The sequence below is a fragment of the Shewanella sp. S23-S33 genome (assembly GCF_043359565.1).
Classification (GTDB): Bacteria; Pseudomonadota; Gammaproteobacteria; order Enterobacterales; family Shewanellaceae; genus Shewanella; species Shewanella oncorhynchi.
Window position 1 is genome coordinate 173,014 of record NZ_JBHFFD010000061.1, and the last position, 56,814, is coordinate 229,827.

General features: G+C 45.5%; 60 protein-coding genes (1 of these 60 only partly in view). 36 read left to right on the forward strand and 24 right to left on the reverse strand.

The window, feature by feature from the left end; translation table 11 throughout:
* The 3 genes from ACHA99_RS16700 to ACHA99_RS16710 form a co-directional block, all read left to right on the forward strand.
* Nucleotides 1–1,086, forward strand: the 3' portion of a protein-coding gene (locus tag ACHA99_RS16700; RefSeq protein WP_393943956.1) for an ATP-binding cassette domain-containing protein. Its footprint begins 429 nt before the window's first position; only the last 1,086 of its 1,515 coding nucleotides appear in the window; its start codon lies off the left edge, out of view; it ends in the stop codon at nt 1,084–1,086.
* A 531-nt stretch (nt 1,087–1,617) separates the two neighbouring features.
* Nucleotides 1,618–1,914, forward strand: a complete 297-nt coding sequence (locus ACHA99_RS16705) for a DUF134 domain-containing protein (RefSeq protein WP_012088215.1) — start codon at nt 1,618–1,620, stop codon at nt 1,912–1,914.
* On the forward strand, nt 1,911–2,426 hold the full coding sequence (locus ACHA99_RS16710) for a NifB/NifX family molybdenum-iron cluster-binding protein (protein WP_263200636.1): 516 nt from the start codon (nt 1,911–1,913) through the stop codon (nt 2,424–2,426). The genes ACHA99_RS16705 and ACHA99_RS16710 overlap by 4 nt, the downstream gene beginning before the upstream one ends.
* Nucleotides 2,427–2,445: 19 nt before the next feature.
* On the opposite strand, the gene ACHA99_RS16715 is transcribed toward ACHA99_RS16710, so the two are convergent.
* From ACHA99_RS16715 to ACHA99_RS16725, 3 genes are all read right to left on the reverse strand, one after another.
* Entirely contained in the window at nt 2,446–2,793 is a 348-nt protein-coding gene (locus ACHA99_RS16715; protein ID WP_263200635.1) for a co-chaperone YbbN, read from the reverse strand.
* Nucleotides 2,794–2,855: 62 nt separating this feature from the next.
* On the reverse strand, nt 2,856–3,005 hold the full coding sequence (locus tag ACHA99_RS16720; RefSeq protein WP_393943959.1) for a hypothetical protein: 150 nt from the start codon (nt 3,003–3,005) through the stop codon (nt 2,856–2,858).
* Between the two features lie 76 nt (nt 3,006–3,081).
* A complete protein-coding gene (locus ACHA99_RS16725) occupies nt 3,082–3,753 on the reverse strand; it encodes an excalibur calcium-binding domain-containing protein (protein ID WP_393943961.1) in 672 nt (223 codons plus the stop codon).
* A gap of 411 nt (nt 3,754–4,164) precedes the next feature.
* Here ACHA99_RS16725 and ACHA99_RS16730 point away from each other — a divergent pair, with 411 nt between their 5' ends.
* A complete protein-coding gene (locus tag ACHA99_RS16730; protein WP_263200633.1) occupies nt 4,165–4,551 on the forward strand; it encodes a PadR family transcriptional regulator in 387 nt (128 codons plus the stop codon).
* Between the two features lies 1 nt (nt 4,552).
* Complete coding sequence (locus ACHA99_RS16735; RefSeq protein WP_393943963.1) at nt 4,553–5,515, forward strand: hypothetical protein; 963 nt, start codon at nt 4,553–4,555, stop codon at nt 5,513–5,515.
* Nucleotides 5,516–5,662: 147 nt separating this feature from the next.
* Here ACHA99_RS16735 and ACHA99_RS16740 read toward each other — a convergent pair whose 3' ends face one another.
* Nucleotides 5,663–6,478, reverse strand: a complete 816-nt coding sequence (locus tag ACHA99_RS16740) for a substrate-binding periplasmic protein (protein WP_393943965.1) — start codon at nt 6,476–6,478, stop codon at nt 5,663–5,665.
* 327 nt (nt 6,479–6,805) lie between these two features.
* Between ACHA99_RS16740 and ACHA99_RS16745 the strand changes: the two genes are divergently transcribed.
* The 5 genes from ACHA99_RS16745 (at nt 6,806) to ACHA99_RS16765 (ending at nt 12,928) form a co-directional block, all read left to right on the forward strand.
* Nucleotides 6,806–8,863, forward strand: coding sequence for a TonB-dependent receptor (locus ACHA99_RS16745; RefSeq protein WP_393944039.1), 2,058 nt, complete (start codon nt 6,806–6,808; stop codon nt 8,861–8,863).
* Nucleotides 8,864–9,139: 276 nt separating this feature from the next.
* Nucleotides 9,140–9,982 (forward strand): AraC family transcriptional regulator, encoded by an 843-nt coding sequence (locus ACHA99_RS16750; protein WP_168825528.1) that lies wholly within the window; start codon nt 9,140–9,142, stop codon nt 9,980–9,982.
* 137 nt (nt 9,983–10,119) lie between these two features.
* Nucleotides 10,120–10,833: a LysE family translocator gene (locus ACHA99_RS16755; protein WP_393943968.1), complete on the forward strand. Its 714-nt coding sequence runs from the start codon at nt 10,120–10,122 to the stop codon at nt 10,831–10,833.
* Between the two features lie 97 nt (nt 10,834–10,930).
* Nucleotides 10,931–11,761: a hypothetical protein gene (locus ACHA99_RS16760; RefSeq protein ID WP_393943970.1), complete on the forward strand. Its 831-nt coding sequence runs from the start codon at nt 10,931–10,933 to the stop codon at nt 11,759–11,761.
* 333 nt (nt 11,762–12,094) lie between these two features.
* Nucleotides 12,095–12,928, forward strand: coding sequence for an HNH endonuclease (locus ACHA99_RS16765; protein WP_173497169.1), 834 nt, complete (start codon nt 12,095–12,097; stop codon nt 12,926–12,928).
* A 137-nt stretch (nt 12,929–13,065) separates the two neighbouring features.
* Here ACHA99_RS16765 and ACHA99_RS16770 read toward each other — a convergent pair whose 3' ends face one another.
* Nucleotides 13,066–15,006: a GGDEF domain-containing protein gene (locus ACHA99_RS16770; RefSeq protein WP_263169175.1), complete on the reverse strand. Its 1,941-nt coding sequence runs from the start codon at nt 15,004–15,006 to the stop codon at nt 13,066–13,068.
* Between the two features lie 224 nt (nt 15,007–15,230).
* Here ACHA99_RS16770 and ACHA99_RS16775 point away from each other — a divergent pair, with 224 nt between their 5' ends.
* Nucleotides 15,231–15,989: a phosphatase PAP2 family protein gene (locus ACHA99_RS16775; protein WP_168825790.1), complete on the forward strand. Its 759-nt coding sequence runs from the start codon at nt 15,231–15,233 to the stop codon at nt 15,987–15,989.
* Between the two features lie 55 nt (nt 15,990–16,044).
* On the opposite strand, the gene ACHA99_RS16780 is transcribed toward ACHA99_RS16775, so the two are convergent.
* Nucleotides 16,045–16,593 (reverse strand): DUF2799 domain-containing protein, encoded by a 549-nt coding sequence (locus tag ACHA99_RS16780; protein WP_113939984.1) that lies wholly within the window; start codon nt 16,591–16,593, stop codon nt 16,045–16,047.
* A 201-nt stretch (nt 16,594–16,794) separates the two neighbouring features.
* Here ACHA99_RS16780 and ACHA99_RS16785 point away from each other — a divergent pair, with 201 nt between their 5' ends.
* Together ACHA99_RS16785 and ACHA99_RS16790 are read left to right on the forward strand one after the other, a co-directional pair.
* On the forward strand, nt 16,795–17,193 hold the full coding sequence (locus ACHA99_RS16785) for a hypothetical protein (protein WP_393943973.1): 399 nt from the start codon (nt 16,795–16,797) through the stop codon (nt 17,191–17,193).
* A 226-nt stretch (nt 17,194–17,419) separates the two neighbouring features.
* On the forward strand, nt 17,420–18,280 hold the full coding sequence (locus ACHA99_RS16790; RefSeq protein WP_028759534.1) for a PA4780 family RIO1-like protein kinase: 861 nt from the start codon (nt 17,420–17,422) through the stop codon (nt 18,278–18,280).
* A 738-nt stretch (nt 18,281–19,018) separates the two neighbouring features.
* Here the strand turns inward: ACHA99_RS16790 and ACHA99_RS16795 are convergent.
* On the reverse strand, nt 19,019–19,252 hold the full coding sequence (locus tag ACHA99_RS16795; RefSeq protein ID WP_106649408.1) for a transposase: 234 nt from the start codon (nt 19,250–19,252) through the stop codon (nt 19,019–19,021).
* Nucleotides 19,253–19,924: 672 nt separating this feature from the next.
* On the opposite strand from ACHA99_RS16795, the gene ACHA99_RS16800 reads away from it, so the two are divergent.
* Nucleotides 19,925–20,614, forward strand: a complete 690-nt coding sequence (locus ACHA99_RS16800; RefSeq protein ID WP_173497922.1) for an OmpA family protein — start codon at nt 19,925–19,927, stop codon at nt 20,612–20,614.
* Nucleotides 20,615–20,879: 265 nt separating this feature from the next.
* Entirely contained in the window at nt 20,880–21,716 is an 837-nt protein-coding gene (locus ACHA99_RS16805; RefSeq protein ID WP_393943976.1) for a molybdate ABC transporter substrate-binding protein, read from the forward strand.
* A gap of 79 nt (nt 21,717–21,795) precedes the next feature.
* Here ACHA99_RS16805 and mgtE read toward each other — a convergent pair whose 3' ends face one another.
* The 11 genes from mgtE to ACHA99_RS16860 all read right to left on the reverse strand — a co-directional run bounded on the left by mgtE (nt 21,796) and on the right by ACHA99_RS16860 (nt 30,226).
* A complete protein-coding gene (gene mgtE, locus ACHA99_RS16810) occupies nt 21,796–23,160 on the reverse strand; it encodes a magnesium transporter (protein WP_113939980.1) in 1,365 nt (454 codons plus the stop codon).
* A 250-nt stretch (nt 23,161–23,410) separates the two neighbouring features.
* Nucleotides 23,411–23,686, reverse strand: coding sequence for an HPr family phosphocarrier protein (locus ACHA99_RS16815; protein WP_006083073.1), 276 nt, complete (start codon nt 23,684–23,686; stop codon nt 23,411–23,413).
* Complete coding sequence (gene rapZ, locus ACHA99_RS16820; RefSeq protein WP_113939979.1) at nt 23,673–24,527, reverse strand: RNase adapter RapZ; 855 nt, start codon at nt 24,525–24,527, stop codon at nt 23,673–23,675. The genes ACHA99_RS16815 and rapZ overlap by 14 nt, the downstream gene beginning before the upstream one ends.
* Nucleotides 24,524–24,967 (reverse strand): PTS IIA-like nitrogen regulatory protein PtsN, encoded by a 444-nt coding sequence (ptsN, locus tag ACHA99_RS16825; RefSeq protein WP_006083071.1) that lies wholly within the window; start codon nt 24,965–24,967, stop codon nt 24,524–24,526. Before ptsN ends, rapZ begins: the two co-directional genes overlap by 4 nt.
* Before the next feature lie 2 nt (nt 24,968–24,969).
* Complete coding sequence (gene hpf / locus ACHA99_RS16830; RefSeq protein ID WP_006083070.1) at nt 24,970–25,257, reverse strand: ribosome hibernation promoting factor; 288 nt, start codon at nt 25,255–25,257, stop codon at nt 24,970–24,972.
* Nucleotides 25,258–25,285: 28 nt separating this feature from the next.
* Complete coding sequence (locus ACHA99_RS16835; protein WP_105251391.1) at nt 25,286–26,764, reverse strand: RNA polymerase factor sigma-54; 1,479 nt, start codon at nt 26,762–26,764, stop codon at nt 25,286–25,288.
* A gap of 107 nt (nt 26,765–26,871) precedes the next feature.
* On the reverse strand, nt 26,872–27,603 hold the full coding sequence (gene lptB, locus ACHA99_RS16840; protein WP_105251392.1) for an LPS export ABC transporter ATP-binding protein: 732 nt from the start codon (nt 27,601–27,603) through the stop codon (nt 26,872–26,874).
* The gene (gene lptA, locus ACHA99_RS16845) at nt 27,600–28,154 is read right to left on the reverse strand and encodes a lipopolysaccharide transport periplasmic protein LptA (protein WP_105251393.1); all 555 of its coding nucleotides are present in this window, start codon (nt 28,152–28,154) and stop codon (nt 27,600–27,602) included. The genes lptB and lptA overlap by 4 nt, the downstream gene beginning before the upstream one ends.
* Entirely contained in the window at nt 28,141–28,701 is a 561-nt protein-coding gene (gene lptC, locus ACHA99_RS16850; protein ID WP_105251394.1) for an LPS export ABC transporter periplasmic protein LptC, read from the reverse strand. The genes lptA and lptC overlap by 14 nt, the downstream gene beginning before the upstream one ends.
* Entirely contained in the window at nt 28,698–29,249 is a 552-nt protein-coding gene (gene kdsC / locus ACHA99_RS16855) for a 3-deoxy-manno-octulosonate-8-phosphatase KdsC (RefSeq protein ID WP_028759542.1), read from the reverse strand. The genes lptC and kdsC overlap by 4 nt, the downstream gene beginning before the upstream one ends.
* Entirely contained in the window at nt 29,249–30,226 is a 978-nt protein-coding gene (locus tag ACHA99_RS16860; protein ID WP_168825500.1) for a KpsF/GutQ family sugar-phosphate isomerase, read from the reverse strand. The genes kdsC and ACHA99_RS16860 overlap by 1 nt, the downstream gene beginning before the upstream one ends.
* A 643-nt stretch (nt 30,227–30,869) precedes the next feature.
* Between ACHA99_RS16860 and mlaF the strand changes: the two genes are divergently transcribed.
* From mlaF to murA, 7 genes are read left to right on the forward strand one after another with little or no spacing between them, the layout of a single operon-like run.
* Nucleotides 30,870–31,688 carry a phospholipid ABC transporter ATP-binding protein MlaF gene (gene mlaF / locus ACHA99_RS16865; protein ID WP_063882287.1) on the forward strand — a complete coding sequence of 273 codons (819 nt, stop codon included), beginning with the start codon at nt 30,870–30,872 and terminating at the stop codon, nt 31,686–31,688.
* Nucleotides 31,685–32,470, forward strand: coding sequence for a lipid asymmetry maintenance ABC transporter permease subunit MlaE (mlaE, locus tag ACHA99_RS16870; RefSeq protein WP_105251396.1), 786 nt, complete (start codon nt 31,685–31,687; stop codon nt 32,468–32,470). The genes mlaF and mlaE overlap by 4 nt, the downstream gene beginning before the upstream one ends.
* Before the next feature lie 56 nt (nt 32,471–32,526).
* Complete coding sequence (gene mlaD, locus ACHA99_RS16875; RefSeq protein ID WP_028759401.1) at nt 32,527–33,000, forward strand: outer membrane lipid asymmetry maintenance protein MlaD; 474 nt, start codon at nt 32,527–32,529, stop codon at nt 32,998–33,000.
* An 11-nt stretch (nt 33,001–33,011) separates the two neighbouring features.
* The gene (locus ACHA99_RS16880) at nt 33,012–33,674 is read left to right on the forward strand and encodes a phospholipid-binding protein MlaC (RefSeq protein ID WP_105251397.1); all 663 of its coding nucleotides are present in this window, start codon (nt 33,012–33,014) and stop codon (nt 33,672–33,674) included.
* Entirely contained in the window at nt 33,671–33,955 is a 285-nt protein-coding gene (locus tag ACHA99_RS16885) for a lipid asymmetry maintenance protein MlaB (protein ID WP_105251398.1), read from the forward strand. Before ACHA99_RS16880 ends, ACHA99_RS16885 begins: the two co-directional genes overlap by 4 nt.
* Before the next feature lie 19 nt (nt 33,956–33,974).
* A complete protein-coding gene (locus ACHA99_RS16890) occupies nt 33,975–34,232 on the forward strand; it encodes a BolA family protein (RefSeq protein WP_006086065.1) in 258 nt (85 codons plus the stop codon).
* A 9-nt stretch (nt 34,233–34,241) separates the two neighbouring features.
* Nucleotides 34,242–35,501, forward strand: a complete 1,260-nt coding sequence (gene murA / locus ACHA99_RS16895) for a UDP-N-acetylglucosamine 1-carboxyvinyltransferase (protein ID WP_105251399.1) — start codon at nt 34,242–34,244, stop codon at nt 35,499–35,501.
* A gap of 97 nt (nt 35,502–35,598) precedes the next feature.
* On the opposite strand, the gene degS is transcribed toward murA, so the two are convergent.
* On the reverse strand, nt 35,599–36,681 hold the full coding sequence (degS, locus tag ACHA99_RS16900) for an outer membrane-stress sensor serine endopeptidase DegS (RefSeq protein ID WP_212600141.1): 1,083 nt from the start codon (nt 36,679–36,681) through the stop codon (nt 35,599–35,601).
* Between the two features lie 115 nt (nt 36,682–36,796).
* A complete protein-coding gene (degQ, locus tag ACHA99_RS16905) occupies nt 36,797–38,149 on the reverse strand; it encodes a Do family serine endopeptidase DegQ (RefSeq protein WP_263200614.1) in 1,353 nt (450 codons plus the stop codon).
* Between the two features lie 412 nt (nt 38,150–38,561).
* Between degQ and zapE the strand changes: the two genes are divergently transcribed.
* The 8 genes from zapE to rlmB all read left to right on the forward strand — a co-directional run bounded on the left by zapE (nt 38,562) and on the right by rlmB (nt 46,468).
* Nucleotides 38,562–39,674 carry a cell division protein ZapE gene (gene zapE / locus ACHA99_RS16910; protein ID WP_105251402.1) on the forward strand — a complete coding sequence of 371 codons (1,113 nt, stop codon included), beginning with the start codon at nt 38,562–38,564 and terminating at the stop codon, nt 39,672–39,674.
* Between the two features lie 290 nt (nt 39,675–39,964).
* Nucleotides 39,965–40,393, forward strand: coding sequence for a 50S ribosomal protein L13 (gene rplM / locus ACHA99_RS16915; RefSeq protein WP_105251403.1), 429 nt, complete (start codon nt 39,965–39,967; stop codon nt 40,391–40,393).
* Nucleotides 40,394–40,407: 14 nt separating this feature from the next.
* Nucleotides 40,408–40,800: a 30S ribosomal protein S9 gene (gene rpsI, locus ACHA99_RS16920; RefSeq protein ID WP_006083052.1), complete on the forward strand. Its 393-nt coding sequence runs from the start codon at nt 40,408–40,410 to the stop codon at nt 40,798–40,800.
* A 138-nt stretch (nt 40,801–40,938) separates the two neighbouring features.
* Nucleotides 40,939–41,127 (forward strand): DUF2065 domain-containing protein, encoded by a 189-nt coding sequence (locus ACHA99_RS16925; protein ID WP_393943987.1) that lies wholly within the window; start codon nt 40,939–40,941, stop codon nt 41,125–41,127.
* Nucleotides 41,128–41,199: 72 nt separating this feature from the next.
* Nucleotides 41,200–42,495, forward strand: coding sequence for an adenylosuccinate synthase (locus ACHA99_RS16930; protein ID WP_028759421.1), 1,296 nt, complete (start codon nt 41,200–41,202; stop codon nt 42,493–42,495).
* A 112-nt stretch (nt 42,496–42,607) separates the two neighbouring features.
* Nucleotides 42,608–43,264 carry a flagellar protein MotX gene (gene motX / locus ACHA99_RS16935; protein WP_131524124.1) on the forward strand — a complete coding sequence of 219 codons (657 nt, stop codon included), beginning with the start codon at nt 42,608–42,610 and terminating at the stop codon, nt 43,262–43,264.
* Between the two features lie 39 nt (nt 43,265–43,303).
* Complete coding sequence (gene rnr, locus ACHA99_RS16940) at nt 43,304–45,727, forward strand: ribonuclease R (protein ID WP_219250592.1); 2,424 nt, start codon at nt 43,304–43,306, stop codon at nt 45,725–45,727.
* Nucleotides 45,728–46,468 carry a 23S rRNA (guanosine(2251)-2'-O)-methyltransferase RlmB gene (gene rlmB, locus ACHA99_RS16945; protein ID WP_393943990.1) on the forward strand — a complete coding sequence of 247 codons (741 nt, stop codon included), beginning with the start codon at nt 45,728–45,730 and terminating at the stop codon, nt 46,466–46,468.
* A gap of 127 nt (nt 46,469–46,595) precedes the next feature.
* Here the strand turns inward: rlmB and ACHA99_RS16950 are convergent, their stop codons facing one another.
* Nucleotides 46,596–48,038, reverse strand: coding sequence for an MFS transporter (locus ACHA99_RS16950; protein ID WP_173246886.1), 1,443 nt, complete (start codon nt 48,036–48,038; stop codon nt 46,596–46,598).
* Nucleotides 48,039–48,280: 242 nt separating this feature from the next.
* Nucleotides 48,281–49,024, reverse strand: coding sequence for a YdiY family protein (locus tag ACHA99_RS16955; RefSeq protein WP_219255974.1), 744 nt, complete (start codon nt 49,022–49,024; stop codon nt 48,281–48,283).
* Nucleotides 49,025–49,238: 214 nt separating this feature from the next.
* On the opposite strand from ACHA99_RS16955, the gene rpsF reads away from it, so the two are divergent.
* From rpsF to rplI, 4 genes are read left to right on the forward strand one after another with little or no spacing between them, the layout of a single operon-like run.
* Entirely contained in the window at nt 49,239–49,634 is a 396-nt protein-coding gene (gene rpsF, locus ACHA99_RS16960) for a 30S ribosomal protein S6 (RefSeq protein ID WP_105251410.1), read from the forward strand.
* 8 nt (nt 49,635–49,642) lie between these two features.
* On the forward strand, nt 49,643–49,948 hold the full coding sequence (gene priB / locus ACHA99_RS16965; protein WP_105251411.1) for a primosomal replication protein N: 306 nt from the start codon (nt 49,643–49,645) through the stop codon (nt 49,946–49,948).
* A 12-nt stretch (nt 49,949–49,960) separates the two neighbouring features.
* The gene (gene rpsR, locus ACHA99_RS16970; protein WP_006083042.1) at nt 49,961–50,188 is read left to right on the forward strand and encodes a 30S ribosomal protein S18; all 228 of its coding nucleotides are present in this window, start codon (nt 49,961–49,963) and stop codon (nt 50,186–50,188) included.
* 36 nt (nt 50,189–50,224) lie between these two features.
* Nucleotides 50,225–50,677 (forward strand): 50S ribosomal protein L9, encoded by a 453-nt coding sequence (rplI, locus tag ACHA99_RS16975; RefSeq protein ID WP_113939970.1) that lies wholly within the window; start codon nt 50,225–50,227, stop codon nt 50,675–50,677.
* 264 nt (nt 50,678–50,941) lie between these two features.
* Here rplI and ACHA99_RS16980 read toward each other — a convergent pair whose 3' ends face one another.
* Entirely contained in the window at nt 50,942–53,140 is a 2,199-nt protein-coding gene (locus ACHA99_RS16980) for a S46 family peptidase (protein WP_393943994.1), read from the reverse strand.
* A 125-nt stretch (nt 53,141–53,265) separates the two neighbouring features.
* Here ACHA99_RS16980 and dnaB point away from each other — a divergent pair, with 125 nt between their 5' ends.
* The gene (dnaB, locus tag ACHA99_RS16985) at nt 53,266–54,672 is read left to right on the forward strand and encodes a replicative DNA helicase (protein WP_105251415.1); all 1,407 of its coding nucleotides are present in this window, start codon (nt 53,266–53,268) and stop codon (nt 54,670–54,672) included.
* Between the two features lie 102 nt (nt 54,673–54,774).
* On the forward strand, nt 54,775–55,851 hold the full coding sequence (gene alr / locus ACHA99_RS16990; RefSeq protein ID WP_219250590.1) for an alanine racemase: 1,077 nt from the start codon (nt 54,775–54,777) through the stop codon (nt 55,849–55,851).
* A gap of 424 nt (nt 55,852–56,275) precedes the next feature.
* On the opposite strand, the gene ACHA99_RS16995 is transcribed toward alr, so the two are convergent.
* Nucleotides 56,276–56,740 carry a chemotaxis protein CheX gene (locus ACHA99_RS16995; RefSeq protein ID WP_105251417.1) on the reverse strand — a complete coding sequence of 155 codons (465 nt, stop codon included), beginning with the start codon at nt 56,738–56,740 and terminating at the stop codon, nt 56,276–56,278.
* Nucleotides 56,741–56,814: the final 74 nt, after the last annotated feature.

Genomic DNA, 56,814 nt, shown 5'->3' on the forward strand with positions numbered 1-56,814 from the left:
ATGCTGGCACGTGCACTGGCAATGTTACCGCAATTGCTGATTTTAGATGACCCTTACGCTGGACTCGATGCTGAACATCAGGCGAGCTTATCTGAGCTGCTGAATGAAGTGGCCGAGCATAGCCAGTTGCTGATCATTACCTCTCGTCAAGAAGAATTGCCGTCGTGCATCAGTCATGTGGCGCTGTTTAATGGTGAGATGCTCAAATCGGGGCAGAGTGTACACAAACTCAGCCCGTCGATGTCGATTGAGCAATGGCACAATCATCCTGTGATGGCGCAGTTGAATGCGTTATCCGCCCAACGTAGCGATGAACTCTTGGCCTTAATGGAGCGGCAAAGGCACAACGCCGAGGCGTTTGATCCTCTGGTCGAGATTAAAAATGGCAGAGTGGAATATGTCAGTGGGCTGATTTTCAGCGGCGTGAATTGGCGCATCGAGGCAGGGCAACATTGGCAAGTTCGTGGCCCAAATGGCTGCGGTAAAAGCACTTTGCTGGGGCTGATTTTAGGCGATCATCCCCAATGCTATAGCAATGACATCACACTCTTTGGCCGACCTCGCGGAAGCGGCGAGAGTATTTGGCAGATTAAACAACGGATTGGCATAGTATCGTCGGCGCTGCACTTGCAATATCGCGTCAGTTGCTCGGCATTAGATGTGCTGCTTTCGGGCTTTTTTGACTCTATTGGCCTGTACCATAAACCCACTAAGCCTCAGCTAGATTTGGCGAAGGAATGGTTGGCGATTTTGCACATGGCAGGGCTGGCGAGCACAAGCTTTAAGAAGCTCGATTATGGTCAGCAGCGGTTACTGCTGATAGGTCGCGCCTTGATTAAACAGCCACTGTTGCTGATTTTAGATGAGCCGTATCAGGGCTTAGATTTCATCAATCGCACCTTAGTGATGCGGGCGCTGGAGATGATAGCCGAGCATCATCTGAGCCAATTGCTGTACGTGTCACACCATAGGGAAGATGCCTTACCTGCGATTAGAAACTTTGTCGATTTTATCAAGCAAGATGACGGCTATTCGGTACAGGTGAACTACTGTGAGTCTGAGGATTTAACCCGTTTAAATCAGTAAATGCCACCTATCGCAGCAGCTTAACGGCTGCTTATTTGTTTGCAGAGTTTGTCATTATCCCTCGGCACTCCAACGCAGGTTAAAATTGACTTTACAGGGCGCTAGCCATTAAGTGTGTTAGTCACGCTCAATGGCAATATATCTGTGGCGCGAAAGATTTTCGTATTCCAGTGAAAACTGAGATACACCACATATCGATAATGAGGGTATCGCCCTAGTGTTTTATCCCCCATTCGTCAGACAGCAGTTCTGTTAATTAGTCATGCTTGATATAGGTAACTGTGAGCCGTCTTACAGTTTTGAATGTCGTTGGCGCGAATAATAGTTTCTGGCCTAGGCCAAAAACTCGTAACAGTTTTATGGTTCATCCACTGAACTTATTCATCAAGTCAGTTATCACGCTTGAGAATCCAGAGCTATGGACTTCCTTAGCGAGATGAGCCCGAGTGTCACTCGTTGTACCAAAGATGTGCACTAAGACCTAAAACATGATTTCAAGACATATAAGACGACTTAAAGATAAAAACATTTATGCCAAGACCTAAAAAATGCCGTCAATTATCGAGCTGTGTGCCCTGTAGTCTATTTAAGCCTAATGGGATCCCTGCGGTTAAATTAACCCATATTCAATTAGAGGCCGATGAGTTTGAGGCCCTCGAACTGGGTGACGTTAAAAGATTAAGCCAGATCGAAGCCGCGGCCTTGATGGGGATCTCTCGGCAAACCTTTGGATACCTTCTCGCCAATGCCCGCAAAAAGGTGGCGACGGCTATCACTCAAGGTCAAGCCTTGAGGCTGCCAACCCAAACAGACAAGGATTTATCATGATTATTGCCATGCCGATGAGCCGCGAACGCCTCGCCAGTCACTTTACGAAAGCCCTACAAATTGGCTTTTATAATGAACAGTTTCAGCTGATTAAGCTGGTCGATAACCCGGCAATTGAGGGTGACTGTAGTGCTAAAAAAGCCTTATTAGAGCTGATTATTCAACAAGGTACCGACATTGTACTTGTGCAGAATATCGGTGAGCGCATGTTAGGAAAGTTGCTCGATGCGGGGATTAGTGTGAGCAAAGGCAGTGCGAGTCAAACAGTGGTGACTTTACTTGCACAAACGGCGGATCTTAATCTTAGATTGACGGATGCATCCCAAGGCCGCGATTCACTCAAACATGCAGCCAAGGGCGGATGTTGTCATTCTACAGGTGACGGCTGTGGTTGCAGCGGTAAAGCTAAAGCAGCACCTAGATCAACACGTCTTATGGGCATGCCCGCAGCACAGGTTAAGCTCGATAAGTCAGTGCATTACGCTGGGTTTAGACCCTTGGTAAACAAATAATATCATCGTTTAATTTGGATTATTCCGTCACAGTTAAAGCGTAGGGGCGGGCAAGCGCCCCTCGAATATCCGCTAACGAAAACACCTTGGAAAACCGTCCAAAGGTTTTGCCATAAAACACACATTCCACCACCGGCAAGGCAAATACATTGCGGCTCGCCGCTATCTCACCTTGGGCTTGGCAATCAATATAGGCCATCCGCATCAGCGGGAACGCTTGCGCCAACATCTCTGCAATTCTCGGTTTGAGCGTTTGGCACACACCGCAGTCCGGCGCGCCAAATAACAACAGCACCGCCGCATGCTCAGTTAACATGGACTCAAGCATCTCAGGTGAATCAATGTGCATGATGATGTCGGTGTGCATACGTTGCCATTTGGAAGTTGTTATGTGTATGAATTCATGGGCTAGTTTGCGTATTTCTAGGGTTACAGCCAGCCCATTTTTACCACGCTACTACCGATAAATTGACCAAGGTAGAATAAGCCAAGCATGAGAAGCCCGATACAGGCAGCAATCACTCCGATTTGCTGTATGTCTGTCAGGCTATCTCGCCATTGTTTTAGATTATTTATCATTTCACTACTAGCTACCTGCTACCTGCTACCTGCTCAGGCTTAAGGTTATACGCGTGACTTTACATATGTCGCATCGCTAACTGCACCACTGACGCTCGCAGGGAATGCCATCATCGTCACCATCCATTTGAGTATTGGGGCAATTTTGGATATAGAAAGTCGCCTCAGCACAGGAACTTATGTGGCTGCAATGGGTTTTACCCGCTTCACATTGGAAACTTGGTGTTGCCGTTGCTTGTGTTCGCGCTTTAGTTTCATACATGGGCATTGGCTGAGTGTCATCATTTGTGATTACTGATGCTTCATTGAATTCAGGGGCTTGATCTAATACATGAGTTTCATTGAATTCTTGGTATTGTTTAAAGCCAAAGATAACGATGGCCACGATTATTAGCAGCGGGATTATCGTATTAAAGGACGATTTTCGTGAGTTATGGCGATGCGCTTTGTCTTTGTTATTGAAGTTGAAGTTTTCATTGCGTGATTGGATATGAGAGTGGGAGCGTGTTGTTGCACTCGCTGCAACGACTGCGACGCCTTCAATCGAGGCGATAACCGCTTTTCTTTTGCCGTCATTTTGCACTTCCGTTTGAAACAGAATGCTGTCGCCCACTATGGGTTTTCTCGCCATCTTTTTCAGCACTGAAATGTGAATAAACACATCTTGGGCTGCGTTTTTTTCAGGCTGAATAAAGCCAAATCCCTTTTCATCGTTCCAGCGTACCAGTACGCCTCTATCCATGAGCATTTTCTATGTCCTTAATTTAACGGCTTAATATTTTTAGTTATTGAATATCAATACTTACTTGAGTCGTGCCTATTTATCTCTTTTAAGGAGCAAACCGTACTTAGGTTGACGAGTCAGCGATTCAATGTTGGCAGCTAAGTTACTCAAGCATAGGAAGTTTTGCAATTTTTTATCTTGAATTTGCTTATGTGTGACTCATTCGCTTTGAGTGTATGGCGGTGGGGAAATGTGAGCACTTAGCAGAAACGGTTGGCATTTTTGTAAATTCAATACAAACAATAGATTGCATTAATAATAAACAAATCGATCAAAAAACGTGCGTTAAAACTTGCAATATTACTGTGTGCTGCATAGTATTTGCTGTGTGGCGCACAGTGTGTGTGACACAGTGTTAAGGACAGGAATTCGACAATGACAAGTTCACAGCTAGTCAAAATGCGACTCGAGTTGCGCCGTGGGGTATTAGTGTTGGCGGTACTGGGATTATTAAAACAAGCCCACTACGGTTATTCGCTCCGCAAACAGTTGCAGGAAGGCGGTATCGATATTGACGAAGGGACTCTGTATCCCTTAGTGCGCCGCCTAGCCGATCAAGGATTGTTGGATAGTGAGTGGCGACAGGCCGAAGGGCGTGAGCGTCGTTATTACCAATTGTCGTCATTGGGCGCTGAGTTGCTCAGTCAACTGACCGATGAATGGCAGCAACTTAATGGCGCCTTGGCTTTTTTACTGGAGCAAAGCGCTGACACTAATAGCTCAGATATAAAAAGCTCAGACGAGAGTGCAGAGGAGATTTGATATGGAATTAGTCGATCGCTATATCGCCGCGGTGCAGCGAGAATTGCCCGAGAACAAACGTCAGGAAATTGGCCGTGAATTAAAAGCCAATATCTGCGATCAATTGGATGCCCTATCTGAACAAGGTGAATTGACTGAAGCGCAAATTGCCGCGGTATTAAAGCAAATGGGTCATCCCTGTAAGGTCGCGCAGCAATTTGTTCCGGCAGTGCCTATTATTGCCTCTGAGGATATTCCGCTTTTTAAACATACACTTTTCACTGTGCTTGGGGTCTTGTTTGTGCTGCAGGTTGTGGGCGGCACGACTCAATGGTTGGGCTCGGCAGGGGGGGATCTATTAGGATTTATCCACCATATTGCTAAAGGTTTTATTGGCGATGCCTGTCTTGCCTTTACCGCTATCCTGTTAGCCTTTTGGAGTTTCTCGGCTCAGGGGAAACCCCTATCTGGCAGCAATTGCCAAAAATGGCAGCCGCAGAATTTGCCTAAGGTTGGGCCCGGTTGGCAGCATATTAGTTTAAGTGATGTGTTTACCGATCTGGCGACATATCTTTTTCTCTTACTTGTGATCTGGTGTTCTGTGTGGATGAGTAGCGAGCAATTAGCTGCGCGGACTGTGATTTTCAGCGCCAGTGCTCAGCAATTGTTGCAATGGTTTAGCCCTATTATTTTGCTGTCTATGGGGAATAGTCTCTGGCAACTACGCCGCCGAGTGTGGACTACTGAATTGTTACTGGCGAATATGGGGATCAATCTTGCTTATGCCTCGTTCTTAGTCTTTCTGGCCTTTAGTTCGCCACTATTACAAAGCCAAGTACAAAACCAAGGAGCTGAATTAAATGGGGAATTTACGTTATTACAGTTAGAACATTGGCTAAGTTATACTCTAGTGATTGCCGCTATGTTCCCTGGCTATGAGGTGATTCGCGATGGGTTGCGTTGGCGTAAACTCGCAAGCAAATAAGTAAGGTTTAGCCTAGGTTTTGTAGGTGAGTTTTATTCACTTTTTCATCGAATACATGGCCTGTTCAGTATGATTGAACAGGCTTTTTACATTAGTGCCATCTTCTGTGGAGAAAAGTAAGCCACGACTTTTACAGTCGATGCTGATTTATTCTGGGGTATCGCCATGATTCATTTCATTATTAAGCGATTTTTGGGCCTGTTGTTTGTAGGTGTCAAATATGCCTTCTTGCTTCATCTGTTTTAGCTCACGAGCAAGATTAACGGCGAGTGCCGCGTGACGTTTATTTAAGTAACCATAGCTGGTAAGTTCTTCTAGGGTGGCAATCGCGATTATTTTGCTGCCTTGAAACTCAGGCGTTTGTAATAGATCCAATGAGCTTGCCTCCGTATCAATATAGATATCGATTCGGTCGCGGAGCATTTTACGAAAGGAGCTCGCGGGGGACGAAGATTCAGTCAGACGCTCCTTAGGAATGAGTCCCTTTAGCTTTTGTTCTGCGAGGAACACGCCTCGATAGTATTCGATCTTGTATCGACTCTTTTGCAGTGCTTGCCAGTCAGGTATTTTGATTTCGGGATTGTGGGCGAAGGCAATTAAATGGGTATCGATAACCGGTTCTTCAATTCGAATGAGGTTGGTAAACTTTTCGCCATAACGAGATACTCGCCCCGGCTCGCCATCCACTTTACCTGAGTCCGCCATCATACTGGCGCGGGCTGCGGGAACCACTTGATAGGAGAAGTCATATCCTAAGCGTTCAAAGGCTTGGGCGTAAATCAGTTCAGCCCATTTAAAGTAGAAGTTATGTTTGGGGTCCTCATAAAACGCCATCGTAATGATAGGTTTATCAGCAATCATCGCTGTGGTTTCTGCTGTTGATTTGCTGGTTGCATGAACCGAGACACAAAAGAAAAGGCCTACCCACACACTCCAAATGTGCATATTGCTCCATCGTTGCATAGCGTGTCTCTAAAAGTGTTGAGTTATTTAGAGTATAGCTAGCCTGATAAATGGGTTCATTTTTATTCAAGCAAGATTATTTTATTTCCATGATTTCGCACTAACACACGGTTGAAATGTGATCTGCTGGCGGACATTTTGTCCTTTTGGGTTTAAAAATGTGCGATACGGCACATAGAAATGATATTTGCCTGTATTTTGCTGGTTTTTTATTCATCAGAGTTTGAGCTTGATCGGTTTTTTGCTTGTAAATAAGGCGTTAAATCCCTGCCGTCTATCACCTGTAGTAGGAAAGAAAGGATGAAATCGGGACTGGGATTATCAGGAATGCGGTTATCAAAGCTTTGGTTATCAATGACGTGGTTATTACCTCTTTGTTGTTTATCGAGTGCCGTAATGGCAGAGGCGGCAACGGACAATATCGAACGCCTTGAGGTGCGCGGCAGGCAAATTAACACCTTAGGCCATAGTACTTCGGCATCTGAGGGGATAGTCGGCGCGGCAGAAATCGAGAGTCGACCCCTATTACGAACCGGCGAAATCCTCGAATTTGTTCCTGGGATGATAGTCACTCAGCACAGTGGTTCGGGTAAGGCGAATCAGTATTTCTTACGCGGCTTTAATTTGGATCATGGCACAGACTTTAATACTCGAGTCGATGGTATGCCTGTGAATATGCGAACCCATGGGCACGGTCAGGGTTATACGGATCTTAACTTTTTGATCCCTGAACTTATAGGCGAGATCCGTTATGCCAAAGGCGCTTATTATCCTGAGGTGGCCGATTTTTCTGGCGCGGGTGCTGCCCAATTACTGCTGGCTGATCAACTCCCCCATAACCAAGTTGGGGTGACGTTGGGTGAATATGGCTACCAGCGACTCGTGGCGACTCAGGAGCTAAACACTGACATGGGGCATTTTATTTGGGGTGGTGAGGCACAAACCTATGATGGCCCGTGGACGGATATTGATGAGGATGTGAGTAAGATCAGTGTCGTCGGGCGTTATTTAACTCGGCTCGGCGAGGGTGACTTGAGCGTCACTATGATGGCCTACGACAACAGCTGGAATTCGGCGGATCAGATCCCCGCCCGTGCGGTGGATTCTGGATTAATTGATTTTTATGGATCTTTAGATAAAGACGTCGGCGGTGAATCTAACCGTTATAGCGTTTCAGCTAATTACGATGCGGGTGATTGGCAGGGAAATGTCTACGCCATTCGCTCGACTATGAATTTATTCTCTAATTTTACCTATTTCTTAAACGATCCCATCAATGGTGATGAGTTTGAACAAGTCGATGAACGCACGATTTGGGGCGGTGATCTTAAGCGTGATTGGCAGACTTCACTTGGTGGCACTCAACTGAATTACAGTGTGGGCGGCGATGTGCGTTATGACGATATTGGCGCAGTGGGTTTGTATAACACTCAGGCGCGACAACGGCTGAATACGGTAAGGCTTGATGAAGTGCAAGAGTTGTCGAGTGGCATCTTTGGCAAAGTTGAGTGGCTGCCAGCTGATCAATGGCGTTTTAATCTTGGGCTGCGTTACGATTATTTTGATGTGCAGGTCGACAGTGATAATCCGCTTAACAGTGGCGATGCGTCCGATGGTATGTTCAGCCTCAAAGCCGGTGCTTCTTATTTGTGGAGCGATAATCTTGAGCTATATGTTAATGCAGGCCAAGGGCTGCATTCGAACGATGCACGCGGTGCAACGATCAAGGTTGACCCTGTGAGTGGCGATGAGGTCGAAAAAGTCGATCTCCTCGTGCGTTCAAATGGCGGCGAATTTGGGGTGAAATACTATGACAGGGACTTTATTAATTTCTCTGCTGCGATCTGGTATCTGCAACTAGATTCAGAATTAGTATTTGTGGGCGATGCGGGTAACACTGAGCCGAGTCGTGCATCTGAACGTTATGGTGCTGAATTAACGGCTTATTATTGGCTGAATGAGGCAATCAGTATCGATATGGAATTAGCGTGGACTAACGCTAGATTTACTGAAAATGAATTTGAAGAGGGCAAGTATATCGATGGCGCAGTTCCCTTTGTTGCCAGTGCGGGCATCACCTATCGACCCGACGGCGATGGCCTGTATTCGAGTGTACGCGTGCGGCACCTTGGCGAGCGGGTGCTCGACAGCTTTAATGACCACAAGGCTGATGCGACCACATTAGTTAACCTCGCATTAGGATACGAGTTCCGCCGCTTCGACACTAAGCTTGAGCTGCTAAACGTGTTTGATAGTAAAGATCACGACATAGATTATTTTTATGCCTCTCGTTTGCCCGGCGAAGCAGCCGAAGGTGTTGAAGATCAGCATTATCATCCTGTTGAGCCACGAATGGTGAGAGTCAGCGTGAGTTATCATTTCTAGTGGTATTCATCTGTTAAGGCGATATCGAAAGTTATTACGTATGTCGCCGAGCAAAAATGTATCTCAATTAAGCGTCCAGATAGTTGGGCGCTTTTGTTTTTCAGCGGCACTCATTTAAGCGCTAATTTAAGCACTAATCTAAGCCCAAATCGCTTCAAACTATGTGGCTGCAATAATTTACTATTCCCGCGCTGACAATGAAGGCTAGAATGATGACGAGTCGATCTGAGTTTCCCCCTGTTTTACAGCTGATGCTATAGGTAATCGCCGCGAGTTATGAGTACTGCAACACCCATTGAAAACATTAATTATTGGCGTCATCCTAGCTTATCAGGCATAGAACTGAGTCAGGCGGAATTTACGCATTTCAGTTTTGATAAACATGTGCATCTGGATTACCACTTAGGCGTAGTCACTCAAGGTGCGCAGCAGTTTGTGAATAAGGGCAGCAGTTATCAGCTTGGTCAGCATAGTTTATCGACCTTAAATCCCGACGAAACCCACGATGGTCAGAGCCGCGATGCCGACGGTTATCGGGTGAAAGTGATGTCGATCCCTGTGGAATATATGAATGAAGTCAGCCAAGAACTGGGTTTGAAGGAGCACTTTTTCAGCGCGCCTATGGTAGATGACCCGACGCTTTATCAATATTTTATTCAGCTACACGAGCTATTAATTCAAGGCCAATGCAGTGCGCTTGCGGGTGAGTCCCACTTACTGAATTTTATTCATCTGCTGCTGGAGCGTTACCCAAGCGGTATTTCATCTTGCCTATCTAAGCCGAGTGAACAACTCGGGTTATCTAAGTTGCAGGTGAGCTTAGTGAAACAGCGAATTCACGATGAGCCTTGGCATAATACTCAACTTGAAACCTTAGCCAATGAAGTTAATTTAAGTAAGTTTCAGTTTTTGCGGCAATTTAAACAGGCAACAGGGATGACTCCCCATGCGTACCTTAAACGGGTGCGTTTAGAGTTGGCGAAAAAGTCCTTAAGTCATGGCGCTTTAGTGGCGGATGTGGCGCAGCAGTTTGGATTTTTCGATCAAAGTCATTTAAACAAAGCTTTTAAGCAGGCATTCCTATTATCGCCAGTGCAATTTCAGCGGCGTATGCTCTAATTTCCCCCCGTCTTTCGACGCCGCTGGTTTTTAAAAAACACTGAATAGTGCAATTTATTACAATTCAGCGCTGCGACAAATTGCCATACTGGCTGCCTCAGTTATCGTTATTAACCTTTTTGCGGAGCCGCATATCTATGGATTTATCTTTATTACTCACCTTGGCTGTAATCCATGTCGTTGCTTTAATCAGTCCCGGACCCGATTTTGCCATTATGGTGAAGATTGCGACTCAGCAGTCCAGAAGCACTGCGGTTGCCGCCGCTGTGGGGATTTCAATAGCCATTTTAGCTCATACGATTTTGAGTCTGACCGGTGTGAGTCTACTCATTAAGAGTTCGCACACTCTGTATCTCTTAGTGCAAATTGTGGGCGCTTCTTACCTCGCTTGGATGGGGTTTGGTGCCCTGCGTGCCGGTCTTGCGATACTCGCTAAACGTAAAATGAGTGCCAGAGTCCATGCAGGGACAAATGATGATGCTGTCATTAGCGCTGGTGACGTTGAAGGCGTGGTGTCTGTTGCTGGTGGCTTAGGTGGCGCTATGTCACGCAGGCAAGGTTTTTTGACTGGGCTTTATACCAATCTATTGAATCCGAAAGCATTAGTGTTTTTCTTAACCCTTTTTTCGGCCTTGATTACCCCAAGTGTTACAACGAGCACTAAAATCGCTTCCGCTATTTTGTTGTTGTCTTTGTCATTGGCATGGTTTGGCTTTTTAGCGGTAATGTTGTCAAAGGCGCAGGTGCAACTTAAATTGCAGCGACTAACACCGGTTATCGATGTGGTTATTGGTGTCATCTTTATGTCGGTAGCCTTGGCGATTTACTCAAACCTATTATTAACTGCTTAGTCAGGCGCAGTGTAAATCACCTTAGGTTTTAGTCTGAGGCACTTATGGTATTCTTGGCCTTTAGTCTCAGCAGAGACATTTGGAGTAAGGGATAAAGATGCCATTCGCCTCACGACTCAAGGGAAGCAAATTAGCTGTTTCCAGCCAAGTTAAACTGATGAATATCGCGTTTTCTGCGGCGTTAATATTCAGCGTTATGGGTTTAAGCATCAATGCAAACGCCGCTGATGAAGCCATGCCACAGGAATATATCCCTCTGGTGCAGGGACTTATCGACGCCGCCAAGGCCAATGATCTTGAGGTGATTGCTAAGCGTGTGGCTTACCCGCTTAAACGTGAATATCCTATCCCCGCGATTCAAAATACGCAGGAAATGATCGCACGTTTCGATCAGGTTTTTGATCCTAAGCTGCTTGAGCAGATCGCCCATTCTAAGATTGAAGCCGATTGGCAGACAATGGGCTGGCGCGGCATTATGCTCGGTAGCGGTGTTGTGTGGCTGGATTTTGATGGCAAGATCATCGCCATTAACTATCAAACACTGGTAGAGGTAAAACTGAAAGCAGAGCTTATTGCTAAGCAACAAACGGCATTACATCCGAGTGTGAGTGAATTTGTCAGCCCAGCGTTATCTTGGGAGACCGCCAAGTTTACCATTCGTGTCGATGATATGGGGAACAGCCAATACCGCTATGCCGCATGGGCAAAGGGTAAGTCATTGAGCGAAAAGCCAGATTTAGTGCTGAATAAAGGCAAACTTGTATTTGATGGCAGCGGGGGGAATCATTCATACCAATTTCGCAGCGGCCCATACCAGTATTATTGTTATGTCACCGTCTTAGGCGGCAGCGATAGTCCTCTAGGCGAGCTAGTGGTGTTTAAGAATGACCAAGAAATACTGACACAAGCCGTTATTAAAGCAGACTAGTCTCGTTTCCATATCCCTATGAGTGAGATTTAAAGCCGCGACCCTATGTTGATGGTCGCTGCTTTAATCTTCCATATTTTAGAAAGTCACTGTGGCAACAATGCTAATCTTAGGTAAGTTCTCAATATATAAATCCGTCCTAAAAAGTTAATGCCCCTTTTCATGGTAGCACCACGCAAAACTACGCTTGTCGCGTCGGACTGTTGACCAAATTTTTGTAATGCTACAATGTGACTACAAGAACAATGATTATCCACGCAGCAAATTACAGTTCAATTCGTCCATTAGTGTTTGTTTCACTTATTCGAAAAGTGTAAATGGTAAGGAGTCATGATGTACGATATATTGCTAAGACATATCCAAAAAAACTATGAAATATTACCTCTAGTAAAAATAGGAAATAAAGGCGGTTCTTGCAGATTCTGTAAGTCGAGTAAAGCATCGTATCGTAATAAATCACATTCTATTCCCGAGTTATTAGGAAATAAAAGCATATTCACTTTAGATGAATGTGACGAGTGCAACAAATATTTCGGTCGTAAAATTGAGAGGGATTTGAGTGAGTTTGTTACTCCTTCGTGGTTTACTAAGTTAAAGGGAAAGAATGGGCGTAGGACAATGCAAGCACTTGGTGGAATCAAACTATCTAGTGATGTCAGTTCCTTAAATATAGAATTTCCTGACCATAGCAGTAACTATTTAAAAGACATTATACTGGAGACAAAAGGCCGTTCCTTTGCGGGAGTTAATGTATATAAAGCATGGGTGAAGATCCTAGTTTCAATTTTACCTGAAAAATATCTGTCTGATTTCGATGATACGACAAAATGGCTGCTTTCAGATGATGGATTTGAAAAACTAAACCACAGGCCTTTTATATTGGTTGGGAATCAACTACCTGATTTTAGGTTGCCTGATGTTATGGATGTAGAACTTATTAGACAGCAGAATGCAGGTGAGGATGCAGTTTATCAATTAGATGTAAGGTTCAACAACTATTATATAAAATTGCCATTTTCACCCAAAGCAAAGTGTATGTTTAGAGTTGGTGAAGTTATTCCGGCTAGAAATGAAATTGAAAAAGTATATTTTCAGGAGATCGACCTTTCAAAATATGTTTCTAAGCATAACTACAAACTGAAACTAGATATCTCAAGTGTTAAATGAAAAAATTGAGTACTAATCTACCTTAATTAACCTATTTTGTCCCAAATGTGAGTTATAACATTCTGTGGAAATGACAATTCACGCAGCATTATTCAGTCGGTTTTAATTCGCGAAATAAAAGAGCATTAAGGATGAAATTAATGCTCTTTTTTATGGATAAATGCCTGCTCAAACTGTGTTGCGGTAATGGGTTTACCGTAGAGGTAGCCTTGGCCTAAGTCGCATTCTTCGTGACGAATAAAGGCATCTTGTTCTAGGGTTTCTACGCCTTCGGCGATCACTTCCAAGTCCAGTTTCTTACCAATGGCAATAATTGCCTTTGTTAACTCTCTATTTTGTTCGTTTTCTTCGAGTTTACTAATAAAGCAGCGATCGATTTTTAAGGTGTCGAAAGAGTATTTTTGTAGATAACTTAAGGATGAGTAGCCTGTGCCAAAATCATCTAGGGAGATGCGGATACCGAGTTCTTGTAGTTTTTGGATGGCATTGTGGGCAATGTGTTCATCCTGCATCAGCATGCCTTCGGTAATTTCAAGTTCTAAGGCGGTGGGGGGCAATTGATAGAGGGTGAGTAAGTCGGCTATGTGTTCGCTAAAGCGGGGATTGCGCATTTGCAAAGGGGAAATATTGATGGCGATTTTAAACTCTTGGCCTACCTCGCGACACCATTTTGCCGCCTGAGACAGCGCGGTATGCAATACAAAATTGCCAATATCGATAATCTGGCCATTACGTTCAGCTAAGGCGATGAATCTGTCTGGGGCGACATTGCCAAGGATGGGATTATGCCAGCGCAGTAGGGCTTCGGCACCAATCACTTGCTTCGTCTTTAAGTTAATAAAGGGTTGGTAATGCAGGCTTAATTCGTTCTTGTTCAGCGCATCGACCAAGTGGGATTCCAGTTGATAACGTAGGTTTAAAGCGGCTTGCGTATCTTGATTAAAGAAGCTGTGAGTTGAGCCATCAGCCTTGCTTATCGTCATGGCCGCTCCGGCTTTTTGCAGCAGGATGGCTGCATCGATACCATCCATAGGCGCTTGTGCTATGCCCATGCTCGAGGGAATCGTGATTACAAAATCAGCCACACCAAAGGGGGTATTACAGCAGTTAAGCACTTTATTGATGAGTTTATTGGTTTCGTTATTCGAAGGTTTGTGGGCTTGAATAATCACAAATTCGGCGCCAGCGATGCGGGCGATAAAGGTGTTTTCATCGGTATAGTGCTGTAAACGTTGGCTGAGAATCGTGAGAATTTTATCGCCAATCAGGTAACCATAACTGTCGTTGATGGATTTGAAATTACGCAGCCCAAGATAGAGTACTGAAATCTTTTCTTTGCGATTCACTTTTTCGAGCATGATCGACAGACTATTAATCAAATTGATGCGGTTGGGTAATCCCGTGAGCGGATCGTAGCTTTTATGGTATTCCAGTGAGGTTTCGGTGGAGGTGCGGTTTTCGATTTCTTTAATGAGCTTACCGCTAAGTTCGGCGAGTTCATGGGTGCGCTGTTGTACTTTTTGCTCTAGCTGCTGATTGTGCAGTTGTAGCTTAGCCTGTTGATAAAGGGTGACTAGGTTAGCTTCGATACCATTTTGAAACCGAGCGAGTAAGCTGCGAAAAGATTGGCGGTAATTATGCTCTTGGCTATCGAGCATGCAGATAGTGCCAAAGGCACTGCTATCTGGCCAACGTAAAGGTAAACCACAGTATGCGATCATGCCGAGTTTAATGTCAGGATTTTTGTCCCAGTTTTTATCTTTTAGGGCGTTAGGAATGTGGAGTTCCTTACCTTCTTTGATCACTGTTTCGCAGTAAAGCCCGTGGCCTAAACTGTCTTTATCATGTTTTTTATAGGGATTACCTTGGGTGCGGCTCGAGGTAAAGACCTCAATATCGGTTTGATGGACACGCATGATCAAAGCGGCGGGGGTGTCGACTAATTCAGAGAGCAAATCTAAGGTTTGTTGCCAGTTATCAACCATTTCTTGGGGAACAACGATTTTGTCTGTGTCGATAGCAATGTCGGCAAATAAACGATCTTTTTGAGACTGGTTAATGGCGAGGTTGTATGGCATGAATGCTCAGTCCTAGAGGCGCGATACTATTCATAAACTATAGTCTTTTTACTCATGATGTGAGTCTTTTCGATAAATTTAGTTACTGCAAAATCTCGGTTCTATCTTAAATGCTGCGCTATTAGATCTCTTAAGTGTTAGGTAAGAATTCAACGGTACTCTAACACTAAATGTTCTGATTTTTGGATTTATTAGTGAATAACTATCTGAAAGATAAAGTTATGATGACATTTATGGATTTTGCTAAGGGGCATTTAATTACGCCGCTTTTAGTGTTTGCAGTGATCATAGTGGGGCTTGAATGGACTCACGCTGATATGAAAGTCGCGACTTTGTTATTTCATTGGCAAGGGGGCATCGACTCTTGGCCATTGAGAGGATATTGGTTGACCGAAGATTTACTGCATGTCACTGGGCGTAACTTTGTCATCTTGCTGGCGGTGAGTGTCGTAGTCGGCATTGCCTTTAGTTTTCGAAGTGACAGGGTAAAACCGTACCGCAAGGGCCTGATTTACCTATTTAGTAGCGTATTGGCGAGTGTGTTGCTGGTCCGAATTGGCAAGAGCGTTACTCACATGACCTGCCCGTGGGATGTGATTGAGTTTGGCGGCCAGATGATACATTCATCCTTGTTTTCTCGTTTACCTAAAAGTGCTGAGTTTGGTCAATGTTTCCCGGGTGGCCATGCCAGCGGCGGGTTTGCTTGGGTTGCCTTGTATTACGTGCTGCGTGAGTATCGCCCGCATTTAGCTAAGTTTGGATTAATCTTTGGGTTGAGTTTAGGCCTAGTATTTGGCATTGGCCAAGAGTTACGCGGCGCCCACTTCTTGAGTCATGATTTATGGAGTTTAGCTATAGCATGGACGTCCGCTAGCCTACTCTACTATGTGTTTTTTCTGCGCTCGCCTGCGTTTAGAAAGTCTAAATTGGTCGCTTTGGGTCAAATGTTCAAGGTTGCAAGTAGTGGAATACCGCAAAAATAACGAGCTGCGAAGCTAACGCCCTGAGTCCTTATTGGGTTCAGTATTTTTTTATGGCTTAAAATCTAAATTCGAAGCGCATATCAGGTCTGCGTAGGCGAGATCTTTCATCTAACAGTTGGTTTTTTTCGTTGAGTAGGCTGTTTTTCTGTTTCAATAAGTCAGCCTTGTCGGTGAGATTATTGATCTTGCCATCAAGACTGCTTATTTCTCTCTCTATGGTATTTAAGCGATCGGCAATCTCAGTTAAACGTTTGTTGGTCAGGTATTGTTGATGGCCTTGGTTATAGCGCTCAACAAACTGGTTATTACTGCAAACCCCATAATAACTTTCTCCCGCTAAGCCTACGCGGTAGCCATTTTCTGGCACGCAGTAACTGGCTAACCCTTGCTGGTATCCTTGTTTCCACTGCGCGGTATCGACACTGAGATTAAATTCACGACAATCTTTTTGATATTGATTTAATTGCCCAGAACTTGTCCCACGGTTGCCATCGGCAAGCCCAAGGGCAAACCAATCACTATTGGCGCATTCTTCAATAGATAAGCTGCTGCATTGAGTCAGGGATAAGACTGAAAGTGCGAGGAAAATGCTGGGATAGTGCATGGATAAGTTCTCTATATGTTGTGGCGTTTAGGATAAAGGCTCTTATGGGGGAGATCTAGCTATATATACCGCCGTTTATACGGTCATAGATGCGTTTTGTTGGGCTGAATCCATCACAGTTTAGCGGATGAAGGCATGATAACCAGCTGATATTGTGTTAGTTTGTGGTTAACACTTTAAATGTCTGCTTTGGTGCTCGCTATGATTTCACTTATTTCATCTGCGTATTCAGCTTCATTACCGGCAGTTAAGTCGGCTCATCAATCCCTTGATACCGCCGAGCCAAGCGGACTTAAATCCTTTACCTATGGTGCATTAGGGCTGGCGGCTCCCAAAGCTGAGGTCAGTTTTGATGGCACTGCAACGAGTAAAATATCTGAGCCTAGTGCGGATGATGTAGATGACGTTAAGAGTTCAAACGACACCTATTACAGTGCAGGCCAAATATTGAAAGCGGCGGCGACTGTGGGCAGTGTGATTGCCTTGTTTGAGTTAAGTTCCTGCACCAATTTAGTTCTGGGTATTATTTCAACTGGCTTGGATTGGCATATTCGCCGTGGAATATGGCTTGTCGTTTTGAGTCTGGTTTTATTGGGGTGAGCATAAAAGAATATTCTTTTAGTTAAAGTGGTATTTTCAGTCTCTTTCTTTGCCAAAGCGCTGAGTAAATCTGGTATTGTGTTTAACACGCAAGTGCATTAGTTTTTACTTAAAATTCGTTTAACAATCCTAAACTATATTCATCAAACTTCCGCTGGAGACCGCTTTTGTATGAAGATTTGCCCGCAGTATTCCATATCATGCCTAAGTAAGGTATAAGGGCGCTATGAAAACTCCGAAACGAATCCAACCCCTGGTTGATGAAGGACTGGTCGATGAGGTCATTAGCCAGTTAATGAGCGGTAAAGAAGCGACTGTGTACGTTGTACGCAGTGGTGATGATATCCGCTGTGCCAAAGTCTATAAAGAAGCGGACAAGCGCAGTTTTAAGCAAGCTGTGTTATATCAAGAAGGCCGAAAAGTCCGTAACAGTCGTCGTGCGCGTGCGATGGAAAAAGGGTCTAAATTTGGCCGCGATCAGCAGGAAGAAGCTTGGCAAAATGCTGAAGTTGAAGCACTTTACCGTTTAGCGAATGCGGGTGTGCGGGTGCCAACGCCTTACGGTTGTTTCGATGGCGTGTTGCTGATGGAGTTAGTGACGGATGCCGAGGGCAATGTCGCGCCGAGATTAAACGATGTCAGTATGTCGGCAGAAAAAGCCTTGAAGGATCATGCGTTGGTGATGACCTATGTCAAACGTATGCTCTGTGCTGGGTTAGTGCACGGTGACTTGTCTGAGTTTAACGTGTTAGTTGACAGTGAAGGGCCAGTGATTATCGATTTGCCTCAGGCGGTCGATGCCGCGGCGAATAACCATGCCAAATGGATGTTAGCGCGTGATGTGAATAACATGACTCAATACTATGGTTTGTATGCTCCTGAGCTGCTAAAAACACAATACGCCAAAGAAATTTGGGCCTTGTTTGAAGCCGGTGAATTGAAGCCTGAAACGCCATTAACGGGTGAGTTTACCGAAGTGCTGGTTGAAGCCGATGTTAGTGCGGTCTTGGAAGAAATCCAAGCAGCCTTTGAAGAGGCACAAGAGCGTAAGCAGCGGATCCAAGAGGCAAACGAAGAAGACTATTAATCGTCTGTCGTTGTTTTTCACCCATAAAAAAGACGCTCAAAGTAGCGTCTTTTTTATGCTAAAAATTAAGTGAAATTATTATTTTTGTTATTGATTTTATTATTGTTATTTAATTTTTGGCGTTAGCCAATCCTTGGCTTAATCCCCGATGGAAGCTGGGGCCATCCTTGTTGCTACAAACAAGCTAGCAATCATCGAACAGTGTGATAAAAGGACAAGAGTTGAGAGAGAAATATGTTCATGACTTGGGGGAGCACAATTCACATATTTAATCTTTGGGGAAGATAACTCCCTCAATCCTTGCCGAAACCTTGGTCACTCTTCAGTCAATCTATGTAATACCAATCAAGGCCTTCCTTGGCGCACTACACTCATTGCAGTGCTGGATCATCATTGATCCTGTGAATAAAATGACAAGGCCAGAGAGAGAAATATGTTCATGACTTGGGGGAGCACAATTCACATATTTGATCTTGGGGGAGATAACTCCCTCCCTAGTCTTGCCGAAACTTTTGCATTGTCCCTATCCGTTTGTTGCTGTTAATACTATTTCCCAATCTTCGCTGGGTTCATCAATTTGGACGACAAGGCCGGACTAAAAAGGGCGCTGTTATTATTGTTGTTAGCACATCTTTTACATCGTTAGCGTTATCAGCAGGGCGATATGCAATCTCGTCCGGCCTTGTCTATTCGGGCACGTTTAGCTTGTTGTACAGGCACTCAATTGCCATGCAGCACTTAACCTATCGTGCGTAGCTCTTGATTGAGCTGTTTAATTTTTTTCTGTAGCTGGGCAATCTCACTCATTAATGCGCATTCTCTTTGCTGGGGTTGCAGATCGCTTTCTCGCACCCATTGGTAGACTGCCTTGGCAGATAAACCGTATTGACGTGCAACATCCGACAGTAAGCGACCTTGTACTTTAACCTCGGTGATAACATGTAGCTTGAGACTATTTTCTGCGATTCCCATGAGCGTTCCCTCTTTTACTGCCTTCGAACCAAAATATGACCGTTTGCGTTGCCTTTTATTGATGATAGTGACGCTGTTCTAAATCCCACTGGCTCAGACCTAGATGGCGCAGACAAATCCATTCGTGGCGACATAGTGCGATAAAGTTCATGACCTTTTTCATACTTCCTCCTTCATGACCCTAAATACTCGAGCCCATTTTCTGTCTCGATAGGTCCATTTAATTTGGATTAATCCTGTTGAAGTCGACTCTAGTTTTCGGCGATGTTTACCGCGTCTGACTGTCTACTCACTTAGTAGTATGTAAAATTCGTGCCAATATTCTAATTTTTATTTTAACCTTTTAAATCATTGGATTGCGCCTTCGATTAAAACGGCGTTATTTTTTAGTGCTGCCAATAAAGGTGCAAGGTGCACTATTTCGGTGCCATAGACTTGATATTTAATTGGCTGGTACAAGCCATGATTGAAGCCCGAAATCTGTATCTTTGCTGACTAAAATCTGGATTAGCATAATTGAAGATGGATAAAGGATTGTCTCCAGCGCAATTGCTTATATACTGCCTGCTTTGTGGCAATCCCTAGGTCATTCGTATTACCTAATGGACGTGATATTTCTTGCCCTTTTGAGCGGTATTCACAGTCATCAATCATATAAAGAGGTTATAAATGATGAAGTGTTTTCAGGCAGTGCAATCTAAACCATCCCTGTTAGCCATAGTGGTATTGACGACCGCGCTAGTTGCATCGGGTTGTACAACAATCAATCCCTATTCAAACGAAGAACAAACCGCTAAAGCGACCAGTGGCGCGTTGATTGGTGCAGTCGCGGGTGCCGCAATTGGGGTGGTATCTTCGAGCAAGAGCGACCGCGGTAAAGGTGCCTTAATTGGTGCTGCATCGGGCGCTGCAGTCGGTGGTGGTATTGGTTATTACATGGATGTGCAAGAGACTAAATTACGCCAACAATTAGCCTCAACGGGCGTGAGTGTGACCCGTAACGGCGATAACATCATTTTGAATATGCCTAATGAAGTGACCTTCGGCGTAGATCAAACCGAGTTAAGCGACGGTGCTAAACGTGTGCTGAATTCAGTGGCGGTTGTGGCCAAGGAATACAGCAAAACGCAGCTCAACATATTAGGTTATACCGACAGCAGTGGTTCAGACTCTTACAATTTACGTCTGTCACAGGTCCGGGCTAGCGAAGTGGGTAATTACTTGATGAATAAAGGCGTTGCCTCTGCCCGTGTAAAATCAAAAGGTATGGGTGAAGCGAGTCCTATTGCATCAAATGCCAATGCAAATGGCCGAGCACAAAACCGCCGCGTTGAGATCGTACTAATACCAACAGGTAAATAGTCTGGTCTAAGCGCAAAGTTCTCGCTGAAAAAGTCGCCAGAGGCGACTTTTTTGTTTTCAGTGGTGGGCTAATTGAGTGATTAGCTTGCCGTGCTTCAATTAGACAATTTGTCCTTTATGAAGCGCACCTTGAGTGACCTGCACCACAAACATATCACTGCTAATTACCTTGGGATGACTTCAGCTTGATCCCTTTATCGATTTCACGTTCTGTATGGGAATAAGTCACAAGAATGACTTTTAGTGCCTAAAGGAGAATATGACTATGATAAGCAAAAATGTGTTAGTAGCCTTGAGTTTAAGTCCTGTCATCATGGTGACGGCTGTACAAGGAGTGCCGATGAAAGCCGAAGTGACCACAGGAGGTGCGTCGATAGAACTGCGCGCCGCAGGCAGTTTAAAGGCTGCGATGAGTGATATTATTGCTGCTTATCAAGCACAGTCGCAAATGAGTGTTGTAGCGCAATATGCGCCCTCAGGTTTATTGTTAAAACGTATTCAAGAGGGCGAGAAAGTCGATATCTTTGCCTCGGCGAATATGAAACATCCACAGGCATTAGTGGATTCGGGTCAGGGCGAAGCGGTGCAAATGTTTGCCCGTAATCAACTCTGCGCTGTTGCTCAAGACACAGTTCAGGTGACGAGTTCGACGTTACTCGATACCTTGTTAGATCCTAAGATTAAAGTCGGCACCTCAACCCCGAAAGCCGACCCCGCGGGTGATTATGCCTGGGCCGTTTTTGCTAAGGCCGAAGCGGTAAAACCCAATGCGAAAGCCGCGTTAGAGACCAAGGCATTACAACTGACGGGCGGCCCTGAGAGTGTTAAACCGCCTAAAGATCGCAATCCCTATGGCTGGGTGATGGAAAACAAGCAAGCGGATATCTTTTTAACCTATTGCACTAATGCTGTGCTGGCTAAAAAAGAAGTGCCGAGTTTACAAATCATCGATTTACCGCAGGAACTTGCCGTGGGTGCCGACTATGGTTTACTGGTTTTACAAGGCGCTAATACTGCCGCTAAGCCGTTAGCTGAGTTTATTCTATCGACAAAAGGTCAAGCGATTCTGAGCAGTTATGGTTTTCAACCTCCGGTAAAATAGCCTTTTTTAGCTTTCCAGCGGGATAAAAAACGACACCTTTGAGGTGCCGTTTTTGTTATTAGCTCAAACTGTTAAAGCGTTAGTTCATCAGGTAGAGCGTCGCTAACCCGAGGAAGGCGAACAGGCCAACCACGTCAGTGACTGTGGTGAGCACCATACCGCCAGCGAGGGCAGGATCGATTTTAAGTCGTTTTAAAATCAATGGAATACTCGCACCTGCAAGCCCAGCTACTGTCATATTGATCAGCATCGCGCTACCAATTAATCCCGCCAGTGCCATATCATCCTTCCATAGCCACACGGCGACAAAGACTAAAATCGACCACATCAAGCCATTGAGAAAACCAATCGATAGCTCTTTACCGATAAGCCAGCGGGCGTTGCTTTGGCCTATATGTCCTAAAGCAATACCACGGATCACGAGCGCTAAGGTCTGATTACCGGCAACACCGCCCATGCTAGGGACAATCGTCATTAGGATGGCGATAGTGGCAAATTGCTCAATAGTGCCTTCAAACATATTGCTGACCGACGAGGCGAGCAGGGCGGCGAATAAGTTAATCGTGAGCCAGAGCGAGCGACGTAGGGTACTTTTTAGTACAGGACCAAAGGTATCTTCATCTCCGTCCATCCCCGCCATACCCATCATGGAATGTTCAGCATCTTCGCGGATAACATCGACTACGTCATCGATTGTGATACGCCCGAGCAGCTTACCATCACTGTCGACGACAGGTGCCGATACCCAGTCATTGCGTTCGAATTTCTGCGCGACTTCGCTGTCGGACATGCTCACCGGAATACTTTGAATATTGGGATCCATGATATTGCGAATTGTGGTGCTTGGCGCGCAAGTCAGTAGATCTGCCAGCCTAACACCGCCAAGGACTTTGTCCTGTTTGTCGACCACATATAAGGTATCTGTGGTGTCGGGTAGGTTGCCCCTTTGCCGAAGATAGCGCAGCACCACATCGATATTCACATCGGGTCTTAAGGTGACTGTATCTGTGTTCATCAAGCTGCCGGCGGTCTCATCTGGATAAGATAGGGCTTGTTCTACCCTCAGGCGATTTTGTTCCGTCATCGACTGCAGCACTTGTTTGTAAACTGCGTCGGGTAGACTTCGCAGAATATAGGCGAGATCGTCGGTGTCCATGCTTGCTGTCGCTTTCGCGACTCGCTCAGGGCTCATGCTGCGGATCAGTGGGTCTTTGAGTTCTTCACTCAACTCATCGAGTATGTCACCTATTTGTTCCTGATCGATGAGCTGCCACAATACTTGTCTGGCACTTGGCGGTGATGATTCTAAGATCAGCGCGATATCTGAGGCGGCCATTTTTTGCAGCATATTGCGCACGTGTACGAACATGCCGCTGCTAAGCGCTTGGTTTAACTGGTCAAGACTATGTCCGGTGTGATCGTTTTCTGCATTATCTACGGGCATTTGTCCTCCATTGTGCGGCAAATTGGTTTGAGATCTTAGTGTTGGGCTAGGATTTTACGGTGACTAAGCGTCAGTCGATGACATAGATTAAGACGGCTAAGGTAAGGCCAGCGCCAGCGCAATGACCGCTAGTGTAATCGCCTGTGGCTTGTATCGTCGAGCGACAAATGTTTTGCCATGTGTGAATGGCAAGTTTTTTAAACTAGACATGAAGTGAAACTAACGATGAAGTGCTTAGTGTGAAGTGAAACTAACAGGCTTCGTCAAACTTAGCGTCGATTAAGGCACAAATGGCATCGAGCGCCGGCTCTGCATCTGGGCCTTCGGCGATAAGCTTGATGGTCTTACCCATGCCAGTTTCAAGCATCAGTAAGCCAAGTACACTGGCGGCCGATGCTTGTTTATCGCCTTGGATTAAGGTGATGGTCGCATCAAACTCGGAAGCCAGTACCACCAACTTAGTGGCGGCACGGGCATGTAAACCGAGCTTATTACAGATGGTTATCTGACGTTCAAGTTTTGGCATTGTTGAGCTCTCGATGACGGGCATAAACTTTATGTTTACCGTTACTAAAGCGTTTGGCCAATTGCTCTGCGACGTAAACCGATCTGTGCTGTCCACCTGTGCAGCCAATGGCTACCGTTAAATAACTGCGATTGTTACGCTCGAGGTGCGGCAGCCAAGTCTCCAGTAAATTTTCGATTTGCCAGATGAACTTATTGACCAGTGGTTGACGATTTAAGAACTCAGCTACGGGTTCATCTAAGCCAGTCAATGGCCGCAGCGCCAACTCCCAGTGGGGATTGGGCAGGAAGCGCACATCGAACATAAAGTCGGCTTCGGTGGGCATTCCGTGCTTAAAGCCAAAGGACTCGAAGTTGATCACGAGTTCTTTATCGACACTACCAAGGAGAATTTGTCTGACTTGGTCGCTTAAATCATAGATATTCAGATTCGACGTATCTATGTAGTGATCGACCAGTTTTGACATAGGCTCGAGCAGTTTTCCCTCCAGCTTTATCGCTTCTTGCAAAGAGACTCGGCTCTTCGACAAAGGATGCAAACGGCGGGTTTCGCTGTAACGCTTAAGCAGAATTTTATCGCTGGAGTTAAGGAAGAAGCTCGTTAACTCAGTATCTGGAGGTAGGCTAGCGAGTTGTTTTACTAAGACCTTATCCTGCTCAGGCATGTTACGCACGTCGACACTGATGGCGACGAGATCGTTACTGCCTTTGAGTTGCTCAAGCAAACTGCCAATCAATGGCAAGGGAAGGTTATCGACACAATAATAGCCGAGATCTTCGAGTACCCTAAGGGCGACAGATTTGCCTGAGCCTGAGCGGCCCGACACTATGACCAGTTTCATCCAGTGATTACCTGATAGAGTTCCGTTTCATCATGCGTCTTGCGTAATTGCTTTAATATTTGCTTGTCGCTCAGCTTTTCGGCCATGCAAGACAAAGTACTTAAGTGCTGCTGACATTGGTCTGCAGGCACCAGTAGTGCAAATAAAATATCAACAGGTTGCTTATCGATAGCATCAAATGCTATCGGCTCTTCACACTTAATTAGTATGGCAATGGGCTGATCTATATCGGCTAGTCGACCATGTGGAATGGCGATGCCGTTACCTATACCTGTGCTCCCCATCTTTTCGCGCGCCACTAGGCTTTCGAATATCTCTTGAGATGAGAGGGTCGGGTACTGGGCAGCGACTAAGTCGCTGATGAGTTCCAGTACCTTTTTCTTGCTGCCCGGAGTGGCGCAGGTAGTGCACTCCGGCCGCAGTATGGTACAAAGTTCCATTATTAGTGTTTTGTTAACTTCTCTTTGTGTTTAATAACCTGACGGTCAAGCTTGTCAATCAGGGCGTCTATAGCAGCATACATGTCAGCATGCTCTGAAGTAGCAAAAACTTCACCACCTATGAGGTTTATTCTCGCTTCGGCAATCTGTTGCATTTTCTCAACATTGAGCACAACGTGCACATTATTGATCTGTTCGAAATGGCGTTCAAGTTTTGAAAACTTTTCTTCTACATATGCACGTAACGATTCGGTAATTTCGACATGGTGTCCACTTAGGTTTATTTGCATAGAAACGTCCTCCGATATCCACTGTAGGTTATAAACTTTTACGCTGATTAGAAGGTGGAATAAGCATAGCCTCTCGGTACTTCGCAATGGTTCTACGGGCTACGTTGATCCCTTGTTCTGCCAGAAGTTGTGCCATCTTACTATCGCTTAATGGTTTTTTCTGGTTTTCCGCTGCAACCAGTTTCTTTATAAAGGCTCTGATTGCTGTGGATGAGCACTCACCACCATCGTCAGTACCGACGTGGCTAGAGAAGAAGTATTTTAGTTCAAAAAGTCCCTTAGGGGTATGCATGTATTTTTGAGTTGTGACCCGTGAGATGGTGGACTCATGCATTTCTACCGCTTCGGCAATATCGTTAAGCACCATAGGCTTCATGGCTTCTTCACCATACTCAAAGAAACCTTGCTGATATTGCACTATGCAATTAGCAACTTTAAGCAAAGTATCGTTACGGCTTTCTAAGCTCTTAATAAACCATTTAGCCTCTTGCAGATGGCCGCGAATAAATTGGCTATCGGCTTGGTTTTTGGTACTGCGTGCCATAGAAGCATAATGTTGATTTACATTGATTTTTGGCATGCAGTCAGGATTAAGCTCAACGACCCAGCGGCCATTTTTCTTCGACACAGACACATCTGGGATAACGTATTCGTCATTATTGGGCGTGATCAACAAACCTGGGCGAGGATTGAGGGTTTGGATAAGTGCTATACCATCCCTTAATTCATCTTCTTTTAATTTAGTCTTACGCATCAATAACCTAAAATCACGGGCGGCGATCAGATCTAAATGATCTTTGATCAGCATACGGGCGTTTTCTAGGTTGGGAGTATCAGCGGCGAAATGCGACAGTTGGATCAGCAGGCATTCACTTAAATCGCGGGCGGCAACGCCTATGGGATCAAAATGCTGAATGCGCTTGAGTACGGCTTCGACTTCGTCAAGCTCAACTTCAGGATTGCCCATAGCTTCGAGAATTTCTTCAGTGCTTTGGGTGAGATAGCCCTGATCGTCGATGGCATCAATAATGGCGGTGGCAATGGCTAAATCGGTTTCAGAAAACGGCGTGAGGTTTTTTTGCCATTCTAAGTGTTCGTACAAACCTTCACTGGTCTCGCCTTGGAAGGGCATATCGTCTTCACGACTACCGCCGGGGCCTGAGTTTGGGGAGGCGGTAAACACTTCATCCCATGTGGTGTCCATGGGGAGCTCATCGGGCATGGATTCTTTGGTTAGCGACTCTGCCGTGTCTATGGTGGAGCTGTCTTTTTCTGGTGGCAGAGTGCTAGATTCACTGAAATCCGTATCGGATAGCGTTTGGTTTACAGGGGTTTTAGTGGCGTCGAATTGATCCTCTTCCAGCTCGAGAAGGGGATTAGAATCTAATGCTTGCTGGATCTCTTGCTGCAGTTCTAATGACGACAGTTGCAACAGACGTATGGCCTGTTGTAATTGTGGCGTCATGGTTAACTGTTGACCCAGTTTGAGCTGGAGTGACGCTTTCATGTTACCGCTGATCCCTACGTTATTATTGTTGGATGAGGTCGCTTATTATCATTTTGAGTGAAGCCCAATGGCGGTATAAATTGTCTCCATAGGCTTCGCTCGATTAACTATAGCCTGAATTGTTCACCTAAGTACACAGCCCTAACTTGCTGATTGTCTAAGATCTCTGCTGGAGTTCCTTCGGCAATCAGGTTTCCGTGACTCACAATATAAGCATGTTCACATACATCTAATGTCTCGCGGACATTATGGTCTGTGATCAGTACGCCAAGGCCGCGACTTTTGAGTTGTTCGATAATCTTCTTGATGTCGATAACCGAAATAGGATCGACGCCGGCAAACGGTTCATCGAGCAAAATGAACTTAGGATTAGCGGCTAAAGCCCGCGCAATTTCGACGCGACGACGTTCGCCACCCGACAATGACATGCCTTGGCTGTCACGGATGTGGGTGATATGAAACTCTTCGAGCAGATGTTCTAGTTCTTCTTCTCGTTCTTCGTTTTTAAGTTCTTTACGAGTTTGCAGTACGGCCATGATGTTGTCATGAACAGTTAGCTTACGAAAGATACTGGCTTCCTGCGGTAAGTAACCTATGCCTTTGCGGGCACGCAGATGCATAGGATCTGCGGTTAAATCATCATCGTCGATAAAGATATGTCCCTTATCGCTCTTCACTAGCCCGACAACCATGTAAAAGGTCGTGGTTTTACCCGCGCCGTTCGGACCGAGTAGGCCAACGACTTGACCGGTTTTTACCGTCAGACTGACGTCTTTAACCACTTGGCGACTCTTGTAACTTTTCGCCAGATTTTGTGCTCTTAAGGTGATTTGGGTCATTTAGAGTCCTGCTTTTTTACAGGTTTATCCGCCGGAGCGTCTGATTTAGCATCATCTTGATAGTTTTCAGGCTGAATAATAGTGATCACGCGATCGTCACCACTGCCAGTACTCTCGGCCATCAATTTCTGTTGAATCATGTTATAGCGGATTAAATTGCCTGTAACTTGGCTACCTGCTTGATCTAATGACGCCATACCTTTCAGAGTTAAGGTGCGGCTTGCCATATCGTAACGAATTTCTTTCGCGCTAGCCGATGCAGGACGGCCATCGTCTAATATCTGGCTATACGTAGCAGGGTTGCCTGTGGCGACTAAAGTTTTGCTATTTTCACCTTCAGCGGAAAATGCACGCAGTTCATTTGCTTGGATTTTTATTGAGCCTTGGGTAACTTCCACCGGACCAAAGAAGATGATCTGGTTGTTTTTGATATCCGCAGTTTGGCTCACAGCTTTAATTTTGACTTCTTGCTTTAAATCGCCCACTTTCGCGAAAGCACTCATGCTCATAATTAGCATTAGGCTGGCAAGTAATACGTTATTTTGCTTCATATGTTCCTACTACCTGACTGGTCAATTGCACTTCTTGCGCGTTGAGGTCGGCATAAAGGCCTTGGCCTTGAATATTAAAATCTTTCCCTGTGACGTAAATGGTACGGTCAGAGGTCATTATCATAGTGTTGAGATCGAGTTCCAGATAACTGGTGGACAAGGTCTGAATCGGTTCTTCTGGGCTAATGGCATCGATAATAACATTATTTTCTAATACAACCTTGCCAGTTTCCTTGTTTAGCTTGCCCTGATCTGCCCTGAGCTGCCATTGTGCTTTACCTTGGTCTGGATAAACAAGATAAACAGGTTGAGTAAAGAAAGTTTGATTCGTTGAATCATAATGTTCCATGTGTTTCGCTGTCACACGGCTATTCACTAGTCCTTGCTCATTGAACTCAACACTGCGCAGATCTTCAACGATGAAATCTGGGGTATTTTGATCTTTTACTCTGTTATCGGAATCACCGCTGTGTTTGTTCTGGACCTGCCAGTAAAGCGCTAGTGCGGTTCCAAAAAAAGCGATAATCGCGAGTGTCACACGACTCATATACTCATTCCATGGGCCGAAGTGAATTTATTTTGACTTAGGAGTAACAGATCTGTGAGTTCACGCAGTGCACCGTGGCCACCATTGAGCGTAGTCACAAAATGGGCGTGTTGGCGTACATAGGGGTGGCCGTCAGCAACACTGACCGCTAAACCGACGACATTCATCACGGGGAGATCGACAATATCATCACCGATATAAGCCACTTCTTCTGGGGTGACACCATAAAGTGCGAGCAATGCTTCATAGGGCTCGAACTTATTGTCTACGCCTTGGTAGATATGGGTAACACCAAGGGCTGTCATACGGTTTTCAACGATTTTGGATTGACGTCCTGTGATCACGGCGAGGTTGAAACCGCTGGTGAGGAGTGAGCGCACGCCATAACCGTCACGGGTATGGAAGGCTTTGAGCTCTTCGCCGCTATTGCTCAAGTAAATACGGCCGTCGGAAAACACCCCATCGACGTCACAAATCAACAGTTTAATCTTTTGCGCGCGTTGCCACACATCATCACTGATTGGGCCGTAAAATCCTTGCTGTGGCATTAAATGACTCCTGCTTTAACCATGTCTAGCATGTTAAGAGCGCCGATAGGATGGCGATCTTTATCGATAACAATTAATCCGTTGATATTTTTTGAGTCCATCACTTGCAGTGCTTGGGCGGCCAATACATTATCCGTGATCGTGACGCAGTTACGTGTCATCACATCGGCAATGGGCGTCGTGCGTAAATTCACTTCGGCATCGATAACGCGGCGTAAATCACCATCAGTGAAGATACCAACCAGCTTGCGCTGATCATCAATAATCGCCGTCATGCCTAAGCCTTTCTTGGAGATTTCGTACAGAGCTTCTGTGATGCAAATATCGTGGTTGACGAGCGGTAAGTCATCACCGCTATGCATGACATCGCAGACTTTTAACAGCAACTTACGTCCTAATGCACCGCCGGGATGGGACATAGCAAAATCATCACGGGTAAAGCCTTTAGCTTGTAGTAGCGCAATGGCAATCGCATCGCCCATCACTAAGGTTGCTGTGGTACTTGAGGTTGGTGCTAGTCCAAGTGGGCAAGCCTCTTCTGGGACTTCAATACATAAATGCACTTTAGATAATCGCGCCATATTCGATTCGGGTTTACCCGTTACCGCAATAACAGGCACGCCCATACGTTGGATGACCGGCATTAAGGTGAGGATTTCACTCGACTCACCAGAATTTGAAATCGCTAAAATCACATCGTTATCGGCCAATACACCCAGATCGCCGTGGCTGGCTTCACCCGGATGCACAAAAAATGCGGGCGTTCCTGTGCTGGCGAGGGTGGCAGAAATCTTATTGCCGATATGGCCCGATTTGCCCATTCCCATGACAATCACTTTGCCTGTGCAGTTGAGGATCAACTCGCAAGCTTCTGCAAATTCAGCCGAATCAACATATTGATAAAGATTGTCTAGGGCTGACTTTTCAATGTCGATAACTTTACAACCCCATTGGCGCAGTTGTGATTTGTCTACCATGTCTATCTCTCTTTTTGCATTGTCTTTGTCGCCCCATTGATGGGATTGGAATAGCACAATTTGGTACGCGATAAAGATGATATGTAATAGGCTTTCTGCCAAGTATTAGTTTGTTTTCAGACAATTTAGCTTATGTCTTACTGTGGTTTATTACCGAAAACAGCAAAACAATTGCGGCAGGCTAGAGCGATTGATCCGACTCGTCAAGTTCAGCTGCGTTAGCTATTCATGCACAATAACGTGTTTAGCGGCAGAAGGTCTTGAGCAATATCATCGTCTTTGTCGTTTATTTCAATGGATTTATCCCATATCGCAGCGGGTATTACCCTATGGGATGCCTCTATTGCGCAATTGCGTATCGACTCTCCCCGATAAAAGTGGGCGAAGAGTGAGCTAAGTGCGAACGAATTAGCCAATACTGCCAATTCTGCAACTAGGTTGAAAACATTAAGTAACATTTTACCTGTGCAGAGTGAAAACTTAGGGCGCATTTTCGCTGTAAATGAGGCAAATTGAAAGTATCGCAGGGCGATAGTGTCGATTCGGTTGTAGGTTAAAGCGCAATTACGTACAATTTGCGGCTCTTCGATTGGTCAGTCTAGGAAGACTAGGATCACCTCATTTGCAAATGTCGGAATCAAGCATGACTCAAGAACAAACGCCGTTGGTTGAGATCCGTAATTTGGGGTTTAGCCGCGGTCAGCGTGTGATATATGAAGATATTAGCCTGTCCATTCCAAGGGGCAAGGTGACGGCGATCATGGGGCCGAGCGGCATAGGCAAAACGACCCTGTTGAAATTGATTGGCGGCCAATTAACGCCTGACCATGGACAAGTGTTATTCGACGGTCACGATATCCATGGCGTGAGTCGTAATGAATTATTTAGTCTGCGTAAGCGGATGAGCATGCTGTTTCAAAGTGGCGCGCTGTTTACCGACATTAATGTGTTCGATAACGTGGCGTTTGCGCTGCGTGAACATTCTGGACTGCCTGAAGACATTATTCGCACTATCGTGCTGATGAAGCTTGAAGCCGTAGGTTTACGTGGTGCCGCTCAGATGATGCCAAGCGAGTTGTCCGGTGGTATGCAACGCCGCGCCGCATTGGCTAGAGCCATAGCGCTTGAACCTGAAATGGTGATGTACGATGAGCCTTTTGCAGGGCAAGACCCAATATCGATGGGCGTGTTAGTAAAGCTTATTCGTGAGTTATCCGATGCGCTGAATCTGACTTCAATTGTAGTGTCCCACGATGTGGATGAAGTGCTTGGCATTGCCGATTACGTGTATGTGGTGGCTGACAAAAAAGTCATCGCCCACGGTACCCCTGAAGAATTAAAGTACGCTGATAATCCGCAGCTGAAACAGTTTATTCAAGGTGCTCCGGACGGCCCTGTGCCGTTCCATTATCCGGCAAATGATTACCAGCAAGAATTAATGGCAAAAGGAGTTGGCAAGTGAAGTTAATCGACAGTATAGCCGACTTAGGCCGCAGCGCGATTGAGCTAGTGCTCGGTTTTGGCCGTGCAGGCCTTATGCTGTGGGGTGCGATTTTTCGCTGGCCACGCGTGCGTAAAGGTTTTCCATTATTAGTGCGCCAGATTTATGTGGTCGGTGTGCAATCTATGGTGATTATTTTAGTCTCAGGACTCTTTATCGGCATGGTGCTCGCACTGCAAGGCTACAACATCTTAGTTGGTTTTGGCACTGAAGAAAGCTTAGGTCCTATGGTGGCGCTCAGTTTACTGCGTGAGTTAGGGCCAGTTGTTACCGCGTTATTGTTTGCGGGACGGGCGGGTTCAGCATTAACCGCTGAAATTGGTTTAATGAAAAGTACTGAGCAGCTTTCCAGTTTAGAAATGATGGCGATTGACCCATTAAGGCAGATTATTGCACCGCGCTTTTGGGCTGGAGTGATCAGTATGCCATTGCTGGCGTTGATGTTTACCGCTGTAGGTATTTATGGCGGGCACCTTGTTGGCGTGGAATGGAAAGGGATCGACAGTGGTGCGTTTTGGTCGATTCTGCAGGCGTCTGTCGAATGGCGTCAGGACATAGTTAACTGCTTGATCAAAAGTGGTGTGTTTGCCGTAGTGGTCACTTGGATTGCGTTATATCGCGGTTATCAAGTGATCCCAAATCCGGAAGGCATCAGCCGTGCAACGACCCAGACTGTCGTTCAGTCGAGCCTCGCTGTATTGGCATTGGATTTTTTACTGACAGCCCTGATGTTTGGCCGCTAACGGAACACTGCGGATTTCGACACAGGTTAGATGGATTAACAGAGTGGTAGCTGAACATGTTGACACGAAAAATTGAATTATTAGTGGGTGTGTTTCTTTTAACAGGATTGGCCGCTTTTTTGGTCTTAGTCTTTAACGTCGCCAATATTGAAGTGAAAAGCAGCGATAGCACTTATACCATACAAGCCAATTTTACCAACATTGGTGGTTTGAAGGTGCGTTCGCCAGTCAAGGTTGGCGGTGTTGTCGTTGGCCGAGTGAGCAGCATAGATTTAGACCCAGTTAAGTTAGTGGCTGTGGTCACATTAGTGATGGACAAGCGTTACGATAAATTCCCTGAAACCAGTAGTTTAGCCATTTTGACTTCGGGTTTGTTGGGCGAACAATTCTTAGGGTTAACACCGGGTTTTGTCGACGATGATGTCAGTATGCTGAAAGACGGCGATAAGATTGACGACACTCGCTCGGCATTAGTGTTGGAGGAGCTGATTGGTCAGTTCTTATATAGTATGGGTTCGAAGGATAAATAGGGGTTACCGCTATGTTTAAAAACTTATCTCGTTTTTTATTGCCGTTAGTGATGGTTTTAGGGGCAACGAGCGCAGTCGCCGCTGATGTGGTTGTCGATACGACAGATCCGTATGCCATGGTGAAAGCCGTTGCCAATAAAACCTTCGATCGTTTTCACAAAGATAAAGCATTAATCGATGCAAATTCAGACCATTTAAAGGTGATTGTTCGTGAAGAACTCATGCCTTATGTCGATTATAAATACGCTTCTTATAAGGTATTAGGCCAATATCTTAAGGATTCAACCGAAGAGCAACGCAATCGTTTCGTCAATGCTTTTGAAGGTTATTTAATCTCTACTTATGCCCAAGCCTTTACTGAATATACTAATCAAAAAGTGGAATTCTCACCTGGGATTGATTTCAGCAAAGAGAAAATGGTCGATGTAAACGTGCAGATCATCGAAGCCGGTCGCCCACCTATTAAACTATTGTTTAAGGCGCGCCGTTTAAAGGATGACTCATGGAAGGCATTTGATTTAGTTGCCGAAGGTGTGAGCTTACTGTCTTCTAAGCAGTCGGAAATCTCTAATCTAATTCGCCAACAGGGTATCGATCCCGTGATTAAGATGCTCGAAGATCGCACTAAAGAGAAAGTGGTCATGAAGGCTAAGTCAGGGAAGTCACAGTCGTGATTGAATTTGTGCAACAGGGTACAGTTTGTCATCTCAAAGGGCGCATAACTCAAGCCGATGTCATTACACTTTGGCCACAGCGACAACAACTGCTAAATGAGTCAACCCAGATATTGTCTCTGTCTGGGCTCGAATACAGTGATAGCGCTGGCATGGCATTTTTGCTGGCGTTAGTGCGTGAACATCGCAGCCAACTTGTATTGAGTTCTGCTTCACCACAACTTAAAAAACTAATTGATTTATATGATTTAGATGCCTTCTTTACCGAAGAAGCGCATTGAGAATAGGGTAATAGATTTCATGGAATGCAGCTTAATCGAACAGATTTTACGTGATGCGTTAGGGCTTGAAGAAGTTCACGCTAGCTCGGATGGTAGCCATTATAAAGTGATCGCCGTAGGTGAATGCTTCGATGGTATGAGCCGAGTCAAACAGCAACAAGCCATTTATGCACCGTTGACGGCACACATTGCCAGCGGTGAATTACATGCATTAACGATCAAAACTTTCACGCCGACTCAATGGAAACGCGAAAAAGTTTTCAACATGCCTAGCTAGTGAGGAAAAGTGGATAAACTAACAATTCAGGCAAGCCCCCCGCTTGCCGGTGATGTGATTATTTCAGGTGCTAAAAATGCAGCTTTGCCTATTCTGATGGCGGGTGTATTGGCTGAAACCGATTTTGTGGTTTCTAACGTGCCCAATCTACGTGATGTGAGTACGAGCTGTAAGTTATTACGCTGTCTCGGCGCTGAAGTGACTGAACTCGGTGACGGACAGATCCGCATTTCTACCACTAATCTGAATGAGTTTTGCGCTCCCTATGATCTAGTGAAAACCATGCGTGCTTCTATCTTGATCTTAGGGCCGTTATTGGCTCGTTATGGTACGGCTGATGTGTCATTGCCTGGCGGCTGTGCCATTGGCGCAAGACCAGTGAACTTGCACTTACATGGCCTCGAAATGATGGGCGCCAAGATTGAAGTGAAAGAAGGTTATATCAAGGCCCGTGTCGATGGTCGTCTTAAAGGCGCACATATCTTTATGGACATGGTGAGTGTTGGTGCTACCGAAAACTTACTGATGGCCGCAGCGTTAGCCGATGGCGAAACCGTGATTGAAAACGCGGCCCGTGAACCTGAAGTGATCGATCTCGCTAATTGCTTAATTGCCATGGGTGCAAAAATCACTGGTGTAGGCAGTGCGACACTGCGTATCCAAGGGGTTGAGCGTTTACAGGGCTGCAATTACCGAGTTATGCCAGATCGTATCGAAACCGGTTCCTTCCTCGTTGCTGCCGCGGTGACCCGTGGTCGTATTCGTTGTTTAAAAGCCGATCCTGCTTCACTGGAGTCGGTTATCGCAAAACTTGAAGATGCAGGCGCGACGATTACTACGGGCGAAGATTGGATTGAGCTCGATATGCAGGGTAAACGTCCGAAGGCGGTGAATATCAAGACGGCACCTTATCCTGGTTTCCCAACCGATATGCAGGCGCAGTTTTGTGTGCTCAATGCCTTAGCACAAGGTACGGCAACCATAACTGAGACTATCTTCGAAAATCGTTTTATGCATGTGCCTGAACTTATCCGTATGGGCGCTACCATGGAGCTTGAAGGCAACACCTGCATCATTCAAGGGATTGAATCTTTAAGTGGTGCTCAGGTAATGGCGACGGATTTACGTGCGTCAGCGAGTCTAGTGATTGCTGGCTTAGTGGCCGATGGTAAGACGATTGTCGATCGTATCTATCACTTAGATCGTGGCTATGAGCATATTGAGAATAAGTTTCAAGGTTTAGGCGCACAGGTTGTGCGTATTCAGTGATCTGTTACTGATTTAAGCTAATTTTGAATCATTAAAAAACCAGCTAAATGCTGGTTTTTTGTTTTCTGCCTTTGAGCGCGTAATGCTGAGTGACGCTCTAGTTATCGATCACAACCTTCTCATCGATAATCACAGGTAACTCTTGTTGTTTACCTTGGCGTATCACAGTCATCATCACTTTCTTACCCGGTGTGGTTTCAGCGATGCGGTCCATCAGCATTTCAACGCCTGGCACATCTTCACCGTCGTATTTAATAATCACATCCCTTGGCATTAGCTGGGCACGGGCCGCTGGGCCATTAGGATCGACACCCATAATGACCACACCTTTTAAATCGGGCAGATTGAGAATTTGTGCAATGACAGGGTTGATAGGTTCACCTGAAATACCCAAAGCACCACGGATCACGCGGCCGTTTTTAATCAACTTACCCATAATGCTGTGGGCTAATTTAATCGGGATAGCGAAGTTAATCCCGTGGCCGCCGCCTTCTTCGCCCACTTGGAATGCTGCGGTATTAATACCGATAAGGCTGCCGTTAGTGTCAATGAGTGCGCCACCCGAGTTACCCGCATTAATCGCAGCATCGGTTTGTAGGAAGTCTAAGTAACCTGAACTTAAGCCGTTACGCCCCGTGGCACTGATGATACCTTGGGTAATGGTCTGGCCTAAATTGTAGGGATTACCAATAGCGAGTACGACATCACCGACTTGAGGCGGACTGTCGAGATTAACGGGGACAATTGGTAAGTTATCGCCTTCAATTTTGAGTACCGATAAATCGGTTTCAGGATCGAAACCAACCACTTCAGAGGTAAATTTGCGTCCATCTTGCAGGGCGACAACAATCTCATCGGCTTTCTTAATGACATGATAATTAGTGAGAATATAACCTTCTTTACTCATTATCACCCCAGAACCTAGACCTTGAAGTGAGCCTGAATTAAGTGGCCGATTCTGATCTATGCTGAGGCTATAAATATTGACAACAGCAGGAGCTGCACGGCGTACCGCCTTGGCAAAGGATAGCTCGACTGTGTTGTTGGCACGGGTTTGTAGCAGACTACTACCGAGGGATTGGTTATCGAAATAACGTGTTACCAATAAAAACATGGCCGCCATGATAAGGCCGAAAAGGGTGGCTTTACCGAGATATAACAGAGTGTCTTTTATAGTCATGGCAGGATGGATCTAGAAAAAGGTGAGTTAGATTAACATGTTTAATCGATGTAAGCATAGGGAACCTAAGCTCCCTATGCTTATCTATGGCAGAAAAAATGGCCTATTTTGTCGATTAACGTAGGACTAAATACAACATGCTCTTATCACGCATTATCTTCAGTGCAACGGCACCTTCTTGATCTTTAAGTTGTGCTTTAAGTGTCTTAAGATCTTTAATCGCAGTACGGTTAATACCGACAATCACATCTCCTTTTTGTAAGCCACTCATGGCCGCGGGTGAGCCTTGTGCGACATCGGTAATTTCAATGCCCTTAGATGAGTTTTCTAAGGACGCACCTTGCAGCATAGGATGCACGGCACCAGCCGCTGTTTCACTAGTTTGGCTCGCTTCACCTAAGGTCACTTTAACTGTTTTCTTATCACCGTCACGGATGAGTCCTAACTCAACGTTAGCACCTGCACCCATAGTGGCGACTTTAGCTCGCAGTTCTTGGAATGACTTAATACCACGGCCATCAACGCTGATGATAATATCACCTGCTTTTATACCGGCTTTCTCTGCGGCACTGCCCTTGGCTACTTCATTCACGAAGCCACCGTGTTGAGTGTCTAAACCGAAACCTTGGGCTAGTTGGCTATCGAGATCACGTCCCGAAATACCTAATACACCGCGGCGTACTTCTCCGTGTTCGGCAATTTGTGCCACGAGGTTTTTCACCATATTAGCGGGGATGGCAAAGCCAATACCGACGTTACCGCCGCCCGGTGCTACGATTGCCGTGTTAATCCCAATTAACTCGCCGTTAAGATTGACGAGTGCGCCACCCGAGTTACCACTGTTAATCGCGGCATCGGTTTGAATAAAGTTTTCTAGCATTTCAATGCCTAAGCCGCTACGGCCTAAAGCACTAACAATTCCCGAGGTGACGGTTTGACCTAAACCGAAGGGGTTACCAATGGCAACGGCAAAGTCACCTACGCGTAAATCATCGGAATCAGAGGCTTTGATTGCGACGAGATTTTTCGCTTCAATTTGCAATAATGCGATATCTGACTCTGAGTCAGTACCAATCAGTTTTGCTTTTACTTCACGGCCGTCGTGAAGACCAACTTGAATATCATCAGCACCGTCAATCACATGGTTGTTCGTGACGATATAGCCTTTTTCTGCGTCAATAATGACGCCTGAGCCTAAGCCTCTAAAAGGACGCTCTTGCACTTGCTCTTGTGGCGCATTAGGGCCGAAAAAGTAACGGAAAACATCAGGTACTCTTTGCTTAGAAACATGAGTCCCCGTTACCGCTACTGATACTACTGCGGGCGTCGTACGCTCAAGCATAGGCGCAAGACTTGGAATGGATTGTCCCTCAACCGTCTGTGGAATGGCGGCCTGTGAGACGACAGGCATTATAGTCAGGGTCGCGGCTAACATTGCGGCTGAAAGTACAGATAATTTTGTTTTCATCTATTCATAACTCCAAATAAGGGTTGAAAGATCTGGATGTAATGCATCAGCAATCGTGCGAGTGCCAGATCAAATCTGTATCGGTACCGGCTATTTGCCTAGGTAATCACTCTGACTCGCACCTTATTGAAAAAGTTCATTATATTAATAAATGTTAATTTTTTTAGCCCATTTTGTCGGCTGTTTCATACTTGTTGCTGAACAGAAATCTGTGGGCGAGATTAGGATTTTTCAAGCCCTAATATAAGCAGATTTTGCCGATTAAAATGACCTACAGCATAGAGGCTTATTAGACGTTTGTATGCAGTTTAGCGTTAAGGTAAAAGTCGTATTCTGCATTAATATATCCTGCGTCATATTGGGCGTGCTAATATCGTCACAGTTTTAATAAAGGACATAAGAGAATTTAAACGTGCCTCAGTTAAGCCCTTGGCAGCATTATCAAAAAGATCTTACCCGTGACGGTTTTTCCCATGATCCGGCTCAAGAAATTGCCGTTAAGGCGTTACAACGCGTCTATGAAGACTTAACTACGGCAGAAGAGCCGAGTTCTATTGTTGGGAAATTGTTTAGCGCATTAGGCTTAAAATCGGCACCAGCATCACCTAAAGGCCTGTATCTTTGGGGTGGAGTTGGGCGCGGTAAAACTTACTTGATGGATACTTTTTTTGATGCCTTGCCTGGTGAACAAAAATTGCGGGCTCACTTTCATCGCTTTATGCATCAATTGCATTTAGATTTGGACGAGTTAAAAGGCGTTCGCGATCCTTTGTTGGTGATTGCGAAAAAGATGGCTGCAAAATATCGCGTTATCTGTTTCGATGAATTCTTTGTCTCTGATATTACCGATGCCATGCTATTAGGTACGCTGTTTCAAGCGTTATTTAAAGAAGGCGTTGTACTGGTTGCAACCTCGAATATTATCCCCGACGACTTATATAAAAATGGCTTACAGCGCGCACGTTTCTTACCTGCGATAGCCCTAATTAATCAACATTGTGAAGTGCTCAATGTGGATTCTGGCATTGACTATCGATTGCGTACCCTTGAGCAAGCAGAGATTTATCATCATCCATTAGATGCACAAGCTGATGCCAATCTTATACGTTATTTTAGCCAGTTAGCGCCTGAGTCTGAGGTGCTTACTGCTGACATCGAAATAGAAGGCCGCAGTATTAGTATTCGGCAGCAGGCGCAGGGCGTATTGTTGGCCGATTTTAGAGCGCTCTGTGATGGTCCACGAAGCCAGCGTGATTACATGGAACTTGCGCGGATTTATCACACTGTCCTCGTGAGTGGCATAGAACAAATGGGCGCCTTTTTGACTGGCGATGACATCGCCAGACGTTTTTTAGCTATGGTCGACGAATTTTACGAGCGCAATGTAAAGCTGATTGTATCGGCTCAAGTGCCACTCGAAGATATTTATGCCGATGGTTTGCTTAACTTCGAATTTAGGCGTTGCCGTTCACGCTTAATTGAGATGCAATCCCACGATTATTTAAAAACCGAACACCTGCCGTAACCCAGTAGTGTAAGAGTTTTGCATTAGCTGCGGCCTTAAATCACCAGAGGCTTGTTAATCCTTAGGATGACAAGTCCAATTGGTCGATATTTTATAATTTTTATCAAAATATCAGGTGATTTTTAACTCAGCTTTGTCTATACTCCGCCACCTGCCCACGTTACTCCGCCAATTGGGCGGAAGTTGTAAGCCGAAGTCGGTGCTCGAAGGGGTACTAAAAGGCAATTTTGTGTTGTTTGCAAATGCAGACAACATGTGAGACAGAAAATTAACTTTGGGTTTTTGTAATAATGAAGACTTTTACTGCTACACCAGAAACTGTAACTCGTGACTGGTTCGTCGTCGACGCAGACGGCAAAACTTTAGGTCGTATCGCTACTGAAATCGCTGTCCGTTTACGCGGTAAGCATAAGCCAGAATACACTCCACACGTTGATACCGGTGATTACATCATCGTTGTTAATGCTGAAAAAGTGACTGTTACTGGTAACAAAGCGAAAGGCAAAACGTACTACTCGCATTCAGGCTTCCCTGGTGGCATTAAGCAAATCAGCTTTGAAAAGCTGCAAGCGCAAAAGCCAGAAATGATCATCGAGAAAGCAGTTAAGGGTATGTTACCAAAAGGTCCTCTGGGCCGTGCCATGTTCCGTAAACTGAAAGTTTACGCTGGCGCAGAACATAACCACACTGCACAACAACCTCAAGTTCTTGATATCTAAACGGGATTAAGCAAATGGCTGCAACTCAGTACTACGGCACTGGCCGTCGCAAAACCTCTACAGCTCGCGTTTTCGCTAAAGCAGGTAGTGGCAACATCGTTGTAAATCAACGTCCTTTGGATCAGTATTTTGGTCGTGAAACTGCTCGTATGGTTGTTCGTCAACCTTTAGAGTTAGTTGAAATGACTGACAAGCTGGACATCTATGTAACTGTTAAAGGCGGTGGTATCACTGGCCAAGCAGGCGCAATCCGTCACGGTATTACCCGTGCTCTGATGCAATTAGATGAAGCACTGCGTCCATCACTTCGTTCTGCTGGTTTCGTTACCCGTGACGCTCGTAAAGTTGAGCGTAAGAAAGTGGGTCTACGTAAAGCACGTCGTAAGCCACAATTCTCTAAGCGTTAATTCGTTTTTGGAATATCAAAAAACCCAGCCTATGCTGGGTTTTTTATTGGCTAAAAATTGACGGTACAAGAAAACTCTTTGGTTGGAGTATGCTGATATACAATAAATTTATATTAAGCGAGTGAGTTTGAGGTAAGCATGACTTTTCAGATTTTTATGCTAGCAGTGGCACTTGTGTTGATTTTGGAAGGCCTTGGGCCATTATTATTCCCAAATAAATGGCGTCGTTATTTAAATGAACTCTCCCATCAAAATCAGCAAGTTATCCAGCGACTTGGTGGGGCATTAGTCACTGCTGGAGTCGTGATTTGGGTTATTTTTGCATGAAAAATAGCCTGCTTGCCCTTATTAACTAAGATCTGTTAAAATTCTTTTTTAACCGCAACCTTGCAGCAAATAATGGGCAAAAACGTAGTTGTTCTCGGCACCCAATGGGGTGACGAAGGAAAAGGTAAGATTGTCGACCTTCTAACAGAACAGGCAAAATATGTAGTGCGCTATCAAGGCGGCCACAATGCTGGTCATACCTTGGTTATCGACGGTGAAAAAACCGTTCTTCATCTGATCCCATCGGGTATCCTGCGCGATAATGTGAAATGCATTATTGGCAACGGTGTGGTGCTTGCACCTGACGCCCTGATGAAAGAGATCAACATGCTGAAAGATCGTGGAGTTCCTGTTGAGGAACGTCTGTTGATCTCTGAAGCGTGTCCGCTGATCCTTCCCTTCCATTGTGCCCTTGATATTGCCCGTGAAAAAGCGCGCGGTAATAAAGCTATTGGTACAACTGGCCGTGGTATTGGACCTGCGTATGAAGACAAGATCTCTCGTCGCGGTCTGCGAGTAGGCGACCTGTTCAATGCTGAACTGTTTGCTGAAAAGCTGAAAGAAGTTATGAAATACCATAACTTTATGCTGACAGAGTACTATCAAGTCGAAGCGGTTGATTACGAGCAAACGCTAGCAGATGCTTTGGCTATGGCCGATTATCTGAAGAGCATGTGTGTTGATGTGACTGAACTGTTGGATACTGCGCGTAAAGCCGGTGAGCCAATTCTGTTCGAAGGCGCTCAAGGTACATTACTCGATATCGACCACGGAACATACCCATTTGTAACCTCTTCAAATACCACTGCCGGTGGTGTTGCGACGGGTTCAGGTTTTGGTCCGCGTCACTTAGACTATGTCTTAGGTATCATGAAGGCTTACACCACTCGCGTAGGTGCAGGTCCATTCCCAACTGAACTATTATGTGAAGTCGGTGATCATTTAGGTACTAAAGGTCATGAGTTCGGTGCGACAACGGGTCGTAAGCGTCGTCCAGGTTGGTTGGATGCTGTGGCAATGCGCCGCGCAGTTCAAATCAACAGTGTTAGCGGCTTCTGCTTGACTAAGTTAGATGTACTTGATGGTCTGAAAGAAGTGAAGATTTGTGTCGGTTATCAGAATCCTGATGGCACTATCTCTAAAGTCACTCCGCTGGCCGCTGAAGGTTATGAACTGGTTACGCCGGTTTATGAAACTATGCCGGGTTGGAGCGAGTCGACTTTTGGCGCGACATCAATTGAGCAACTGCCTCAAGCAGCGATCAATTATATCAAGCGTCTTGAAGAGTTATTAGAAACACCAATCGACATTATCTCTACGGGTCCTGATCGTAACGAAACCATGATTTTGGTTAATCCGTTCAATTAAGATCTGTTAAGGCCGTGTTTCACGGCCTTTTTCTCTGCTTCTTTATGCCTTTCTCTGTTTCATTCTGCGGTTAGAAATTCAGCTCAAGCTCAAGAAATAGGTTATACTGCCGATGCAAGTATTCATCCTACTGTCATTGAGAGTCCTTATGCTACGTACAGCACTCGTTGCGCTACTGCCTTTAGTATCTTCAATGTGCTTTGCTGAAACGCAGGCGGTGGATATTTATAGTCAAGATCAATTGCTTGATTTGATCCGTAGCAATCAATACTTAGCGAAAGTGAAACGTGATGATTGCCAGTTAGTTCAAGACATTGAGGCGCGAGCCCAAGTCTTAAAACAGCCTTTATATCAATTTCTTTGGGGCGAAATGCTCAATCATGGAACGTGTGTGAAGGCTAACCCTGTGAAGGGTATTGCTTTGTTACGTGACTCGGCCGAACAAGGTAGCTCAGAAGCGATGTTAAAGCTTGCCGAGTATTATCAGAGTGGGAAATTTGTCATCCGCAATAAAGACAGAGCAGTGCATTATTTACTGCCTGCGGCTGCAAGTGGCAGTTTATCCGCTCGTATGATGTTAGTTCGTTTATTCGGTGAAGGTTATGGTAGTCCTAGGGATTACGAGATGGCCTATCACTGGTTATATAACGATGTATTTGCGGACGAGGCGACTAAGAATAAAGCCTTGTCTTTACTGCAGGTGTTAGCAGCTAAAATGCCCCCCAGTGCAGTGGCGCGGGCCCAGCAAGAACAGTTGCGAACCCGTTAAGTGGTCTCTTAATCTAGAGACACATTATTTGGATATTGAATGATCAAAGACCCTCATTTTGAGCGTGAACAGGATAAGTACGAAAACCCTATCCCAAGCCGTGAGTATATTCTCGATTACTTACGTTCTCAAAAATCACCTATCACCCGTGACAGCATTGCCGCGGCGTTAAACATCCAAGAGGAAGAACAACTTGAGGCCTTGCGCCGTCGCCTACGTGCGATGGAACGCGATGGCGAACTGGTGTTCACTCGTGGGCAGAGCTATGGCTTACCCGAGAAAATGGATCTGATCCCCGGCACTGTGCTCGGACACAGAGAAGGCTTCGGCTTTTTCAAACCCGATGAAGGCGGTGATGACTTATTTATTTCGAACCGCGACATGCTGATGTATTTCCACGGTGATAAAGTGCTGGCGCAAAAAGCGGGCACAGATCGTCGTGGCCGTCGCGAAGCGCGTTTGGTGCGTCTGATCCAGCCGCGCAGTGCCGCGATTGTTGGCCGTTATCATGTTGATAGCGGTATGGCATTTGTCATTGCAGATGATAAGCGTATTACCCAAGAAATCTTAGTCGCGAATGAAGATCGCAACGGCGCCCGTCAAGGCGATGTGGTTGTGGTTGAATTAACGCGTCGCCCAGGTCGTTTTGTTAAGGCTGCGGGTAAAGTGACTGAAGTGCTTGGTAAGCAAATGGCGCCGGGGATGGAAATCGAAATCGCCCTGCGTAACTATGACTTGCCCCATACTTGGTCACCTGTGATCGAGAAGAAACTGCGCCGAATTCCCGATGAAGTGACCGACGCCGATAAAGTCGGCCGTGTGGATTTACGTCATCTGCCATTAGTGACTATCGACGGTGAAGACGCCCGCGATTTTGACGATGCCGTGTACGCGGAGAAAAAAGCCGGTGGTGGCTGGCGTTTATGGGTTGCGATTGCGGACGTTAGTTATTATGTCCGCACTGATTCTGCCTTAGATACCGAAGCGCGTGCCCGTGGTAACTCTGTGTATTTTCCGTCGCAAGTGATCCCTATGCTGCCGGAGAAAATCTCCAACGGCCTCTGTTCGCTTAATCCCCACGTCGACCGTTTATGTATGGTCGCCGAGATGACCGTATCTGCTAAAGGTAAGTTATCAGGTTATAAGTTTTATCCGGCTGTGATGTATTCCCATGCCCGTTTCACTTATACCCAAGTGGCAGCAATGTTAGAAGGCGGCCCCATTGCGCCTGAGCACGAGGCTTTGTTCCCGCATTTGCAGTGTTTACAGTCATTGTATTTAGCGCTCGATGAGCAAAGGGCCGAGCGTGGTGCGATTGCGTTTGAAACCATGGAAACGCAGTTCATTTTCAATGAGCAGCGCAAGATTGATAAAATCGTGCCGCGTGGCCGTAATCAAGCCCATAAAATCATTGAAGAATGCATGATTTTAGCCAACGTTTCTGCAGCTAAATTTGTGAAGAAACACAAAGGCGACGTGCTGTACCGAGTGCATGAAGCGCCATCTGAGCAAAAGTTGGCGAACTTTAAAGAGTTCCTTGCTGAGCGTGGTTTGACTATGCCTGGCGGACTTGAGCCAACGCCGTCAGATTACCAGAACGTAATGCTGCAAATTGCCGACCGTCCCGATGCTGAACTTATCCAAGTGATGCTGCTGCGCTCTATGCGTCAGGCAATTTACACCCCGGATAATGAAGGTCACTTCGGTTTGGCTTTAGAAGAATATGCGCATTTTACCTCGCCCATTCGCCGTTATCCGGATTTAGTGTTACATCGTGTGATCCGTTATTTACTGGCGAAGGAAAGAGGCGAAGCCACTGAGAAGTGGACGCAGGATGGTGGCTATCATTATCAGCTCGATGAGCTCGACCAATTGGGCGAAGAGTGTTCAACCACAGAACGTCGTGCCGATGAAGCGACTCGCGATGTTAGCGATTGGCTCAAGTGCGAGTTTATGCAAGATCACGTCGGTGATACCTTTGAAGCTGTGATTGCCTCCGTGACCAGTTTTGGTTTGTTTGTGCGCTTAAATGAACTGTTTATCGATGGCTTAGTGCATATCTCAAGCCTAGGTAGTGATTACTACCAATTCGACCCTATGCGTCAACGTCTTATCGGTGAGCACACAGGTCAAGTTTATCAAGTCGGCGATCCTGTGACGGTTAAGGTTGCTGCAGTCAACTTAGATGACAGACAGATTGATTTGGTTATGCTGGGTGATGACGGCAAAGGTGGTAAGCGTAAAGCATCTGCCAGCCGTGATAAGCCGATGACAGCCCGTGAGCGTGTTAATCGTGAAGGCGCTAAGCAAGGTAAAGCAGGCAAAACCGCGGCATCTAGCGCCAAGGCTGAAACAGGTAAAACCAAACCTAAGGCCAAAGCTGGCACTAAAGCTAAAAAAGCAGCAGTAAAAGATCCGGCTAAAAAGCCAAAAGCCGCTAAGCGGAGCACGAGAAAGAAATAAATGAAAAAACAAGATATTATTTTTGGGATCCACGCAGTTGAAGCCCTGTTAAAACACAGCCCTGAGCGCATTATTGAGTTGTGGCTGTTACAAGGTCGTGACGATGAGCGCTTAACTGTGCTGGCCGATCAGGCCAAAGCCTTTGGCACGACGATTCAAGTCGCTTCTCGTAAAGCCTTAGATGACAAAGCGGAAAGCAGCCAACATCAAGGCATAGTCGCGCGTGTTAAAGCGGCGAAAGTATTGAATGAGCAAGATTTAGATGTGCTGCTTGCTAACACTGAGCAAGCATTCCTGTTGATCTTGGATGGTGTGACGGATCCCCATAACTTAGGCGCTTGTCTACGTAATGCTGATGCGGCGGGCGTGCAAGGTATTATCGTGCCTAAAGACAATTCAGTTGGCTTAACGGCCACTGTAAGTAAAGTGGCATGTGGCGCTGCGGAAACAGTGCCTTTATTCCAAGTGACTAATCTTGCACGTACTATGCGTCACCTGCAGGAAAAGGGTGTGTGGATAGTAGGCACCGCGGGCGAGGCAGATTGCGAGCTTTATCAAGCCGATCTCAAGGGATCATTGGCGATTGCTATGGGAGCTGAAGACAAAGGCTTACGCCGATTAAGCCGTGAGTCTTGTGATTCACTGATCTCTATCCCTATGGCCGGTAGTGTGTCTAGCTTGAACGTATCGGTTGCAACGGGTATTTGCTTATTTGAAGCAGTGCGTCAGCGTCGTAGCTAATATGCTCACGTTTGCCTGATCTCACATATGCAGTATCAGGCTTGAAGTAACAACCTGCAGTAACAACTGGTCGTAATAAAAAGGCGGATTAACGATATAAAGTTAATCCGTTTTTTATTGGCCTTTTTTACGTCATCGCTTTGTCTAGGTTAACCTGATTGCTATCAGTTTCATCTATTTGAGCGGCTTCAGGCTCTGCTTGCTCAATATCGAAACTAAAGGCGAGTTGTTCCTCATCACTGTCATTATCATCGATAATATCGTCATCGACGCCATCGGCCCCTAAATCATGCTCCGATTCATCTAAGTTAGCGCTGGGCGTCATATGCTCTTGAATTGATTCAACATCAACCCTTGGGTCCAACGCTGCCGCCAGTGGTGACGAGACTAAGTCGCCCGTCGCCATTATGTAGTCTTGGGTGACATTGGTTTCGACTTTTTGCTGTGAATGTACATAACGTAAACGCACAAAGAGTATTAAGGTACAGGCTGACATAAAGCCATATAACATGTTATTGCCAAACCATTGCATTAATGTCGATGCGATAAGCGGACCGATACTGGCGCCTAAGCCGAAGGTTAATAATATTGTTGCTGATAAGCCTACCCGCTCATTTTGCTCTACTCGAGAGTTGGCAAGCGCTGTGGCGAGCGGATAGAAAGTGAAACCTAAAATACCAAATAGGAAAGTCATCACCAGTGAAATCACCGGATGATAGGGGGTTAAGGCGATAGCTAAGGCTAAGATACCGAGCAATATACAGTTGATACGGATAAGGCGACTGCGGGACATAATGTCGGACAATTTTCCCATTGGCCATTGTGCCAGTAATCCCGCTAAAATCGTTGCCGTCATATACGTGGCGACTTTTTCAGGTGGTAAACCTAAGTTACTGGCGTAGGCGGGAGCGAGACCATAAAACGAACCCACTATCATGCTACCAATCGCGATTGTCGTGAGTGCTTGTGGCGCTTTTTTCCAGTAATAGGCAATTTTGAGTGGGGCAGGAACTAAGGGCGCAGGGTGAAGACGACGCGTGAGTGAAATCGGTACGATACAGAGTGAAAAACAAATTGCGATAAGCAGTAGTGGCTCTAGTCCTAATTCGGGGAAAATACTGATCGCACCTTGGCCCAAGATTAAGCCGAAGTAAGATACGATCATATAACTCGCAAACACTGTGCCCCTTTGATTACTTTCAGCTTGTTCGTTAAGCCAACTTTCTAACACCATGTATTGGCACATCATCCCCATGCCGACCACGAGTCTGAGGAGCAGCCAAACCGCTAGCTCATCCACGAGTGCATGGCCTAATGCCGATGCCGCGACTATGCCTGCACTGGCGACAAAGGCGCGGATATGGCCCACTTGAGCGATAAGTCGATGACCAATCTTAGAGCCTGCCACTAGGCCAACATAGTAGGCCGACATCATGCCGCCAATCCATATTTGTGGCACATTCATCACTGAGAGCCTGAGCCCAAGATAGGTGGTAAGCAAGCCGCCGGCTAATACCATTAATAATGTGGTGCTATATAAAGAGGCGAAAGTGCGCAGCGGATTAGTCATATACAACTCCGAAAACACAAACTAGATTGATAATGAGGAGTGAGTATATCAGGGGTTAGTGTTTATGTTGTGTTGCAAATTGTTGGTAAATCTTGATTAATTGCGCATTTCTGCTCAAAAAATCACTGAATTATGTCGGAACAACTCAAGGGGATGCTTGTAAAGCATTCACATAGACGCCAGCCGAGTAGGCTATTAGCGTCATCTTACTCTATGTATTTCGTCGTATTTTTTAAAAAGAGTTATCTAAAAGTGTAAAGCAAGTTGAAGGTGGTGATGGTATCCATGGGTTGGCTTCCTTCTGGTACCACTTCAGTGTATTTGATGTTCATACCGATCTTAAATGCCCAATCTTGGAACACCAGATTTTTATAGTTCATATCTAAGGTGAGGGTGTTGTTGTTCTCGCCCACTTCCGCGGTGAGATCGGCATTGAGACTGCTGTATTCCTGTAGTTTTTGAGAGAATTTGGCAGCGGTACGAAGAATGACATCTTTTTCGGCATCAGGGTTGGGAATGGTTACCGACTCTGCAGGTAAGTTATATCGATAACCTGGGCCGAACTCGAGACTGAGTTTTGTTTTATAACTACTGATAGCATTGAAACCGTAACCACTCGAAAGCGTTGATATTTGTGTGTAACTACCGAATTGATCCCAAGTAAAATCACCACGTCCGAAGACATAACCCTTAGTCAGTTTATAGTTCGATTGTAACTGTAGCTCATATTTTTCGGAGGTTGTTTGACTTTTTTCTGAGGCAAAATAGGCTTTTAGTGTGGCTTCTTGCTTGGTTTGCTTTGTATCGTAAATCAGTTGGGTTCGACCATTAAAACTGCTGGATTCGGTATTGCCTGTATTCAGTTGCAAGCCGGCTTCGATTTCCGCGGTAAAATCGCTGGGCGGTTCCTGATAATCAGGTGGAACAAGCGCAAGCGCTGGAAATGAAAGGAAAAACAAACTGATTGGCGCAATAACTTTTAGCATTATGTTTTATTCTTGGTTAGCTGATTTCAGACGTCCGAAATGTAGGCGAACCGCCATCATACCTGTATTGATTGGCGAGGCAAAGTTATTGCTTGAGTTTCTGGCTTGCTTTCTGTACTATCTCGCGCTCAAATCAGTCACTATTTTTCGTTCCTTGCCTCCATTTGGTTTGACTGAGCCAATACCGAGGCTACATAACCGTAAGGAGCAATAAATGCGTCATTACGAAATCGTATTTATGGTTCACCCAGATCAAAGTGAACAAGTACCAGGTATGATTGAGCGTTACACAGGTGTTATCACCGAAGCTAACGGCACAATCCACCGTTTAGAAGATTGGGGCCGTCGTCAACTGGCTTATCCAATCCTTGACCTGCATAAAGCTCACTACGTTCTGATGAACGTTGAAGCTAAAGCAGAGACGATCGAAGAGCTAGAAACAGCTTTCCGTTTCAACGACGCAGTTCTGCGTAACATGGTAATGCGTACTAAAGTTGCCGTTACTGAAGCATCTCCAATGGCTAGAGCTAGAGATGAGCGCGATTCACGTCGTGGCCCAGCTGGCGAACGCTCATATGATGAAGCTCACGCTGAAGAAATCGCTGAGTAAGGTAATCTGTGACCACCAATAACTTGGTGTTGTCAGGAACGATAACTCGTTCAAGACGCTTTAAAAGCCCAGCAGGTATTGCACACAGTGTAATTATGTTGGAACACAAATCGCAGCGTTATGAAGCCGAAATGCTCCGCAACGTCTACGTACAAATTCAAGTGATATTGAGTGGCCCACGCTTTGAAAGCGTCGCAGAAGATCTGAAAGCAGGTGTGGAAGTACAAGTGCAGGGCTTTATGACGCTTCAACAGGGGCGTAATGGTCAGAACCGCTTAGTCATCCATGCCGAAAATGTCGAATTGAAAACTTAGGAGACTGTCAACATGGCACGTTATTTCCGTCGTCGCAAGTTCTGCCGTTTCACCGCTGAAGGTGTTGCAGAAATTGATTACAAAGATATCGTTACTTTAAAGAACTACATCACTGAAAGCGGCAAGATTGTTCCTAGCCGTATCACTGGTACTAGTGCTAAATATCAGCGCCAACTAGCTCGCGCTATCAAGCGTGCTCGTTATCTTTCTCTACTGCCATACACTGATTTACATCAGTAATTGCAGTATTCCTAATCGAATATAGAGGATTTGATAATGAACGTTATTCTGCTTGATAAAATCGCTAACCTAGGCAACTTGGGTGACCAAGTTACTGTTAAAGCTGGTTACGCTCGTAACTACCTTTTGCCACAAGGTAAAGCTGTTGTTGCTAACGAAAGCAACGTTAAAGTATTTGAAGCTCGTCGCGCTGAATTAGAAGCTAAATTAGCTGCTGAATTAGCTGCTGCTAACCTACGTGCTGAGAAAATCACTGCACTGGAAGCTGTTGTTATTGCTTCTAAAGCGGGTGATGAAGGCAAACTGTTTGGTTCAGTTGGCAACCGTGACATCGCTGATGCAGTGACTGCTGCTGGTGTTGAGCTGGCTAAATCAGAAGTTCGTTTACCATTAGGCGCTCTGCGTACTACTGGCGACTTCGAAGTTGAAGTTCAGTTACACACTGAAGTTAAAGCTGTTGTTAAAGTTTCTATCGTTGCAGAAGCTTAATTACTCCTTGCTTTAATCTTAGCTTGTATTAAGAGAAACACCGCTTCGGCGGTGTTTTTTTATGGCTGAAATTTAGGATTTGAGTGTATTTAGGTTTTGATATCGGCTCTGCGATGGATTTAAGCAATAGGTGATACGCGCCTACTCATTCAATCTCATCATCCCAAAGTGTATTCGCTGCTAAAATACGAGCCCAAATAAAAGCCGCTTACTGCATAACAGTGAGCGGCTTTTTGTTTAGAGCAACGGATTTAGCTCAAGGTATTAATTTCTCACTAAATCCAATTCTTGGATTAAGTTATCGGCATGGTCGACTTCATCCATCATCCACAGGATATAGCGAATATCCACGTGCACCGCGCGAGTGATGGTTGGGTTGAAGAACCAATCTTTAGTGATAGCTTCATAGGTTGAGTCGAAGTTAAGGCCCACTAACTCACCTTTTCCGTTGAAGACTGGTGAGCCGGAGTTACCACCTGTGGTGTCCACGCTGGATAAGAAATTAACCGGTACTGAGTTAAATTCTTCTGGTTTATCTAAGCAAGAGAACAGACGGCAAATCCAGCCACGGGGATCTTGATAAACCGACTTCACCAGATGATCGCCAAAACGTTGTTCGCTAATCGCATCGAGGAGTTTTTTCGGCGCATTATAGGGCTCAACGCCTGTGTGTTTTGCGACTATGCCATCAAGACGAGTAAACGGCTGTTTATAGAGCGCATCACGTGATTGATAACCATCAACCATGCCATAGCTGATCCGTAGCGTACCGTTGGCGTCAGGGTAGACTGGCCAGTTGTTTGCTTTGTAGTATTCGATCACAGCCGCCATATAATCAGGGCGAGCACTAGATAGCTTGCCGTCTAAGATTTTTTCTGATTTTTCCTGTGCCATATTCGTGTCGTAAAGTGCTACGGCTAAACGAATAAAGGGATCAGCACTGGTTTCGAAAGCGCTTGCATCGGTATTCATCCACGCGAGGCGCTTAGCTTGGTCTGTGAGCGTAGTGAGTGAGTACAAACCATCGAGTTTAGCTGCGAGATCGGCATCTTTAGTGTTCACACTTAGCATTTCATCGAGTGCGGCTACGCGATTTGATTGGCTAAGGTAAGCATTTAAATCCTGTAGCCACAAAGTCTTATCAACAGTGACATCAAAACTTGAATCGATACGTTTAAGACGTGAGCTTAACATAGCAATATCACGTTCTTGGTAGCCTTGCTCACGCTCGGCATCGGGCTTTTGTTTTTCTTTAGCAAGACGGTAGAGGCTGTTTGCTGCGGTTAACAATGTGCTCGATTGGGCATTGGTAAAGTAGTAATTACTTTGGAATGCTTGTTGTTGCTCGGCGAGTAACACTTCTAACTCAGCAATGAGATTTTGATTTAGCTTAGGGTTTTGTTTAAGCCAAGCTAAAAAATTATCTTCACGGCTTTGCTTAATGCCAATGATATCCGTTGCTTTAAAACCCGCTAATAGGCCGTTGAGTTTCTTCATCCGGTTGGCCATTGAGGCCATATTACCTGCGTACTTAATGGCGATATCGGCATCTTTTTGTCCCATAGCCTCGATAGTATCAATCTGTAATTGATAACGCTTAGCTTGGGTTGGGTACAACCAATCACTGGCAAATTTAAGTTCACTGGTCAGGTTGTAACGGCTAGTCGTGCCTGGGTAACCCGCCACAAACACGCCATCACCGGCTTTTACGCCATCGGCATTGACCTTAAGGTAGCTCTTTGGTTGGTAAGGAATGTTATTGTCGCTATACGCGGCGGGTTTGCCATCTTTTCCGACGTAAGCTCGTAGGAAGGCAAAATCACCCGAATGGCGTGGATATTCATAGTTATCAATATCGCCACCATAGCCCCCAACACTTTCAGGTGGTGCGTAGACTAAGCGCACATCGCGGATCATCAATTGCTTGATTAAGTAGTATTCTAAGCCGTTATGGAAACTGCGCACATTACAACGATAGTTAGCATCGGCTTCACAGCTTTTGATGAGCGCTTTACTGTGATTTTGAATGTCTTCGTAACGACTTAGCGGGTCTTGGCTGAGGTCTTTATTGATTTGCGCGGTGACATTGGTCACTGCTTCTGTAATGTATAAACGTTCGTTAGGACCGGCAGAGGGTTCCTTGTCCATCGATGTTGCTAAAAAGCCTTGTTCTAGGTAGTTATGCTCTTGCTTAGTGTTATATTGTATCGCCTTGTAGGCACAATGGTGGTTTGTCACAACTAGCCCTTGGGGGGAGACAAAACTGGCGGTACAATAGCCCAGCCCAACCACAGCGTTCATTGGATAACTTGTCAGATCGGCCAGTTTTTCTGCCGGAATATCAATTCCGCGTTCACTGAGTTTGTCTGCAATTGAAGGCATTTGATAAGGTTGCCATTGTCCTTCGTCGGCAGTTGCTATGCCGGATGTCAGTACTAAGGCCGCAACCAATGCAATACGCATGTTCTTTCCTTATTGATTGTTAGAGTGTCCGTTGGAATGAAATAACAGGCGAGTGTAAACATCCTGTTTGCTTGACGCGGGTTTTATATCATATTTTGTTAAGTTGTTGGAAATCGGGAGCGTTAATGTCACAACAAGGTGCTTTTAAGCCTAAAAGTAAGCCAAGAGATTTGCAGCTTGATGGACTCAAGCTGCCACCGCATTCAATTGAGGCTGAACAATCGGTATTAGGCGGCTTGATGTTAGATGCCGAAGCGTGGGACAGGGTAGCTGAGGCTGTAGTAAAAGAGGATTTTTACTCTCGCTCACATAAGATGATCTTCTCTGCCATGCACAGATTGGTTGATTTAGGGCAACCGATCGATTTGATCACGGTTTCTGAACAGTTAGAAGTTGAGAACCAATTAGAAGATGCCGGTGGTTTTGCCTATTTAGGTGAGATTGCGAAAAATACCCCAAGTGCGGGTAATATTTTATCTTACGCTGAAATCGTCCGTGAACGGGCCGTGGTGCGTGACATGATCCGCGTCGCGCATGAGATTGCCGATGCGGGCTATAACCCAGAAGGTCGTGACTCGGGTGAATTACTCGACCTTGCTGAGAGTAAAGTATTTAAGATCGCCGAGATGCGAACCAATGCTAATGAAGGTCCCGAAGGTATCAAAACTATTCTGGAAAAAACCGTCGATAAGATTGAGCAGCTTTATAACAACCCCCACAACGGTGTGACTGGAGTATCGAGCGGTTTTAACGATCTGGATAAAATGACCGCAGGGTTTCAGTCTGGCGACTTAATTATTGTTGCGGCGCGTCCTTCTATGGGTAAAACCACCTTTGCGATGAACTTGTGCGAACAGGCCGCAATGAATGAAGATAAACCCGTACTTATCTTCAGTCTCGAGATGCCGTCAGAACAGATTATGATGCGTATGCTGGCCTCCTTGGGCCGCGTTGATCAAACCAAAATCCGTACTGGTCAGCTCGATGATGAAGATTGGGCGCGGGTTTCATCGACCATGGGGATCATGCTCGAACAAGGTAAAATGTATATTGATGATGGTTCGGGATTAACCCCGACAGAAGTTCGCAGCCGCGCGCGTCGTATCGCCCGTGAGTACGGTGGTTTATCTATGATCATGATAGATTACCTGCAGTTAATGCAGGTGCCCGCCTTAAAAGATAACCGTACCTTAGAAATTTCTGAAATTTCACGCTCGCTGAAAGCATTAGCCAAAGAGTTGGAAATCCCGATTATTGCCCTGTCGCAGCTTAACCGCTCGCTCGAACAAAGGGCCGATAAACGTCCTGTTAACTCGGATTTACGTGAATCAGGCGCTATCGAGCAAGATGCGGATCTCATCATGTTTATTTATCGCGATGAAGTGTATAACAACGATTCTCAAGATAAAGGCACGGCAGAAATCATCATTGGTAAGCAACGTAACGGCCCCATTGGTCGGGTGCGGCTCACTTTCCAAGGGCAATTTTCGCGTTTCGATAATTATGCTGGGCCGCAGTTTGAAGAAGATTAATTGACGTTTAAAAACAGTCAGTTTGCGTTTGCAGAAGATGAGCTGTATTGATGTATTTTTTATATCCGTGACTTTTTATTTCCTGAGTAAACAAGGTAAATTTTGAACCCTTTTCCCCGTGCAGAAATTAGCAGTAGTGCACTGCAAACCAATCTCGCTGCGTTGCGTCAACAGGCACCAGCGAGTCGTGTGATGGCCGTCGTTAAAGCGAACGGTTATGGTCATGGATTATTGAATGTCGCTAATTGTTTAGTCAATGCCGATGGCTTTGGCCTAGCACGATTGGATGAGGCCTTAGAATTACGAGCGGGCGGCGTGACAGCGCGTTTGTTATTACTAGAAGGTTTTTTCCGTGCCACCGATCTTCCGTTACTCGTCGGGCATGATATCGACACTGTAGTGCACCACAGCTCTCAGCTTGAAATGTTAGAGCAAACTGTGTTGTCAAAACCTGTCACTGTCTGGCTTAAAGTGGATTCAGGCATGCATCGTTTAGGTTTTACGCCCGAACAATTTTCAACGGTTTACGCAAGGTTAATGGCCTGTCCCAATGTGGCAAAACCGATCCATTTGATGACACATTTTGCCTGTGCGGACGAGCCTGAAAACACCTATACCTCAGTACAGATGGCGGCTTTTAATACGTTAACGGCAGGCTTGCCCGGATTTAGAACCTTAGCAAACTCTGCTGGTGCCTTGTATTGGCCTCAGAGCCAAGGCGACTGGATCCGTCCTGGTATTGCACTCTATGGCGTATCTCCTGTTACTGGTGATTGCGGTGCGAATCACGGGCTAGTTCCTGCGATGGAATTAGTATCACAGTTGATTGCGGTACGGGATCATAAAGCCAATCAGCCCGTCGGCTATGGTTGTTTCTGGACCGCGAAGCAAGATACCCGTTTAGGTGTCGTGGCGATTGGTTATGGTGATGGTTATCCTCGCAATGCACCGGAAGGCACACCCGTGTGGGTCAATGGTCGCCGCGTACCCATAGTCGGCCGTGTTTCTATGGACATGTTGACTGTTGACTTAGGTCAAGGTGCGCAAGATAAAGTTGGGGATAGTGCATTGCTGTGGGGTAAGGCATTACCCGTGGAGGAAGTCGCTGAACATATCGGCACTATCGCTTATGAATTAGTTACTAAGCTTACGCCAAGGGTTGCTGTTTGCTTAGCTTAACCCTGACAAATGGAAGTATTCTGGGACACTTTTTAGCAAGAAAAGGGTGATTAAACACCGTTTTCTTTTATGTAAAGTGTCAGGATGAATAATTGTCACTACACGAGTGGTTACTGCAAATAACACTATGAATTATAGGTATTTATTAGCGGGAGAAGTGTTGAACCAGTAGGGCTGAGATAGGCAAAATAGTGGTTTGCAGTTCACCGTTGGCGACGCAATATGTTTTGGACCTGAGGATGAAGCTGTGCTGAACTGGTGTTAGGCGGCAAAATAGACGATAAAAATATCTCAATTCAGGTTACGGTAAACCAGCCGTTCTGATCTTTGTTATCTGGCTTTAAATAAGCGAATGAAACATAAGATCCAGAGCGACAGGATATTTAATGTATTTTGAGCTGACTGGCTTGATGCATTTAAGCTATTAGTTTTCAAAACATATTTCAATATAAGCAGTACCATGCGGGCTTGTAAATGGCATGATAATCTTAGTGCCATTAGCTTTATGGGAAATAGTATGGCCTTTTCCTGATACGACCATAGGAGTGGCCATTTCAAATTCATAGCCTTTTTGACCCAAAAGATTTTTTGCGCCACCAGTCACCATATTCGTAATTTCGCCTACTAAGTCAGTCACTTCCTCGTTAATTTTACCCGGGTTTTCGCCCAGCATATTCTGCATTATCTGCAAAACAAGCTTTTGTTCGAAGGTAATCGACAGTGATCCTTTTGTTTGGGGTCCAACAAGACCGATTAGGCCGGATACATCACCCTTAGCTAAGTTATCTACTTTGATTTGGGGTTTGCCCGGCGTCAAATCCATGCTCGCCATCGTAGATATGACATTGAGCAAAGATTGGAGGAAAGGATTAATAAAATTAACGTTCATGCCTAAGTTTGTCCTCTTTTGAGCCTAAACCATGGAGTAATGGCATTGCTTAAGGCTATTAGAAAAGTTGCTTA

Bases quoted from the DNA above. Each gene is read 5' to 3' on its own strand.
- ACHA99_RS16705 (WP_012088215.1), top strand. From the start codon at position 1,618: ATGCCAAGACCTAAAAAATGCCGTCAATTATCGAGCTGTGTGCCCTGT.
- ACHA99_RS16710 (WP_263200636.1), top strand. From the start codon at position 1,911: ATGATTATTGCCATGCCGATGAGCCGCGAACGCCTCGCCAGTCACTTT.
- ACHA99_RS16715 (WP_263200635.1), bottom strand. From the start codon at position 2,793: ATGCACACCGACATCATCATGCACATTGATTCACCTGAGATGCTTGAG.
- ACHA99_RS16720 (WP_393943959.1), bottom strand. From the start codon at position 3,005: ATGATAAATAATCTAAAACAATGGCGAGATAGCCTGACAGACATACAG.
- ACHA99_RS16725 (WP_393943961.1), bottom strand. From the start codon at position 3,753: ATGCTCATGGATAGAGGCGTACTGGTACGCTGGAACGATGAAAAGGGA.
- ACHA99_RS16730 (WP_263200633.1), top strand. From the start codon at position 4,165: ATGACAAGTTCACAGCTAGTCAAAATGCGACTCGAGTTGCGCCGTGGG.
- ACHA99_RS16735 (WP_393943963.1), top strand. From the start codon at position 4,553: ATGGAATTAGTCGATCGCTATATCGCCGCGGTGCAGCGAGAATTGCCC.
- ACHA99_RS16740 (WP_393943965.1), bottom strand. From the start codon at position 6,478: ATGCAACGATGGAGCAATATGCACATTTGGAGTGTGTGGGTAGGCCTT.
- ACHA99_RS16745 (WP_393944039.1), top strand. From the start codon at position 6,806: ATGCGGTTATCAAAGCTTTGGTTATCAATGACGTGGTTATTACCTCTT.
- ACHA99_RS16750 (WP_168825528.1), top strand. From the start codon at position 9,140: ATGAGTACTGCAACACCCATTGAAAACATTAATTATTGGCGTCATCCT.
- ACHA99_RS16755 (WP_393943968.1), top strand. From the start codon at position 10,120: ATGGATTTATCTTTATTACTCACCTTGGCTGTAATCCATGTCGTTGCT.
- ACHA99_RS16760 (WP_393943970.1), top strand. From the start codon at position 10,931: ATGCCATTCGCCTCACGACTCAAGGGAAGCAAATTAGCTGTTTCCAGC.
- ACHA99_RS16765 (WP_173497169.1), top strand. From the start codon at position 12,095: ATGTACGATATATTGCTAAGACATATCCAAAAAAACTATGAAATATTA.
- ACHA99_RS16770 (WP_263169175.1), bottom strand. From the start codon at position 15,006: ATGCCATACAACCTCGCCATTAACCAGTCTCAAAAAGATCGTTTATTT.
- ACHA99_RS16775 (WP_168825790.1), top strand. From the start codon at position 15,231: ATGACATTTATGGATTTTGCTAAGGGGCATTTAATTACGCCGCTTTTA.
- ACHA99_RS16780 (WP_113939984.1), bottom strand. From the start codon at position 16,593: ATGCACTATCCCAGCATTTTCCTCGCACTTTCAGTCTTATCCCTGACT.
- ACHA99_RS16785 (WP_393943973.1), top strand. From the start codon at position 16,795: ATGATTTCACTTATTTCATCTGCGTATTCAGCTTCATTACCGGCAGTT.
- ACHA99_RS16790 (WP_028759534.1), top strand. From the start codon at position 17,420: ATGAAAACTCCGAAACGAATCCAACCCCTGGTTGATGAAGGACTGGTC.
- ACHA99_RS16795 (WP_106649408.1), bottom strand. From the start codon at position 19,252: ATGGGAATCGCAGAAAATAGTCTCAAGCTACATGTTATCACCGAGGTT.
- ACHA99_RS16800 (WP_173497922.1), top strand. From the start codon at position 19,925: ATGAAGTGTTTTCAGGCAGTGCAATCTAAACCATCCCTGTTAGCCATA.
- ACHA99_RS16805 (WP_393943976.1), top strand. From the start codon at position 20,880: ATGATAAGCAAAAATGTGTTAGTAGCCTTGAGTTTAAGTCCTGTCATC.
- mgtE (WP_113939980.1), bottom strand. From the start codon at position 23,160: ATGCCCGTAGATAATGCAGAAAACGATCACACCGGACATAGTCTTGAC.
- ACHA99_RS16815 (WP_006083073.1), bottom strand. From the start codon at position 23,686: ATGCCAAAACTTGAACGTCAGATAACCATCTGTAATAAGCTCGGTTTA.
- rapZ (WP_113939979.1), bottom strand. From the start codon at position 24,527: ATGAAACTGGTCATAGTGTCGGGCCGCTCAGGCTCAGGCAAATCTGTC.
- ptsN (WP_006083071.1), bottom strand. From the start codon at position 24,967: ATGGAACTTTGTACCATACTGCGGCCGGAGTGCACTACCTGCGCCACT.
- hpf (WP_006083070.1), bottom strand. From the start codon at position 25,257: ATGCAAATAAACCTAAGTGGACACCATGTCGAAATTACCGAATCGTTA.
- ACHA99_RS16835 (WP_105251391.1), bottom strand. From the start codon at position 26,764: ATGAAAGCGTCACTCCAGCTCAAACTGGGTCAACAGTTAACCATGACG.
- lptB (WP_105251392.1), bottom strand. From the start codon at position 27,603: ATGACCCAAATCACCTTAAGAGCACAAAATCTGGCGAAAAGTTACAAG.
- lptA (WP_105251393.1), bottom strand. From the start codon at position 28,154: ATGAAGCAAAATAACGTATTACTTGCCAGCCTAATGCTAATTATGAGC.
- lptC (WP_105251394.1), bottom strand. From the start codon at position 28,701: ATGAGTCGTGTGACACTCGCGATTATCGCTTTTTTTGGAACCGCACTA.
- kdsC (WP_028759542.1), bottom strand. From the start codon at position 29,249: ATGCCACAGCAAGGATTTTACGGCCCAATCAGTGATGATGTGTGGCAA.
- ACHA99_RS16860 (WP_168825500.1), bottom strand. From the start codon at position 30,226: ATGGTAGACAAATCACAACTGCGCCAATGGGGTTGTAAAGTTATCGAC.
- mlaF (WP_063882287.1), top strand. From the start codon at position 30,870: ATGACTCAAGAACAAACGCCGTTGGTTGAGATCCGTAATTTGGGGTTT.
- mlaD (WP_028759401.1), top strand. From the start codon at position 32,527: ATGTTGACACGAAAAATTGAATTATTAGTGGGTGTGTTTCTTTTAACA.
- ACHA99_RS16880 (WP_105251397.1), top strand. From the start codon at position 33,012: ATGTTTAAAAACTTATCTCGTTTTTTATTGCCGTTAGTGATGGTTTTA.
- ACHA99_RS16890 (WP_006086065.1), top strand. From the start codon at position 33,975: ATGGAATGCAGCTTAATCGAACAGATTTTACGTGATGCGTTAGGGCTT.
- degS (WP_212600141.1), bottom strand. From the start codon at position 36,681: ATGACTATAAAAGACACTCTGTTATATCTCGGTAAAGCCACCCTTTTC.
- degQ (WP_263200614.1), bottom strand. From the start codon at position 38,149: ATGAAAACAAAATTATCTGTACTTTCAGCCGCAATGTTAGCCGCGACC.
- rplM (WP_105251403.1), top strand. From the start codon at position 39,965: ATGAAGACTTTTACTGCTACACCAGAAACTGTAACTCGTGACTGGTTC.
- rpsI (WP_006083052.1), top strand. From the start codon at position 40,408: ATGGCTGCAACTCAGTACTACGGCACTGGCCGTCGCAAAACCTCTACA.
- ACHA99_RS16925 (WP_393943987.1), top strand. From the start codon at position 40,939: ATGACTTTTCAGATTTTTATGCTAGCAGTGGCACTTGTGTTGATTTTG.
- ACHA99_RS16930 (WP_028759421.1), top strand. From the start codon at position 41,200: ATGGGCAAAAACGTAGTTGTTCTCGGCACCCAATGGGGTGACGAAGGA.
- motX (WP_131524124.1), top strand. From the start codon at position 42,608: ATGCAAGTATTCATCCTACTGTCATTGAGAGTCCTTATGCTACGTACA.
- rnr (WP_219250592.1), top strand. From the start codon at position 43,304: ATGATCAAAGACCCTCATTTTGAGCGTGAACAGGATAAGTACGAAAAC.
- rlmB (WP_393943990.1), top strand. From the start codon at position 45,728: ATGAAAAAACAAGATATTATTTTTGGGATCCACGCAGTTGAAGCCCTG.
- ACHA99_RS16950 (WP_173246886.1), bottom strand. From the start codon at position 48,038: ATGACTAATCCGCTGCGCACTTTCGCCTCTTTATATAGCACCACATTA.
- ACHA99_RS16955 (WP_219255974.1), bottom strand. From the start codon at position 49,024: ATGCTAAAAGTTATTGCGCCAATCAGTTTGTTTTTCCTTTCATTTCCA.
- rpsF (WP_105251410.1), top strand. From the start codon at position 49,239: ATGCGTCATTACGAAATCGTATTTATGGTTCACCCAGATCAAAGTGAA.
- rpsR (WP_006083042.1), top strand. From the start codon at position 49,961: ATGGCACGTTATTTCCGTCGTCGCAAGTTCTGCCGTTTCACCGCTGAA.
- rplI (WP_113939970.1), top strand. From the start codon at position 50,225: ATGAACGTTATTCTGCTTGATAAAATCGCTAACCTAGGCAACTTGGGT.
- ACHA99_RS16980 (WP_393943994.1), bottom strand. From the start codon at position 53,140: ATGCGTATTGCATTGGTTGCGGCCTTAGTACTGACATCCGGCATAGCA.
- dnaB (WP_105251415.1), top strand. From the start codon at position 53,266: ATGTCACAACAAGGTGCTTTTAAGCCTAAAAGTAAGCCAAGAGATTTG.
- ACHA99_RS16995 (WP_105251417.1), bottom strand. From the start codon at position 56,740: ATGAACGTTAATTTTATTAATCCTTTCCTCCAATCTTTGCTCAATGTC.